Origin of the sequence: Xanthomonas sp. WCS2018Noco2-27, from assembly GCF_031843525.1 — a bacterium.
Lineage (GTDB): Bacteria > Pseudomonadota > Gammaproteobacteria > Xanthomonadales > Xanthomonadaceae > Xanthomonas.
This window is the reverse complement of the sequence record NZ_JAVTIK010000013.1, coordinates 1-57,671: the sequence shown is the minus strand read 5'-3', so window position 1 is coordinate 57,671 and position 57,671 is coordinate 1. Positions and strand designations below refer to the sequence as shown.

Genomic DNA, 57,671 nt, shown 5'->3' with positions numbered 1-57,671 from the left:
GCAGCCATCTGCGCCTGAGCCCGCAGTACCACGGCAACCTGCTCAGCGTGATCAAGGATGGCAAGCGCTGGTTCACCCCGCTGTTTGTGGTGTTGATCCTGATTGCAGTGATCGATGTGATCTTTGCGGTGGACAGCATCCCGGCGATCTTTGCGATCACCACCGACCCGTTCATCGTGCTGACCTCAAACGTGTTTGCGGTGTTGGGCCTGCGCGCGATGTTCTTCCTGCTGGCCGGCATGGCCGACCGCTTCCACCTGCTGCCGTACGGCCTGGCGGTGATCCTGGTGTTCATCGGCACCAAGATGATGATCATCGATCTGTACAAGATCCCGGTGCTGGTCTCGCTGGCGGTCGTGGTCACGATCCTGGTGGCCACCATCATGCTGAGCCTGTTGCGCCCGGCCAAGCCGGCTGGGCACTGACCGGCAGGGAATCGGGAATCGGAGGTGTGCTTTGCTGCAGATGGTGGTGCAAGGGACGCCGCGGTTTCGCTTCGTCTCTTGCCACTGAGCCGGTCGTGGTCTTCGGCCTTGATCGGTGGCTACGCCGCCCACTGCTCGGCTGGGCCGCAGCGCACCACAGGCGATACCGGAACATCGGCGCCGCGCCCTGGTTGCCACCCGATCATCTGCGGTCAGTTATCTGCCGCCGCGGCCTGCCTGCCGGGCGTTGCATCAGCCCGGCAGGCGGCGGGATTGTCCCGTCGCCGGATCCGGTTATCCCGCGCTCGCGGGGCTTGCAAAGGCAAAACCACGCCGCCATCCGTGAATGTATGACACCGCATTCTGTTGCCTCCGATACCACCACCCAGAGCCGCGTGGACCGCTCGCGGGTCCTGCGCGCCTTCAATATCAGCCTGGCCGCCGTGTTGCTGCTGGTGGCGGTGTTCACCGCGCAAGGCATGTTCGACTGGCGCGCCTGGGCGGTCGCGCCACTGCAGGCCGACGGCCTGATCGGCATCCTCACCGCGCCGCTGTTGCACGGCTCGCTCGCGCATCTGGGCGCCAATGCGGCAGCGCTGCTGATTCTGGGCACCTTGGCCGGCAGCGTGTACCCGCGCGCCACCGCCATGGCATTGCCGCTGCTGTGGCTGGGCTCGGGGCTGGGCGCGTGGCTGTTGGGCGAGCCTGGCAGCCGCCACCTGGGCGCCAGCGGCGTCACCCACGGCCTGATGTTTCTGGTGTTCGTGCTGGGCCTGCTACGGCGCGACCGCCCGGCCATCGCCACCAGCATGATCGCCTTCCTATTCTACGGCGGCATGTTGGTGACCATCCTGCCGCACGAAGCCGGGGTGTCCTGGCAGTCGCATCTGGGCGGCGCGGTGGCCGGCTTGATCGCCGCGCTGCTGCTACGCCTGCGCGACCCGCAGCAAGCCAAGCCGCGCTACAGCTGGGAAGACGAGGACGAAGACGCCGCCTGGGAAGTGCGCGACGCCGAGCACGCGATGCTGGAACCGCCGCCGCCGCGTCAGGTACCGGTGCTGTGGCAACGCCAGGACGACGGCTCGGAAAACGTGGTGCTGCATTTCCCGCCGCGCGAGCGCCCGCCAGGTACCTAGTGCCTGCATGAAACGATGATCGAAACGATGCTGAGCTCCCGTAGGAGCGTGCTTGCGCGCGACGTGTGCCGTTCTGGTAACGCCCTGTCGCGCGCAGGCACGCTCCTACAACCGTGGTCGCTGCATTTCCCACCTCGCGAGCGCCCGCCGGGCACATAGCGCATCTCGTCAGGCGAACATCAGACCAATCAATGGCGTTCTGCCCAATCACGTAGGAGCGTGCCTGCGCGCGCGGGACATTCCCGATGATGCCCGGCACGGTAGTTACCCGAGGGCCTTGCAACATAAGAGCGGTGTTGCATCGCCAAATGCATCGTCATCGCATTGCGTACAAACGGGTTGTAGCGCGCTGCTGCTTTCCGCTTCATGCCCGTCGCGCGCAGGCACGCTCCTACAAACGTGGTGCTGCACGTCTCGCGAAGGCAAGTAGCGCCTCTCGTAAGGTCAACATCCAACCAATCGGGCCGCTACACCGCGTTACGTAGGAGCGTGCCTGCGCGCGACGGGGCGTTACCGACGATGCCCGGCACGATAGGTGTCCGAGGATCACGCAACGTGAGCGGTGCTGCAACGCGAAGTGCGTCGTCATCGCATCCCGCGCGAGTGTGCCCGCGCGCGATGCAGCTATCCCGGTGATGCCCGTCGCGCTCAAGCGCGCTCCTACGAACGCGCTACCTATCGCGGTGCTTGCCCGCGCAATGCGCGCCGCGCCAGGCCAGGGTCATCGGCAAAGAACGCATCGATGCCCGTGTCCAGATAGGTCTTGAGCTCGGCCAAGGCACCTGCGTCGTTACGCTCGGTCACCGCGCCGCTACTGCGGTTATCGGCGGCCAGAAAGTAATTTTCCGGACGGAACGTATACGGCTGCACCTGCAATCCGGCTGCATGCGCATCGCGCACCAGGCTGGTCGGCGTACCCAGCCGTTGCTGCGCATCCAGCGGAATGATGGCGCGGATATCCGGCCCGATCGCATCGGCATAGCTGGCCACCTGCTTGAGCCCGGCCGGGGTCATCAATTGCGCATAGGTGCCGGGTGCGTCGCCCTCACCCGCATCGGGCAACGGCATCTGCGCGCCACCCAGCAACTGCAGCAGGCGGATGTTGCTTTGTCGCCCGATCTTGCCGCGCAGGTACCGCAGATTGCCGGTCTCGAACGACTGGATCACCACCGGCGCCGTGCGCGTATACGCATGCGCGTGCAAGGTGGCCAGTACCTTGTCTTCCATCGGCAAACCGAGCGCACTGAAATAACTCGGATGCTTGATCTCCGGAATCAGCCCGATCATGCGCCCGGTTGCGGCAGATTCGGCCGCGACGAAATCGATGATCTCGTCGAAGGTCACGATCTGAAACTGCCCGTCCCAGCGCGTGCCACGAAGTTGCGGCAGCCGCTCGCGCGCGCGCAGCGTCTTCAACTCGTTCAAGCTGAAGTCTTCGGTGAACCAGCCTTCCATCGATTGCCCATCGATGGTCTTGCGGGTCTTGCGCGCGGCAAACTCCGGGTGGCTGGCCACATCGGTGGTGCCACCGATCTCGTTCTCGTGGCGCGCCACCAGCACACCATCTTTGGTCAACACCAGATCTGGTTCGACAAAATCGGCGCCATCGACGATCGCCTTGGCGTAAGAGGCCAAGGTGTGTTCCGGACGCAACGCACTGGCGCCACGGTGCGCAAAGATCTGCACCGTGTTGGCCAACGGCGCCTCGGCCAAAACGGGCCCGCTCATGCCGACCATCATCGCTCCCAACACCAACGCACGGTGGAACTGCATCATGCCTCTCTCCAACGAAAAAGCAGCCATCAACACCACCGCGTCATCGCCAGGCCAGCTTGGCCGACGATCAAGCAGAGATGCACGCCCGTGCATCCCGCTTCCTCCGCATCGTCCGCGCCCGCCCGACAATCACTCACTAGGTGGTGCCAGCCACTCTAAGACTATTCACGTCGATCAACATCGGAAATCAATCAGCAGCAACCAGACCCGCTGTTAGGATTCCCGATTCCCGATTTCCCACTCCCAAATCCCGTCCTCAGAACTTGGCATCCAGCGTCAGAAACACCTGCCGCGGCGCACTGGCGTGGAACGCCAACTGCCGCCCATTCGGATCACTGTTGGCGAACGCGGTGAGGTTGGAGGCGTAGCGCTTGTCGGTGAGGTTGGTGACGTTGAGCGAGAGCTTGAGCGACTGCAGCACGCTGACCTGGCCGAACTCATAGCCGGCACCGGCATCGAATGACGTGTAACCGCCAAAGCCCTGATCGTTGGTATAGGTATAGAAGCGTTCACCGGTGTACTTGCCGCGCAGGTTGACGTTCCAACCGGCGTAATTGAAGGCGATTTCGCTCGCGAACATGCGCTTGGGCGTATCCACCGTGGTCTTGCCCGCGGTGGCAATGGTCACCCCGTTCTGCACGTAGTTGTCGTCGTAGGTGGAGCGGTTGATCGAGGCCGAGTTGTACCACTGCAGGTAGCTGGTGGGCTTCCAGATCACCGTCAGTTCACCACCGCGGCTGCTCACCGAGCCCACGTTGAAGAAGCGCGTGGTGCAGGCCGGCGTGGTGCCCTGCTGGATGCTGGCGCAGGGATTGAGCGAGAGCAGCCGGTTGTCGAAGGTGACGTCGTAGCCGACCAACGAGGCCTCGAAGCGATCACGCACGAAGCGGTAACCGGCTTCCATGGTGCGCGACTTTTCCGGCTCCAGCGCACCGACGCTGGCATCGAACGAAGCCTGCGTCACCAGCAACGGACCACCGGCACCGCCGCCCTGAAACGCAGCGATGTTTTCTGCGTAGGAGGCAAACACTTCCTGGCCTTCGGCAAGGCGATAACCCAGCCCGATCTGCGGCAGCACCGACTCGCTGGCCTTGATCGAACCAGTGGCCACCGGCGCTTCCACCGCAATGCCCGGCGTCTCGCGTGCTGTCATTTCAGTGCTCGGGCTCTTGATGCCCAGATCCAGGCTCAGGCGCTCGTCGAGAAACTTGAAGTTGCCCTGCACGTAGAACTGCCGGGTGGTGATCACGTAGTTCTGCGAGAACAGCCGACGGTTGGGATTTTGCAGAAACTTGTCGTCGTCCACCGGCCCGGTGATCCAGTAGAAATTGCGCTCCACATCGTGGTGGTTGCGCTCGTACCACAGCCCGGCTTCCAGATGATGCGGGCCCAGATCCCAACCCAGCGAGGCGATGCCGCCGGTACGGTTGATCCAGTAGTTGGTGCTGCGGATCGAGATCGGCAGTGCCTGCGGTGTGCCCGGATTGGAGGCCTGGCCCGGCGACCACCAATGGCCCTGCCCTTTGTTTTCATGGTGATACACCTGCGTGTGCAGGCTGATCGCATCGTTGGGCTGGAAGTCGCCGGCGACATAGAACAGATCGTCGTCGCGCAGCGCACGGCTCTGGTAGTACGCATCGTCGACGTTATCCACGCCACCGCTGAAGCCGCAGCGTGCGGCATTGCGCGTGGCCGGCGCGCAGTACGCGGCCGCCAGTGCACGGTTCCAATCCGGCGCGTACAGATTCCAGTCCCAGCCCAGACCACGCGCCATGCCGCTCTTGGACAGATAGGAATAGTCGGCCTGCGAGGTGCGCGAGGTATCGGCGAACGCAGTCAGCTTGCCGCCGTCGAACTGGTACACGCCCTTGGCGTTGAACTGGCGCGTGGTGGTCGGCGATTCCGGACGCGCCCACATGTCCGCGGTGGCTTCGATGCCCGACAGATACGCAGAAAACCCGTTGTAATCGCCGGTATCCACGCGCAGGAAGGTGCGACGGTTGGCATCGGACCCCAGCGTCTGCGAGACCTGCCCGCCGAACACGCTGGACGGGTCGGCCGAGTAGTACTGGATGGTGCCGCCGAGGTTGCTGGTGGACGCCGTGCCCAACGCACCGATGCCCGAGGCCAGCTCCACGCCACCAAAGTTTTCTGCGATCAACGCGCGGCTGATGTTGAGGCCGTTGTAGTTGCCATAGGCGTTATCGCCCAGCGGCAAACCGTCGAGCGTATAGCCCAGACGCGTGCCGTTGAAGCCGCGCAGACTGATCGTCTGCGATTCTTCATTGGCACCGAAGGCATCGTTGGATTGCACGTTGACGCCCGGCATGCGATTGAGCAGCTTCTGGATGCTGGTGCCCGGCGGCAGCACCGGAATGTCCTGCTGGGTGATGCGCTGCACCTGACGCGTTTCGCCCTGGCCAATCACCGACACCGCATCGAGCTGCTGCACGGTGGAGCCGGTGTCGGCGGACACGTCGGCCGGCGTATCGGCGGCATGCGCGGCCGGCGACAACACAAGCGCGGTGAGAACGGCAGCACTTAAGAGATGGGTCTTGGGCATGAGTGGCGTGGGGGACGAGTCAAAAGATGACGGCAAGCGTGCGACAGCTGTCTTGCGTCGATGCGACGCTCAGATGACAGTGCCGAGACAGCTGCTGCGCATGCCGCGCTGTCGCTGCGTTGTGCTGGCATGCGCGTGTCATCTGTACGTCGTAATCTGCGCGACTCTTCTCGTCGTACTGCTTTCGAGGAATCGTCCATGGCCCACCGCATCGCCCGCCACTCGCAACGCACGCTGGCAAGCGTCGCCATTGCTGCCTTGGTGATCGGCAGCGGCGTGGCCAGTGCCCGGCAACCGGCAAAGCCGACGGACTCGGTGCTCGCCACCGACGCGCGTGGATACCTGGAAAAACAACAGCTGCCCGACAGCCTGCAGCTGGTGCCGCCCCCGCCGCAGGACGGCAGCGCCGCGCTCGCCAACGACGAGGCCATCGCCAAAGCCATGCTCGCGCTGCGCGGTACACCGCGCTGGGATCTGGCTGCGCGCGACGCGGTGCTGAGCTTTCCCGACGCCGCCGCCCATTTCAGTTGCGCACTGGGCGTGCAGATCGACCAGACCAGCACGCCGCATCTATTGCGCCTGCTCGAACGCAGCATGCGCGACGCCAGCAGCAGTACCAGCGCCGCCAAGGCGCGCTATCAGCGCCCGCGCCCGTTCATGCGCAACGCTCAGCCGATGTGCACCCCGGCTGACGATGCGGCACTGCGCAAGAACGGCTCCTACCCGTCCGGCCACACCGCCATCGGCTGGACCTGGGGCCTGATCCTGTCCGAGATCGCTCCCGCCCAACGCAATGCGCTCCTGGCACGCGGCCGCGCCTTCGGCGACAGCCGCCTGGTCTGCAACGTGCACTGGCAAAGCGATGTCCTGCAAGGCCGAATGATGGGCGCGGCCACCGTCGCCGCATTGCACGGCAACGCGGGGTTTGAAAAGGATCTGATCGCTGCACGCCGCGAAATCGCAGAGGCCAAGCCTGCGGATTCGGCCACATGCGCAGCGGAAACAGCGGCTTTGCAGACAGTGTTGCCGGGCGCGATGTAGACAACAGCGCACATTGCCCTGTTTGACTGGAACGGCCATGCCGGCCTGAAGTGCGCTGGCCTGTGCGCAGCGGTCTTACCGAACGTCGGCCGGCGACAGCCCACCGATCTGCGGCCGATGCGCGTGCGACACCAACAAAGCGAAGAGCCGCGTCATGCACGAGGAACGCGGAAAACTGTGCCTTAGCGTGGGCCTATGCGCCACTGGTACGCGGACCAAAGCAGACCTACCGCAGCAGGCCTACCGCCCGAGCACGCAGAACCGGCGCCAGGCTGGGCAGCATCGTGGACCTTGCGGCAGGCGCTCCAATAACCCGGGGTGCAGCAGCACCTGCGCTTTCTCAACGGAGTCTTGAAGCGGCCTTGCAGCCCTTATCGGCGCGCTACGCCTTCTTGATCATGCAGTGACCGTGGCGATCGGGGATCCACACACCGCCTTGGCAAGCGCGACGCCTGTCTTACGGCGTCTGACGCTGCATGCCACGGGTCCTGGCATCGCTTCGCTTAGATGACCCGGCACCCCACAGCGCTGCCGCCTGTCCAGCGCTGGACCTCACGGCTGAATACTTCATTCCCCTACAGCATCTGCGCGTCCGAATCTCGGCCCAAAAGCACTGAATTCGGCAATCGTTGCCGGATGATGACATTTCCGTACATCTTCGATTAATCTTCAGACAGGCTTCAGGAATGTGACATCCGTTCAGGTTGTCGACATCGTGCCCTGAAACCCAGCTCCCCCTCGACTGCGCTCGCAGTCGAGTCCCACGTCTGCAGTATCCGTGACCGAATTCATCAGGAGAGAGAGGAATGACGCGTCCAGGGGTTCGTAGTTCGTTATCGCGCAACATCAAGCGCAGCGCGTTGAGCCTGGCGCTGGGCATGTGCGTCATCGGTGGGGTGCAGGCGCAGAGCGCGGTTGGCTCCATTTTCGGTAGTGGGCAGCCCGGCAGCACCATCGCCATCCAGAGCCCGCAGACGGGCGTGAGCCGCTCGGCGACCGCCGCCGCAGATGGCAGATTCACCTTCAGCCAGCTGCCTCCGGGCAAGTACATCATCACCTCCGATGGAGTGACCCGCGAGGTCGAGGTCAAGGTTGGCAGCGGCTCGCAAGTGATGCTCGGCAGTCAGGCAAAAACGCTTGACCGGATCGAAGTGGTGGGCGCGCAAGCGTTCAACCCCATCGACGTTTCCTCGGTGGAATCGACCACCGTGTTCACTGCCGAGCAGATGGTCTCGCTGCCGGTGGCCAGCGACGTCTCTTCGGTCGCGCTGCTCGCGCCTGGCGCGGTTCGCGGCGATAGCGGGCTGGGTGCGGGCAACCTTGCCTCGTTCGGCGGATCGTCGGTGGCCGAGAACGGCTACTACATCAATGGCTTCGACGTCACCAACATGCGCACGTTCCTGTCGTTCGCCAATCTGCCGTTCCAGAGCATCGGCCAGCTGCAGGTCAAAACCGGTGGGTACGGCGCCGAATACGGCCGCTCGCTGGGCGGCATCGTCAGCATCGTCACCAAGGCAGGCTCCAACGAATGGCACTACGGCGGCAGCGTGGAATGGGCGCCGGACTGGGGCGCTGCGGCAGGTAAAAACGTCCGCGAGCGTGACCCTGATGCGGCAGACCCGTTGTACCAGTACCGCAGCGACGATCAGTTCGACAGCACCATTTACTCTGCCTATGCCAGCGGCCCGATCATCAAGGACCGCTTGTTCTTCTTTGCAATGGTGGAAGGCCGCCAGGAGAGCCAAGACAACTTCTACGCGCTGACCAGCCGGCGCGTCAGTGACACGACCCCGCAGGGCATGGTCAAACTCGATTGGTATATCAACGACAGTAACCTGGTCGAATTCACCGGCATCTACAACCAGGCCAAGACCAAATACCGCACGTACGAATACGCCACCGACGCCAACGGCGATAACCGTTACAACGTTGGCCGGCACGAAGTGCCGATCGAACAGTACGAGATGGAAAACGGCGGCAAGATCGGCATCCTCAAGTACACCGGCTATTTCACCGACAACTTCACACTGTCGGCGCAATACGGCTACCTGAGCAATCTGATCGACTCCCGCCTGCCGGCTGACCCGGCCGGAAGCGAATGCCCGTGGGCCTATAGCTTCGGCCTGACCACCAGCGTGATCGACCGTTACATCGGCTGCAACCCGGGCACGATCTCCACCATCGCCGACGCCGACGCAGAGCCGGACGAGGACATCCGCAAGGCGTTCCGTGTCGATGGCGAATGGGTACTGGGCGATCACCGGCTGCGCTTCGGCGTGGATCAGGAAAAGTACGAATCCAGTCACCGTGGCCGGACCTACGCCGGTGGCATCAACTGGGCGTATTACACGGTGCCCGGTACTTCGGTGGCCACCGGTGCGTTCGCGGGCCGGCCTGGTCGCACGGTCAACGGCCAGCTGGTTCCGCGCAATGCGCTGTACGCACGCTCGCGTGTCTATCAGACCAGTAGCTCTAGCTACGAAAACATCAATAGCGCGTTTTATCTGGAAGACAACTGGCAGGTCACCGAAAACTTCCTCGCCGTGCTCGGCTTGCGTGGTGAGAAGTTCGAAAACAAGAACGGCGATGGTATTGCCTGGATCGAATCCGATTACAAAATGGCCCCGCGCCTGGGCTTCTCCTGGGATGTGCTGGGCGATTCCAGCTTGAAGCTGTTCGGTACCGCAGGCCGCTATTACATCCCGGTGGCGACCAACTCCAGTATTCGCGCCACCGGCGCCGAATCGACCGTGTCCAACTGGTACTTCGTCAATGGCTGGAGCGAAGCCGATGGCACGCCGGTGGGCCAAGGCGCGCAAATCGGCCAGACCCAGACCAATGGCTCGCTCACCGCGCCCAATCCGGCCTCTGTCGCGTCCACCAACCTGTCGCCGATGTACCAGGACGAGATCATCCTCGGTGGCCAACTGCAGTTGACGGAAAACTGGATGGCCGGTGTACGCATGATCCGCCGCGAAGTGAAGTCCGGGATGGACGACACCTGCACCACCAATCCGTGGATCGATTGGGCAGCGGATAATGGCTTTCCGGATTTCGATCCGGGCTCGGTGCCCAGCTGCTACTTCTTGAATCCCGGCAGCGATGTGACCATCAACGTCGATCTCAATGGCGATGGCGAACTAGAACTGGCGACCTTGCCGGCCTCGTATCTTGGCCTGCCGGAATATCGCCGCCTGCATACCGCTCTGGAGTTCTTCTGGGAGCGCACTGGCGAGAAGTTCAACTTCCAGGGCTCGTATACGTTCGCCAGGACACGCGGCAACGTGGAAGGCTACGTCAATTCCACGCTGGAACAGGAGGACGCCGGCCTCACCCAGGACTTCGACCACCGCCTGTTCACCGATGGCACCTATGGGCCGACCCCGAACGATCGTCAGCACACGCTCAAGCTGTTCGGTGCTTATACGATCACGCCGGAATGGCAGCTTGGCGGAAATCTGGTCCTGCAGTCCGGGCGCCCGATCAATTGCCAGGGCTATATCCCGCTGGACGATATCCCGCAGCCTGACCAGGGCACCCTGAGCGGCTACAGCGGCTCGAGCTTCTATTGCTTGAACGCAGACGGTACCCGCGTGTTACGCCAACGTGGCGACGAAGGTCGCACGCCGTGGACCTGGACTTTCGATCTGGCCGCCGCTTATGTGCCCAACTGGGCCGATAACAAGCTGCGCATCAAGCTCGACGTGTTCAACCTGTTCAACAACGACCGAGTCACCGAGTACGACGAGTTCAGTGAAGCCTCGCGTGATGTGATCAGCCCGAACTATCTGAACGATCAGAACTATCAGACGCCGCGCTCGTTCCGGTTGACTGCCCGCTACGACTTTTAAAGTGTCGCATCACTGTGTGCGTTACGAATCCGGCCTGAAAAGGCCGGATTTTTATTAGTCGGCTCACGCGGCTCTTGGCGGCGCATCGCGCAGAGGCGCTTCACTTACCGATACAAAAACTCGAAAAGATCTTGCCCAGCAACTCATCGGCGCTCAGCTTGCCGGTGATCTCGCCCAGCGCTGCGTGCGCCAGGCGCAGCTCTTCGGCGGCCAGTTCGAGTTGTTCGAATCCCAGTTCCAGATCGGCCGCATCCGCATGTTGCTCGGCACGTCGTAATGCATCCACGTGCCGGGTGCGTGCGGAGAATTCGCCGTCCACGCTTTCAACGCCATCGCCTAACGCGAGCTCGCGCAGGCGGGTGTGCAGCTGTTCCAATCCCTGGCCGGTGGTTGCCGAAACCGCCACTGCATTGGTATCGAGCAGCGGTGCGCTGTTGTCCAGCAGATCGCATTTGTTATGAATCCACAGCTGGCGCGGAACGGCGTCGATGGCATCGCCAATCGCATCGCGCGCGGCTTGCGGGTCGCGTGCGTCGAGCACCACCAGCGCCAGATCGGCACGCTGCAATTCGGCACGCGCGCGGCGCATGCCTTCGCGTTCGATTGCATCGCCGCCATCGCGCAGGCCGGCGGTATCGACCAGCGTCAATTCAAAGCCATCGAGCTGGATCGCTTCATGCAAGGTGTCGCGCGTGGTGCCAGCCACATCGGTGACGATGGCGCGATCGCTACCGGCCAGCGCGTTGAGCAACGAACTCTTGCCCGCGTTGGGCGGGCCGATCAACACGGCATGCAGGCCGTCGCGTAGCTTGCGCCCGCGTTCTGCATCGCGCAGCAGTTGCGCCAGCAATGTGCGCGCCTGCTGCAATCCTTCGCGCACTTGCGTACCGCCCAATGTATCGAGCGGTTCGTCGGCAAAGTCGATCGCTGCTTCCACATGCACGCGCAAGCGCGTCAGGCTGTCGCTCACTGCATCGACGCGGCGCGAGAACACACCGTCCAGCGAGCGCCGCGCGGCACGCGCCGCACGCACATCGCCGGCAGCGATCAAATCCGCAATCGCTTCGGCCTGGGTCAGATCGAGTTTGCCGTTGAGAAACGCGCGTTCGCTGAACTCGCCGGCGCGTGCCTGGCGTGCCCCCAGTGCAACGCAATGTGCAACCAGTTGGCGCAACACCACCGGGCTGCCGTGCCCCTGCAGCTCCACCACGTCTTCGCCGGTAAAGCTGCGTGGCGCGTTGAACCACAGCGCGATGCCGTCGTCGATGACCTCGCCCTGCACATCGCGAAAGCGCGCGTAGTGCGCATGCCGCGGTTGCAACCCCGCAATGCCCAGCTGCGTTGCGATCTGCACCGCTTGCGGCCCGGACAGCCGCACGATGCCCACGCCGCCGGTTCCGGCAGCACTGGCGATGGCAACGATGGTGGACGTGGAAGAGGACATGGGCACTGCTCTTGCGTGGATTGGAACCGAATGGGTGACGATCAAAATGCCTGCACAGCCGTCAGCCGTGTGGACGATGCTCGGGCGTTAGCTGGCACGCGTCCATCTGGGCGCAGGCCTGTCCTGGATGGTGTGCCCGCCACTGTGCATCAAAGCGTCTGCAACTGCGCGCGCGCCTGCGCCGCACCGCTGCCTTGCGGCTGCAGTTCCAGATAGGTGGAATACGCCTTGCGCGCTTTCTCGCGATCGCCGGCCTTGGCGTAGGCATCGCCAAGATTGAGATACGCCACCGCGCGCGATGGATCGATCTTGAGCGTGTTTTCAAGCCAGCGCGCCGATTCGGCAAAGCGCTCCTGGCGGTAGTACACAAACCCAAGATTGTTCGCAGCCAGCGCAAAATCCGGGCGCAGCTTCAAGGCTTCGGCAAATTGTTCGGCGGCTTCGGCGTAACGTTTTTCCTTGTACAACTGCAAACCGCGCTCGTTGGCCAACTGCGCGCGTTGGCGATCGCTGCTTTTCACTGCGGTCGGCAAAACCAGCTTGGCTTCGCCACCTTGCAAGGTCTTGACCGTGACCGGCGCAGCCGCCACCGCAGCGCCGGTAGTCGCAGCAGCAGGACGCGCGGCGTCCACGCGTCCGTTAAGTGCGATCGCATCGGCCGACAACTGCGCAGTATCGGCGGTCAGGAATTCTTCGCCGCTGGGCACCTGAAATACGAACTCGCCTCCTTGCGATCCCGGCAGGCTGCCGAATGCCGGCGTCTGCGCCGATACCGCCGACACTGCCGGTGCGACATACGCAGCCAACTCAGTCCCGGTGATCAAGCCATCGCCATTGAGATCGCCCTTGCCGGCCAGCGCCTGCAGCAGCACCCAGGTAAACACCGAATGCCCGTTCGGCCCGCTATCGGCCACTTGTTGATCGGCGCCGCCGGCGGTGAGCATCTGCCGCGCAATGCGGCGCGCGTTCTCGCGCAAGTACGCGCTGGAGGTCGGCCCGCCGCGCGTCAGACCCAACCCGCTGTAGCAGGCGTCCATCACGAACAGCACGTGCTTGGCCTGCAGGCTTTCGGCGATGTTCTGCAGGTCGCTCATCGCAATCGCATCGCTGGCCAGATGCTCCGGGTCCGAGTCGACCGGAATGATGTAGCCCAGGTCGCGCCCGGAGGCGAGCCGGCGCGTGGCGCCGTGGCCGGCGAAGAACACGAACACGCGGTCGTTGGTCTGCGCGCGCCCTTCCCCAAGCCGGTCATGGAAGGCGGCGAGGATATTGTTGCGCGTGGCTTCGCTGTTTTTCAGCACGATCACTTGCGAGGACGGAAATCCCAGCGGGCCGGTCAAGGTGCTGGCGATCGCTTGCGCATCGTTGGCCGCATATTCGAGCTTGGGCCAGTGCGCGTAGTCGTCGATGCCGATCACGATCGCCCACGACTTGGCATAGCCGGTGGTCACCGTTGCGTCGGCCACGGCGCTGGGTGCACGCGCCACCGAAAAATCGCGGCCGTTCCAGCCGGCGAACTGATACCCGTCGGCGATCAACCGGTCCAGAATCTGCGGCAAGGCTTTCACTGCGCGGTCGTGGATGTCATGAAACAGCACGATGCCGCGCTGTTCCTTGTTCACCTGGTCGAGCACGCGTTGCACGATCGACTCTGGCACCGGGTCGGCCCAGTCCAGCGAATCGATGTTCCACATGATCGACTTCAAGCCGGCTTCGCCCAGCAGCTGCAGCCCTTCGGCATTGCGTGCGCCATACGGAAACCGAAACAACGGCGCACGTTTGTCGTCCACCGCACGCAACAGCGTGTCGGTATCCAGCACCTGGCTGCGCAATGCATCGCCGGTGGTCTTGGACAACTGCGCATGGGTCAGGCTGTGATTGCCCACCGCATAGCCTTCCTCCATCAACGTGTGGCTGATCTTGGACAATGGCGCCAGCTTCGGCTTGCCATCGGCGTCCAGGCTGCCGAGGTTCCGCCCTACTTCGAAGAACACGCCGGGCACGTCGTAGCGTTTGAGGATGGCCACGATCTCTTCGGTGTAGGCCTTGTGCGGGCCGTCGTCGAAGGTCAGCACCACCGTCTTGGGCGGCAGATCGCGGCCGAACACTTCGCTGTCGCTATCGCGCGCGGAGAACGGATACGGCTCCACCACACCATGGTCGCGCAGGATCTTTTCGCGTGTGTACAAGGTGCGCAAATGCGCCACGTAGTCGTCCCACTTTTCGCGCTTGGGCACGATCGCCCGGGTGCGATCGAAGCGACTGAAAATCTGCGTCAGTTCGGTGTTGTAACTGCGCTCGATCTCGTCCAGTGCCTCCAGATCCTCGCCGATGCGTTGATGCAGTTTCACTGCCGGCAGCGCCGAGTCCTTGCCGATACGCGCATGCAGCTCGCGCAGCACCTCGGCAAATGCCAGGCGGTCGGCATCGAACAGATCCGGCGCCGATTCCACTTCGTCCAGTACCGTGGCGATCGCAGCGAAGCGGCTTGAGTCGCGCGAGCTCAGCACGGCTTCAAACGCGGCGGCAATGTGTTCGCGTTGTTCCAGATTTTCATGGAACAGCTGCTGCCCCACGCTGCTGGAGGTGGCGCGATCGCGCGGGCTTTGTTTGTCCTCATCGGCCAGCAACACGATGATGCGGCGGTGCCGATCCAGCTGTTCGCGCAGCTGTGCAATCAGCGCACGCGCCTTGGCGGCGTCGCCCGTTTGTGCGGCGGCAGTGGCAGTGCCGCTGGCCGGCGGTGCCGAAGCAGATGCCTGGGTACCGGCCTCGCGCTTGCCGCAGCCGGCCAGCGCCAGCAGTCCCGCGCAACTTGCGCATAGCAACAGGCGATGCAACGGCGATGGCTTCACGACGGCGTCCTTGGCAATGGCGACAAACGGAGAGGGGCTTGCATGCAGAAAGCCCGCCTTGCGGCGGGCCTTCTTGAACCTTTCTTAAGACTTACTTGGCGTTGGCCTGGATGATCTTGCTCGGCTTCTCGCCGTGCTGGCGAATCATCCACCACTGGATCAGCAAGCCAAGGCCGCCGTTGACGACCCAGTACAACACCAGGCCGGCCGGCATGAAGGCCATCATGACGCCGAACACCAGCGGCATGAACTGCATCATCTTGGCCTGCATCGGGTCCATGCCCGGGGTCGGCGTCAGCTTCTGCGTGGCCCACATGATGGAAATGTTGAGCACCGGCAGGATGAAGTACGGGTCGCGCGCGGTCAGATCCTGGATCCAGCCCAGCCAAGGCGCCTGACGCAGCTCCACCGATTCCACCAACACCCAGTACAGCGCGAAGAAGATCGGCATCTGGATCAGCAGCGGCAGGCAACCGCCCATCGGATTGATCTTTTCCTTCTTGAACAACTCCATCGTCGCCTGCTGGTACTTGGCGCGATCGTCGCCATAGCGCTCCTTCAACTGCGCCAGGCGCGGCTGGAAGCGGCGCATCTTGGCACCGGACTTGTACTGCGCGGCCGACAGCGGATACAGCGCCAGACGCAGCAGCACCACCAGGCCGATGATGGCCCAGCCCCAGTTGTGCAGGAAGCTGTGCAGGTGGCTCAGCACCCAGAACAGGCCCTGGCCGATGATGGCCATGATCGAGAAGCGGCTGTAATCGACCACGCGGTCCAGACCCTTCACGTCTTCCTTGGCGATCAGGCTGACCAGTTTCGGGCCCACCCACAGGCGCGCCTCGGTGCTGGCGGTCTGGCCGGGCGCCACGGTGAAGGCCGGGCCACGCAGTTCGGCTACGTCGCGCGGGCCATCCTGATTCAGTACGTACAGCGAGGCCTGATCCTTCTGCGGGATCCAAGCGGTGAAGAAGTGGTGCTGCAGCAGCGCGACCCAGCCACCGGTGATCTGGCGATTCAGGCCGCCATCGTCCATGTAATCCTTGAACGCACGACGCTCATAGCCTTCTTGCGGGCTGTACCAGGTCGCCCCGTTGAAGCTGAAGGAATCCGGGTTGGTCATGCCGCGGCTGAGGATGGTCGGCACCCGGCTCAGCTTGCGGAACACATAACCGTTCCACGCCGCACCGCTCTTGTTGATCACTTCATCCTTGATCGAGATCGCGTAGCGGCCGCGCTCCAGGGTGAAGGTGCGGCGGATCGACACGCCATTGGGACCGTTCCAGACGAACGGCACCACCAGGGTGTTCTGACCCTTGGCCAGCTCGAATGCAGTCCCCGGCTGTTCGGCACGGAAGCCGCCTACGCCGGGCACCGGCGAATGCTCGCTGGCCCAACCGCTGGTGGCGTTGTAAGGGTGCACAGCGTCTTCGGTCAGCAGATCGACCGGCGCGGTGCCGTCCTTGGTCTGCGGAAACTGCAGCAGTTCGGCATCCAGCACGCTTCGGCCATCCAGCTTCAGGCGCAGCACGTCCGAAGTCAGCGTGACGACCGGCGCGGCGCCCGCGGCTGCCGGCGTGGCCGCGGTGGTGCTGGTCGCCGCCGGTGCGGCGCCCGGGACGCCTGCCTGCGGGATGGCCTGGGCGGCGGGCACATTGGCCGCCGGCGCGCTGGCATCCAGGTCGCGCGCAGCCGGTACCGATTGCGTGGCGACTGCGGCAGGTGCGTTGGCGGCCGCCTTGTCCTTGCCCCACTCCATCCACAGCAGCGCCGCGACCATCAGCCAGGCAAAGATCAGGAAAACACGGGTCTGGTTCATCGGGCAGCAACTCGCTCAGTCGGAACTACAGTTCCGGCTCTGTCGGGGAAAGGGAGGATGGGTGCATCGTCCTGGCGGGCGGCATTGTGCCGGGCGCAGCAGGTGGGGGCAATGCGCCGGCACGGCGCAGCAGACGCACGAAGGCGTCGCGAATCTGTGGATTGGTCGCTTTGGCGGCTGCGGAGCGGGCCACAATGACGTAATCGCCACCGGCTAGCTCGGGCAGCAGATGCCGCATGGCATCGCGCAGGACGCGCTTGATGCGATTGCGTCCGACCGCACGCGTGTCCACCTTGCGCGACACCGCCATGCCCAGGCGCGGCGGCGTATCGCCGGTGCGCCAATGCAGGCTGAGCAGCGGATCCGAGGTGCGACGCGCGGTATCGAAGACGACCGTATATTGCGCACGCGTACGAACCCGCGCAGAGCGAGGAAATCGCCTGCACGGGTTCGATGCGTTCACGGTAGGACTTGCCTCGGCCGCGGAGAGCGGCGCGGCAATCAAGCGCTCAGGCGCTTGCGGCCCTTGGCGCGGCGGCGAGCCAGGATCTTGCGGCCGTCGGCGGTTGCCATACGTGCGCGGAAGCCATGGTCGCGTGCTCGCTTGAGGTTGCTGGGTTGGAAAGTACGCTTGGTGGCCATGGGGCCCTCTGCATGGATGGAGACGAATAGAACCGGAAATTCTATAGGACCGCCCCGGGCCGGGTCAACTCCCCTGTTGCTTTACCATCCGTGAGCCTGCGCACGCCCTGTGGATGGACCTGTGAATAACTCTGGGAAAAGCCTGCCTGCGGTGCTAGTCTGGCCCATCCTCTTTTCACTTCCGGGCTGCGTGCACGGCGCCTTGCTGCGCGCCGCAGCCAGCAACAGATGATCACACTTTGATGGATGCTTGGCCCCGCTGTCTGGAACGTCTTGAAGCTGAATTCCCGCCCGAAGATGTCCACACCTGGTTGAAACCCCTGCAGGCCGAAGACCGCGGCGACAGCATTGTGCTGTACGCGCCGAACGCCTTCATCGTCGACCAGGTCCGTGAACGCTACCTACCGCGCATCCGCGAATTGCTGGCGTATTTCGCCGGCAATGGCGAGGTGGCGCTGGCAGTGGGCTCACGCCCCCGTGCGCCCGATCCGTTGCCGGCGCCGATGGCCACGCCCAGCGTGCCGGTCGCTGCACCGATCGTGCCGTTTGCCGGCAACCTGGATTCGCACTACACCTTCGCCAATTTCGTCGAAGGCCGTAGCAACCAGCTCGGTCTGGCGGCTGCCATCCAGGCGGCGCAGAAGCCAGGCGATCGTGCGCATAACCCGCTGCTGCTGTACGGAAGCACCGGGCTGGGCAAGACCCACCTGATGTTCGCGGCCGGCAATGCGCTGCGGCAGGCCAATCCGGCCGCCAAGGTGATGTATCTGCGCTCGGAGCAGTTCTTCAGCGCGATGATCCGGGCGCTGCAGGACAAGGCGATGGACCAGTTCAAGCGCCAGTTCCAGCAGATCGATGCGCTGTTGATCGATGACATCCAGTTTTTTGCCGGTAAAGACCGCACGCAGGAAGAGTTCTTCCACACCTTCAACGCGCTGTTCGACGGCCGCCAACAGATCATCCTGACCTGCGATCGCTACCCGCGCGAAGTCGAGGGCCTGGAGCCGAGGCTCAAGTCGCGTCTGGCCTGGGGCCTGTCGGTGGCGATCGATCCGCCGGATTTCGAAACCCGCGCGGCGATCGTGCTGGCCAAGGCGCGCGAGCGCGGTGCCGACATTCCCGACGATGTGGCGTTTTTGATCGCCAAGAAGATGCGCTCGAACGTGCGCGATCTGGAAGGCGCGCTCAACACGCTGGTGGCGCGCGCCAACTTCACCGGCCGTGCGATCACCGTGGAGTTCGCCCAGGAGACGCTGCGCGACCTGTTGCGGGCCCAGCAGCAGGCGATCGGCATCCCCAACATCCAGAAGACCGTAGCGGACTACTACGGGCTGCAGATGAAGGACCTGCTCTCCAAGCGGCGCACCCGTTCGCTGGCACGCCCACGCCAGGTCGCGATGGCGTTGGCCAAGGAACTGACCGAGCACAGCCTACCCGAGATCGGCGACGCGTTTGCCGGGCGTGACCACACCACCGTGCTGCATGCCTGCCGGCAGATCCGCACGCTGATGGAGGCCGACGGCAAGCTGCGCGAGGACTGGGAAAAGCTGATTCGCAAGCTCAGCGAGTGAGTCGTTGACGCCCTTCTCGGCATGCCGGGAAAAAAGCGTGGATGAGTTGGGGTCAAATGCGGGAGAATCTGTGGATAACGTTGCCCTGCAATCCGGGCGGAAAACTATCCACAGGTTTTCCTAGCAGACCAGGGGCACTAGTCCAACGGCTTTCAGGTGCTGAAATTCTTTTGGAAACAGAGAGTTATGGTGGTTATCCGCTGAAAACGGCCCTACCATCACCACCAAGCTTTTGATTTATCCATTATTTTTTAAAGCATAGGGGCACGGAACCACATGCGTTTTACACTGCAGCGCGAAGCCTTCCTCAAACCGTTGGCCCAGGTGGTCAATGTGGTCGAACGCCGTCAAACCCTGCCAGTCCTGGCAAACCTGCTGGTGCAGGTGAAGGACGGCCAGGTGTCCTTGACGGGCACGGACCTGGAAGTGGAAATGATCTCGCGCACGATGGTGGAAGACGCGCAGGATGGTGAAACCACGATCCCGGCGCGCAAGTTGTTCGACATCCTGCGCGCCCTGCCCGACGGCAGCCGCGTCACCATCTCGCAGACCGGCGACAAGGTCACCGTGCAGGCGGGGCGCAGCCGCTTTACGCTGGCGACGCTGCCAGCCAACGACTTTCCGTCTGTGGACGAAGTTGAAGCGACCGAACGCGTTGCCGTGCCGGAAGCAGCGTTGAAGGAGCTGATCGAGCGCACGGCGTTCGCAATGGCCCAGCAGGACGTGCGGTATTACCTCAACGGGTTGCTGTTCGACCTGCGCGATGGCCTGCTGCGCTGCGTGGCCACCGACGGACATCGTTTGGCGTTGTGCGAAACCGAGCTGGAGAAGTCCGGCGGCGCCAAGCGCCAGATCATCGTGCCGCGGAAGGGCGTGACCGAGCTGCTGCGCCTGCTGGAAGCGGCCGACCGTGAGGTCGAGCTGGAAGTCGGTCGTAGTCATATCCGCGTCAAGCGTGGCGATGTGACCTTCACCTCCAAGCTGATCGATGGTCGTTTTCCGGATTACGAAGCAGTGATTCCGATTGGCGCCGACCGTGAGGTCAAGGTCGACCGCGAGGCGCTGCGTGCGTCGCTGCAGCGCGCTGCGATCCTGTCCAACGAGAAGTACCGCGGCGTTCGCGTCGAGGTGTCTCCGGGCCAGCTGAAGATCAGCGCGCACAACCCCGAGCAGGAAGAGGCGCAGGAAGAGATCGAGGCAGACACCAAGGTGGACGACTTGGCGATCGGCTTCAACGTGAACTACCTGCTGGATGCGTTGTCGGCACTGCGCGACGAGCATGTGGTGATCCAGCTGCGCGACGCAAATTCGTCTGCATTGGTTCGCGAGGCAAGCAGCGAGAAGTCCCGCCATGTGGTCATGCCGTTGCGTCTCTGACGTTGCGTTCCACGTGGAACACGAAAGCCCGGCGAGAGTCGGGCTTTTTTTGTGTCTCGTGCTCGCAAGCGAGCATCCAAGGCGCAATGAGGCTTCGCTGGAGTATGGGACAGCGTGTGTCAGTGTTCTGGTCAGAGGTTGGCGGTTAGAGGCCCACCCATCGGGGATGGATGCAGAGCTCTTGCCAACGCGTCAGTGGCAAAGATCCCCGCATCCCCGACCGTCTCGTGGATCCAAAGCTGGCCTCGCTGTTTGAATCGGCTCAGGGCCGCCACGCCGCGTAAGGTGCATGCCGATGGGCAGCTCAAGAGCATTGACCGCCATCAGCGAGGAGCGCACCTGCGTTTGGCAGGTCCTTGCGTCGCGGGTCGTGCGAGGACGCGCTGTGGATGTTTACTGCCTTGCTACTAGCACCATGGGTCATTGCTCCGATTGGGAGCCGGTTGCGAGCGATGCAATGCAGATGCATTGCAAAAAGTAATTTGGAGGTCTCGGCTGCGTGAGGTCGGCAACAGGACTAGCAGCGCCAGCCAGTAGGAATCTCATCTACCCGCGAGACCGTCTAATTTCTGACCTGACGTTTCTTTCGTGAATTCGCACATGGAAAATAAACTCGTTCAGCGGGAAGCACTGGCGCGTACCGAGGTCCACGTAGCAACTCTCATCATGCTGTTTCGAAACAGCAGTTTTCGACTTATGCACATCAAGCTTTGCTTTAAAAAATAGAAATAACTTAAGAGCTTGGTGGTGATGGTAGGGCCAGATTTCGCCTGAAAGTAGGTCAAGCTATTGTTTTAACTGGTTTTTATAGGCGCGAAACCCTGTGTTTTAACCTCCATCTTCGCCCCTGCAACCTGTGGATAAGACCAACCGCCCATCCAAACGCTGATTTTGTCCCCAACTTATCCCCAGGAAGTCCTGTCGCGCGTCCTCGGTGCCACCGCGCGGGTGGTGGACCAATCACGTATGCTGCGGACCGGCCGGGGACCCGGATCACAGCCCGGAGCAGACTGATCGATGCACGTAGTGCGGTTGTCCATACATCGGCTTCGTCGCTTCGAGACAGTCGACCTCTACCCCGCCAGTTCCCTGAACCTGCTGACTGGTGACAACGGTGCAGGCAAGACCAGCGTGCTCGAGGCACTGCACTTGATGGCCTATGGGCGCAGCTTTCGTGGGCGGGTGCGCGATGGACTCATCCAGCAAGGTGCCAGCGATCTGGAAGTGTTCGTCGAATGGCGCGAACCCATGGGTGAGGGTGCAGAGCGCACACGACGTGCCGGGCTTCGGCACAGCGGGCAGGAATGGACGGGGCGGCTGGATGGCGAAGATGTCGCGCAGCTTGGTTCGCTGTGCGCCGCGTTGGCTGTGGTCACATTTGAGCCGGGAAGCCACGTCTTGATCAGCGGTGGCGGTGAGCCGCGTCGCCGGTTCCTGGATTGGGGTTTGTTCCACGTGGAACCTGACTTCCTCGCGCTCTGGCGGCGCTATGCGCGAGCGCTCAAACAGCGCAATGCCCTGCTCAAACAGGGGGCGCAGCCGCGCATGCTGGATGCCTGGGACCACGAGCTTGCCGAATCAGGAGAAACCTTGACCTCCAGACGGTTGCGCTACCTCGAGCGCCTGCAGGAGCGCCTGATTCCGGTCGCCACCGCGATTGCGCCGTCGTTGGGGCTTTCCGCACTGGAGTTTTCACCAGGCTGGAAGCGCCATGAGGTCTCGCTTGCGGATGCATTGCTGCTGGCGCGCGAACGCGACCGCCAGAATGGCTACACCTCGCAAGGCCCGCATCGCGCCGACTGGGCACCCCGTTTCGACGCCCTTCCCGGCAAGGACGCGCTATCGCGTGGCCAGGCGAAGCTGACCGCGCTGGCCTGTCTGCTTGCGCAAGCTGAGGATTTCGCCCACGAACGCGGAGAGTGGCCCGTGATTGCGCTGGATGACCTCGGCTCGGAGCTTGATCGGCACCACCAGGCCAGCGTCTTGCAGCGTCTGGCCGCTGCACCAGCACAAGTGCTGATCACGGCGACGGAGACACCGCCCGGCCTAGCCGATGCCGGCGAACTTCTGCACCGGTTCCACGTGGAACACGGCACGATCGCGCCTCAAGTCGCGGCTGACTAAGCCCGACGGCCAGAGCGGGCCGACTGGTATAATTGACGGGCTATCCCCCTTTTCCCACGGTGCGATGCGGCTCCTGCCGTTTCCGTTCCGTGTTGTGGAGCTAACGGCACACGCATGACCGACGAACAGAACACCTCGCCTACTCCCAACGGCACCTACGACTCCAGCAAGATCACCGTGCTGCGTGGCCTGGAAGCCGTCCGCAAGCGCCCCGGCATGTACATCGGCGATGTCCATGACGGCACCGGCCTGCACCACATGGTGTTCGAAGTGGTCGACAATTCCGTCGACGAAGCCCTGGCTGGCCACGCCGACGACATCGTGGTGAAAATCCTGGTGGATGGCTCGGTGGCGGTGTCGGACAACGGCCGCGGTGTGCCGGTCGACATCCACAAGGAAGAAGGCGTCTCGGCGGCCGAGGTGATCCTCACCGTGCTGCACGCCGGCGGCAAGTTCGACGACAACAGCTACAAAGTCTCCGGCGGCCTGCATGGCGTGGGCGTGTCGGTGGTCAACGCGCTGTCCGAGCACCTGTGGCTGGACATCTGGCGCGACGGGTTTCACTACCAGCAGGAATACGCGCTGGGCGAGCCGCAGTACCCGCTCAAGCAACTGGAAGCCTCGACCAAGCGCGGCACCACGTTGCGCTTCAAGCCGGCCGTGGCGATCTTCAGCGACGTCGAGTTTCACTACGACATCCTGGCGCGCCGCCTGCGCGAACTGTCGTTCCTCAATTCCGGCGTCAAGATCGCGCTGATCGACGAGCGCGGCGAAGGCCGTCGCGATGATTTCCATTACGAAGGCGGCATCCGCAGCTTCGTGGAGCATCTGGCGCAGCTGAAGTCGCCGCTGCACCCCAACGTGATCTCGGTAACCGGCGAGCACAACGGCATCGTGGTGGACGTGGCCCTGCAATGGACCGACGCCTACCAGGAAACCATGTACTGCTTCACCAACAACATCCCGCAGAAGGATGGCGGCACCCACTTGGCCGGCTTCCGCGCCGCGCTGACACGCGTGCTCAGCAACTACATCGAGCAGAACGGCATCGCCAAGCAGGCCAAGGTCGCGCTGACCGGCGACGACATGCGCGAAGGCATGATCGCGGTGCTGTCGGTGAAGGTGCCCGACCCCAGCTTCTCCTCGCAGACCAAGGAAAAGCTGGTCAGCTCGGACGTGCGCCCGGCGGTGGAAAATGCCTTCGGTGCGCGCCTGCAGGAGTTTCTGCAGGAGAATCCGAACGAAGCCAAGGCCATCACCGGCAAGATCGTCGATGCCGCGCGTGCGCGCGAAGCCGCCCGCAAGGCGCGCGATCTGACCCGCCGCAAGGGCGCGCTGGACATCGCCGGCCTGCCGGGCAAGCTGGCCGACTGCCAGGAAAAGGATCCGGCGCTGTCGGAACTGTTTATCGTCGAGGGTGACTCGGCAGGTGGCTCGGCCAAGCAAGGCCGTAACCGCAAGAATCAGGCGGTGCTGCCACTGCGCGGCAAGATCCTCAACGTCGAGCGTGCGCGCTTCGACCGCATGCTGGCCTCCGACCAGGTCGGCACGCTGATCACCGCGCTCGGCACCGGCATCGGCCGCGACGAGTACAACCCGGACAAGCTGCGCTATCACCGCATCATCCTGATGACCGACGCCGACGTGGACGGCTCGCACATCCGCACCCTGCTGCTCACGTTCTTTTACCGGCAGATGCCGGAGCTGATCGAGCGCGGCTACATCTACATCGGCCTGCCGCCGCTGTACAAGCTCAAGCAGGGCAAGAGCGAGCTGTATCTGAAGGACGACGCGGCGCTCAATGCCTACCTGGCCAGCAATGCGGTCGAAGGCGCAGCGCTGATTCCTGCTACCGACGAGCCGCCGATCACTGGCGAAGCGCTGGAGAAGCTGCTGCTGCTGTACACCGGCGCCAACGAGGCGATCGCCCGCAACGCGCATCGTTACGACCCGGCCCTGCTGACCGCGCTGATCGACCTGCCGCCGCTGGATGTGGTGCAGCTGCAAGCCGAAGGCGATGTGCATCCCACCCTGGATGCACTGCAGGCGGTGCTCAACCGCGGCACCCTGGGCACCGCGCGTTACCAGTTGCGCTTCGATCCGGCCACGGAAAACACCGCCGCAACCCTGGTCGCCATCCGCCGGCACATGGGCGAGGAATTCACCCAGGTGCTGCCGATGGGCGCGTTCGAAAGCGGCGAGCTGCGTCCGCTGCGCGAAGTGTCGCTGGCATTGAACGACCTGATCCGGGAAGGCGCGCAGATCGTGCGTGGCAACAAGACCCATCCGATCACCAGTTTTGCGCAGGCACATGCCTGGCTGCTGGAAGAGGCCAAGCGCGGCCGTCAGGTGCAGCGCTTCAAGGGCCTGGGCGAAATGAACGCCGAGCAGCTGTGGGAAACCACGGTCAACCCGGACACGCGCCGGCTGTTGCAGGTCCGCATCGAGGACGCCGTGGCCGCCGACCAGATCTTCAGCACCTTGATGGGCGATGTGGTGGAACCGCGTCGCGACTTCATCGAGGACAACGCGCTGAAGGTGTCCAACCTGGATATCTGAGCCGCCCGCGTCGCGCCGGCACAACGCAGCAGCGTTGTGCCGGCGACCCGGTGTCCGCAGGACGACGATGAGCACAGACCCTTCCACCCTACCGGCACCGCCCCCGGCGGCCGGCCGCTCCCCGCTGCCGCCCGTGCTGCTCGGTTTCGCGATCGACGTGTTGATCGCCGTCGGCCTGTTGCTCAGCCTGAGCGTGGCCGGCTTTGCGATCTGGGGTGCGATACGTGGCATCGGCTATGCGCAGGCCGCCAAGGCGCAGGGCCTGACGCCCTCCTCTGCCGACGTCATGGCCGCCATCGGCCAACCCGGGGTGATGGTGCAATTGCTCACCGCCCTGGTCAGCACCGCCACCCCAGCGGTGCTGCTGTACTACTGGCGTCGCCGCGCCACGTCCGTCGAACAGGCGGCCTCGCGGGCGGCTGCGCGACGGACCTCCACCTGGGGCTGGACCGCCCTGATCGCCGCCGCGGTCTTTGTGCTCAGCAATCTGGTTAGCGTGGCCGCCTCGGCACTGGGCATCAAACCCGTACCCACCAACTTGCCGCTGATGGAAGAAGCCATCCAGCAGTGGCCGCTGGCCCTGGCGCTGTTTGCGGTGGTCATCGCTCCAGCCTACGAAGAGCTCCTGTTCCGTCGCGTCCTGTTTGGCCGCCTGCTGGCTGCCGGCCGCCCCTGGCTTGGCATCGTCTTGAGCGGCGCACTGTTTGCGCTGGTGCATGAAGTCCCCGGCATCAGCGGCAATGGCCCGGCCGCCATCGCTCAGCTCTGGCTGATCTACGGCGGCATGGGCGCGGCATTTGCCTGGCTGTATTGGCGCACCGGCACGCTGTGGGCGCCCATCGCCGCGCACGGCATCAACAACGCCACCGCTCTGGCTGCCCTGTACTTTTTCGGAATCGGGTAAGCCAGCGCTGCGCCTCGGCCGGTGTCAGACCGTTGCGGTCAGTACCTGCGATCCGTCCGTCCCCCCGTACATCGCGATGCCGAGCGCGCCATTGGCGTTTATCTGATGGCCGTTGGCCACGTTTTGCTGGCCGATCCAGGCCGTTTGACGAAAAGTTAAGACGAGCCTGCCAAAATGGCCCGCATGATTCAGGGGGATCGAATGAAAGCCAGGTTGTTGATCGTTGTTGCCGTCCTCGCGTTGACGGCATGTGCCACCACTACGTCGCCAACCGGCCGCCGACAGGTGGTGGGTGGCGTGTCGCAAGAACAGCTCGACCAGCTGGGCGCGCAGTCGTTCGCGCAGACCAAGGCCAAGGAAAAAGTCAGCACCGACGGCAAGCAGAATGCTTACGTCCAGTGCGTGGTCAATGCACTGGTGGCGCAGTTGCCGCCGCAGTGGCGCGACACCAAGTGGGAGACGGCGCTGTTCGTCGACGACGAGGCCAATGCGTTCGCCCTGCCCGGCGGCAAGGTCGGGGTCAACACCGGCATCTTCACCGTTGCCAAGACCCAGGACCAACTGGCCGCCGTGCTGGGACACGAAATCGGGCATGTGATCTCGCGCCACCACGAGGAGCGCATCACCCGTCAGCTCGGCACACAGACCGGCCTGGGCATCATTGGCGCACTCGCTGGTGCGGCCTACGGCGACGGCGCGGCCAGCGCGGTGAATCAGGTCGGCGGCATGACCGCGCAGACCGTGTTCCTGCTGCCCGGGTCGCGGACCCAGGAGAGCGAAGCCGACGTGGTCGGTCAGCGCTTGATGGCGCAGGCCGGCTTCGACCCGGCTCAGGCGGTCACGCTGTGGCAGAACATGATGGCTGCCAGCGGCAACCGTCAGCCGCAATGGCTGTCTACCCACCCCGACCCGACCAACCGCATCCGCGAGCTGCAGGCCGACGTCAACCAGCTCGAACCGGTGTACCAGCAGGCACGGCAGGCCGGACGCGCCCCACGATGCGGCTAGGTCCTACTGCGGTGACGCTGCAATCGATGCTATCGGGCATTCAAGATCGCCAAGGTTGGCGCTGTATCGGCTCCTCGCATCGGCGTGCAGTGCCCACCGCACGCTCACTTCCGATGCCTTACCGTTAGCCGCCCTAAGCAACTGTCTCCTGTCCCGATTGACGCACCACAACATGGAAACCGTTTTCGGGAACTGAGACTTTCTGCTAAGTTTGCCGGCTCAGATTTTTCGTACAGCTTCCATTCCGCTTTTCGTACCGCCCAACGGCGGCTCGTCCGAGGTGAAACATGAAACTGCTCAACCGCAAGCAAGCCCTGTTGTCCCTGTTCATCGCAGCGTCCCTGGGCGGGGCTGTCGTCACCGATGCGGTCGCGCAGTCGGACCGCTCTTCCGAGCGCGCCGCGCGTAAGTCCAAGGGCAACGGCAAGGCCGAAGAGCTGTACCCGCAGTCGACCCGTCAGGCCCCGACGATCAAGCCGTCGTCCAAGTTGAGCAGCAAGCTGCAGAAGCTGATCGAAACCTTCAACAAGGGCGAGGACTACCCGGGCGTGCGCAGCCAGGCCGATGAAATCCTGGCCAACAGCGCTGCCAACGAAGCCGACAAGGCGCTCGCCGCCCAGCTCGCTGCGCAGGCCGCCTACAACCTGGACGATACCGCTGGCGCCAAGAAGTACCTGCAGCAGGCCATTGGCCTGAATGCGCTGGACAACAACGGCCAGTTCCAGTCGATGCTGATGCTGGCGCAGTTGCAGATGCAGGACGACCAGCAGGCCGAAGGTCTGGCCACGCTGGACAAGTATCTGGACGAGAGCAAGTCGCAGCGTCCAGAAGACCTGATCCTCAAGGGGCAGGCGCTATACCAGGCCGAGCGCTACAAGGAAGCGATTCCGGTGCTGAAGCAGGCCATCGCCGCCTCGCCCGAGCCGAAGGACACCTGGAACCAGCTCCTGATGGCGTCCTACGCCGAAGCCGGTCAGACCGGTGAAGCCGTGGCTGCCGCCGAGGCGCTGGCTGCCAAGACGCCCAACGACAAGAAAGCCCAGCTCAATCTGGCCAGCATGTACATGCAGGCCGATCAGATGGACAAGGCCGCCGGCGTCATGGACAAGCTGCGCGCAGCCGGTCAGTTGACCGAAGAAAAGGAATACAAGCAGTTGTATTCCATCTACGCCAACACCGAGAACAAGGAAAAGGATGTCATCGCGGTGATCAATGAAGGTATGCAAAAAGGCATCCTCAAGCCCGATTATCAGACATACCTTGCGCTGGCTCAGTCCTATTACTACGGCGAAGACGTGCCGAAGGCGATCGAGAACTGGCAGAAAGCCGCACCGCTTTCCAAGGACGGCGAGACCTATCTGAATCTGGCCAAGGTGCTGCATTCGGAAGGTCGCATCCCGGAGGCCAAGCAGGCCGCACAGCAGGCGATCGCCAAGGGCGTTAAAAAACCCGAAGACGCCAAGAAGATCATCAACCTGAAGTAAAAAAAGAAAATAAACCCCCGAAATCCCTGTGTTTTTAGTGGTTACAGGACTCGGGATTGGTATAAGCTTGGGAGTTCCTGCGGTGTCAAAGCCGTCCGAAAACCTGGGGATCATCACAGTGATCCGGGCCCCCACTGAAAGAGCCATTGGCGCATGACGGAACAACTCGTTATCCACAGGCATGACTATGATGCCGGGAACCAGGGTCTGAGCTGGGCCCGCATTATCGGTATTGCTTTTGTAATTGCCCTGCACCTCACTGCACTGATGATGTTGCTGATTCCTGCAGTGGCGCCGAAGGCTCCGGCAGAGAAGGAGCGCACCACCATGGTTACCCTGGTGGATGCACCGCCTCCTCCCCCGCCGCCGCCGCCGCCGCCGCCGCCGGAAGACAAGCCGCCACCGCCGGTCAAGAATCTGTCGCCGCCGAAGCCGTCACCGGTTCCGCCGCCGCCGGAAGCACCGGTTGTCGATGTTCCCGAACCGCGTCCCAGCGATATCGTCACGCCGCCGAGCCCACCGTCTCCGCCGCAACCGCCGAGTGACATCGGCGCCAGTGTCGATATCTCGTCCAAGAACATGAACCCGCCGAAGTACCCGCCAGCAGCGTTCCGTGCCGGCGTCCAAGGTGAGGTCATCCTGATCGTGGATGTGGATGCGAGCGGCAACGTGACCAATGTGTCGGTCGAAAAGTCCAGCCGCAACCGCGACCTTGACCGTGCCGCGATGGACGCAGCACGCAAGTGGAAGTTCAACGCCTCCACTGTCAACGGGCAGAAAGCCGCCGGACGTGTCCGCGTCCCGGTCAACTTTGCTCTGAACTGATCCCACGGGCCGGCCACGGCCGGCCCAGGATCCTGTCTTCCTTTCGCTCCACCCTTCATCACCACACACAACAAAGGTAAGCGTCATGCTGCAGGAATTCTTTATCGCCGCCGCTGCAGGGGGCTCCAATCCGTCGGCCGCACTTTCGCAGATGGGCTTCGAGCACCTGATCACCGAAATGACCTCGAGCCCGGGCGACTTTGCCGTGTCTTGGGTCGTGTTGATCACCCTGATCGCCATGTCCGCCGCCTCCTGGTACTGGACTGTCATCAACATCTTCCGCGCCACCCGCCTGAAGAGCGCGGCTGACCGCGTCACCACCGCGTTCTGGGATGCCCCGAATGCGCAGGACGCGATTCGCGCCATGGAAGAACAGCCGGCTTCCGAGCCGTTCTCGAAGATCGCGCTGGACGCAGCCCAGGCTGCTGCTCACCACCAGCGTGCCGAAGGCAGCACCGGTGGTCTGGGCGAGAGCCTGAGCCGTTCGGAGTTTGTCGACCGCGCCCTGCGTCAGGCCGTGACCCGCGAAAGCACCAAGCTGCAGTCGGGCATGACCCTGCTGGCCACCGTCGGTGCGACCGCGCCGTTCGTCGGTCTGCTCGGTACCGTGTGGGGCATCTACGGTGCGCTGATCAAGATCGGTGCAACCGGTTCGGCCTCCATCGACGCCGTTGCCGGCCCGGTGGGTGAAGCGCTGATCATGACCGCGATCGGTCTGTTCGTCGCCATCCCGGCCGTGTTCGCGTTCAACTTCTTCTCCAAGGTCAACAGCTCGGTGATCGCCAAGTTCGACACCTTTGCCCATGACCTGCACGACTTCTTCGCCACCGGTTCGCGCGTTCGCTAATCCGGTAGTAAAGAACGCCTTCGCAACGATTTAGACGGAGCCCGTTATGGCCTTCAGTAGTGGAAACAGCGGTGGCCCGATGGCCGACATCAATGTGACGCCCCTGGTGGACGTCATGCTGGTGCTGCTGATCATCTTCATCATTACGGCACCGCTGATGTCCCACAAGGTCAAGGTGGAGCTGCCAGAGGCCAACTTGATCCAGAAGGAAGATGCGGAGAAACGCGCCGCGCCGATCACTCTGGCCGTCAAGGAAGATGGGTCGCTGTACTGGAACGACGAGCCGATCTCCAAGGAAGCCCTGGAATCGCGCCTGTCCACCGCAGCACAGCAGACCCCGCAGCCGCCGCTCAACCTGCGCGGCGACCGCACGACCAAAATGCGTACGATCAACGAGATCACCAAGATCGCGCAGGGTCAGGGCATGTTGGACGTCGGTTTTGTTGCAACCAAAGTGAAGGGGCAGTAAGCCATGGCATTTAGTACTGGTGGAGGCCGTGGGCCGATGGCCGACATCAACGTCACGCCCCTCGTGGACGTGATGCTGGTGCTGCTGATCATCTTCATTGTGACCGCGCCGATCATGACGTATCCGATCGCCGTGGATCTGCCGCAGCGGGTGCTGAACCCGCCACCGCAGACGACTGAGCCGCCGCCGCCGATCGAGTTGCGTATCGACGCCAGCAACCAGGTGTTCTGGAACAACAGCCCGACGCCGGTTGATCAGTTGCAGCAGAAGATGGAAGAAGTGGTCCAGGCCGATCCGACCAATCAGCCGGAACTGCGCATCGATGCAAATCAGGATGCGGAGTACGAGGTGATGGCGAAGGTGCTGGCCGCTGCGAAGAACTCGCAGATGAAGAAAATCGGTTTCATGCAGCAGTAAACGCATCCGTAATACCGCAACACAACAGTCATGACGCGACTGCAACGCCACCGGAAACGGTGGCGTTTTTTTGTGCCTGCTCCTATGGGCTGGTGCCTGCGAATCTGCGATCTCACCGACGCGATCGCGTGCGAACAACAGATGGACACTTCGCCTTGCAGTGCGAGATACCGAGAGTCTGCAGCAGCGGTTTGATGCAGTGGATTATTCGTCGCAGATACGTGCGAACCGAAGCGAGTTTCTCGCTTCGAGATCCCCTTTGCTTCATCCGCAACGCTCGTTGAGGTGGTGGCGATTACCCATCATGCGGGCAAGACTGTGCATGCGTGTACAGACGTCTGGCGTTACGCAGAGACAACTAAAAGCCAGTTAGAGAGCAACGTCGGATGGGTACACATCTAATGCAACTGAAGGCGACTTTCTCGCTTCGAGATTCCCTTTGCTTAATCCGCACCGCTGGTTGAGTTGGTGGCGGTTACCCATCATGCGGGCAGGATGGTGCATGCGTGTACAGACGTCTGGCGTTACGCAGAGCCCAATGAAAGCCAGCTAGAGAGCAGCCTCGGATGTGCAGACATCACGGATCAACACGTTTAGGCGATCAGCTGGAAGCTAGTTAGCAACAACACATTGCATGCGGCCGGACCACGAACCCACACGTTTATGCCATCGGCTGTGCATCCGCTTGGACACGTGGTTCTTCGCAGAAACACCCCGCTCCCACGCTCAAGGCCGTTAGTGCTGAGACCTATCTCGATGCGTATTCCATGACGGCTTACCAGGTGTATGCTCGGCCATGCAGCACCCACGATCACAGCACCGGAGGCAGTCATGGCTTTCAGTACAGCAGGGACTCGGGGACCACTGGCGGAGATCAATGTCACGCCGCTGGTGGATGTCATGTTGGTGTTGTTGATCATCTTTATCGTCACCGCGCCGATGGTGACGCGCACGATGACGCTGGATCTGCCGCAGGCCACCCGCCAGCCGCGCGTGCCGCTGGAGCCGCCTGCACCGATCGCCTTGCGGCTTGATGCCGACGGCCAGGTGTTCTGGAATGCCAGCCCGGTGAGCTTGCAGGATCTGCAGCCGCGTTTGGTCGAACAGATGCGCGAGACGGCCGGCAATCAGCCAGAGCTACGTATCGCTGCCAACCAGGAGGCCGAATATGCGGTTCTGGCCAAGGTGCTGGCAGCAGCCAAGAATGCACAGGTAGAGCGCATCGCTTTCGTGCAATAGAGCGCAGAGGTGCCTGCGCCGTGCGGTGCAGGCGACCAGCAGGCTCTCTCGATGCGCTGCGTGAGCCGCATCGTGATGAATGTGGAGGCAGTGCAGCGCCGCTCGCCTATCTCACTGGCTTGCCGTGGCGCATCATTGGCAGCGTGATGGGCCGGCGGTCACACGCTGTGTGGGTTGATGCTCAGCAGCAGTAGCGGGGTGTCCATCGCCCGTCGTGGCGCCAGCCGGCGTTCCACCCTGCACTGGCTGTCTGCGGCCAACCGGCAGGATGGTGTTGCGTGAGCATTTGGCAGACCTAGAGCGGTTAACAGACTAGAGCTGCAGACACACCGCTTGCGCAGCGAACCAGCTGGCGCGGCTTGTGCTTGGTGCGGCATGTACCACACTGCATTCCAGTTCTGAGTACGCCGCGTAAACCCATCTGCCGACTGCTCACCACGTTCTGTTGGCAGTTTTTGGAAGGTGCACGCAGGCGTCGCTGCAATGTGCATCGCCTACCGCCACCAGCCAGTGCGCCGCGCAACGTTGGCAAACCAAACACCGAATAGGAAAATACCGCTACGAAAACCGCGCGCAGTGGCCTACGCCTGCGTGCCGACGCCGCGCAGCAGCTGCACATATGCCCGCACGGTCGCATCCAGGCCTGCATACAAGGCCTCGCTGATGAGCGCATGGCCGATCGACACTTCCAGCACGCCGGGCACGGCGGCGAGAAAATCGCCAAGGTTGGCTTGCGACAGATCATGCCCCGCATTGATTCCCAAGCCTGCGGCGGTGGCACGTCGCGCGGCGTCGGCAAACAGGGCCAATTCGGTCTGCGGCTGCCCGCTGGCATGCGCGTGCGCGTACGGACCGGTGTACAACTCGATACGGTCCGCACCCAGTGCGGCAGCCTGGTCAAGATGTGGATTGCCGGCATCCACAAACAGGCTGACGCGGCTGCCGAGCGCCTTGAACGCAGCGATCAGTTCGCCAAGCTGCGCGGTGTCCTGCGCAAAATCGAAACCGTGGTCGGAGGTCAGCTGCCCATCGCTGTCGGGTACCAGGGTGACCTGCTCCGGGCGTGTGCCACCGCATAGCTCCAGCAGCCCGGGATAGCCTGCGCGCGGCGGTGCAAACGGGTTGCCTTCGATATTGAATTCGACGCCGTGCTCGCGCGTGAGCGCGCTCAGTGCCAGCACATCGTCGGCGCGGATATGCCGCTGATCCGGACGCGGATGCACGGTAATGCCGTGCGCGCCAGCGGCGATGCAGGTGCGGGCCGCCTGTACCACGTCCGGGTCGTGCCCACCGCGGGAGTTGCGCACCACCGCGATCTTGTTGACGTTGACGCTGAGCTGGGTGGTCACGACATCGTTCTCTACGCTTGCGGCTCGCCGTCGCGGGATGCTGCCAGCGCTGCGGCCTTGCGGGCCTCGGCCAGCTCGCGCAGCCGGCGCAGTTCGGCCGGGTCGATCATGCTGCTGGTGTCGCGCTGGGTATCGTCCATGCGCGCGGCGAACCAGCCGCGGGTCCACAACAACAGCAGCAGCAACGCCACCAATAGCGACACCACCAGCAACCACACGTGCGGCGTGCTGAAAGCCAGCACCAGCGCACCCAGTGCCATAAGCAGAAACAGCCAGTGCATGACGAGCTCCCCAATGAGTGGCGGCAGTGTAGCGCCGCGCTCGCTCTGGTTCCACGTGGGACCGGTGACGCTCAGAGCAACGGCGACAGCAGCCGTGCGAAGGCTTCGGGCAGGCGCGAGCGCCAGAGCGGACGGCGATGCACAAAGCGCACTTCCTGCGCCTGTTGCATGTCGGTGTCGATCATCCCGGCCAGCTCGGCGGACACCGCCTGGTCGCGGAACAGCATCGACAGCTCGAAATTCAGCCGGAAGCTGCGGCTGTCGAAATTGGCGCTGCCGACAATGCAGACCTCGTCGTCGGCCAGCAGCGCCTTGGTGTGCAGCATGCGCGGGCCGTACTCGTAGATGCGCACGCCAGCTTCGAGCAGTTCGTCGAAATACGAGCGCGCGGCATAGGTGACCAGGCGCGAGTCGCTGACGCGCGGCACCAGCAGGCGCACGTCCAGGCCGCCCAGCGCGGCCGAGGTCAGCGCCATGCGCGCGGCCTCGCCGGGAACGAAATACGGCGTGACCAGCCAGACCCGGTGCTTGGCCTCGTGGATGGCGGCGACCATCAGCCGGTGGATGGCTTCCCACGAGGAATCCGGGCCGGACACCAGCACCTGTGCATCCACCGTGCCCTGCGCCCGCATGGGCACGTCTTCAGGCCAGAGCTGCTGGCCGTGGAAGGCGGCGCGCTCCTGCCGGGTGGCATACAGCCAGTCTTCCAGGAAGACCAGCTGCAGGCTGCGCACCACGTGGCCTTGCAGGCGCACATGCAGGTCGCGGTACGCATCGCTGCGCACCTGCTCGTTCTCTTCGTCGGTGACGTTGATGCCACCGGTGAAGCCGATACGGCCGTCGACCACCAGCAGCTTGCGGTGGGTACGCAGGTTCAGCCACGGCCGCTTGAAGGGCTTGAGGAACTGCGATGGATGGAACCAGGCGGTTTCCACGCCCGCATCGCGCAGCGTGCGCAGGGCGCGCCGGGTCATCGCCGAGGAGCCGATCGCGTCCATCAACAAGCGCACCTTCACCCCGGCGCGGGCGCGTTCCATCAGCGCATCGCAGATCGCGGTGCCGCTGTGGTCGGGCTGGAAGATGTAGTACTCCAGATGGATGTGGTCGCGAGCGCTGCGGATCGCTTCGATGATGGCCGCATACGTCGCCGCGCCATCCACCAGCCAATGCACTTCGGTGGCGCTGCTCGGCGCCAGCCCGGTGGTGGACTGGGCGATCTTGGCCAGCTCGGTGCAATCGGCATCCGGCGGGCAGACGCTGCTGTAGCTTTCCATGCCCGAACGCGAGCGCCCGCGCCGCAGCCGCTGGCGCTTCACTTTTTGCGGACCGAGCCAGTAATAGATCAGCAGGCCCAGGTACGGCAGCGCGGCCAACGACAGCACCCAACTCAGCGTGGCCACCGGCTCGCGCTTCTGCAGCACGATCCAGCTGGCGATCCACAGCAGGTAGAGCACGTAGGCGGCGAGAAGGAGCGCTTCGAGATGGGGAATGTTGGCCAGCCAATCCCACGCGCCCTGAGCAAGTGCGAGCATGCGCGGATTCTACGGCGCGTGCGCCTTGCTGCGATGACCGTGGCGCCAATGCCGTGGTGCATCGACACCGGCCTGAAAGCTTCATTGTGTCGAACGCCTGGTCGCGGCGTATGAGACCTGCCGGTCGTACGATGCGCCGATGGCAAGCGCAATCAAGGGCCGGGGTGCGACCGGTTATCTGCCCGGACGGTTCGAGGTCACCACCGAGCAGGCGGTGGACGATGGCTGGCACGTGGACAACAGCGAGGAGTTCGCTGCGGGCGTGCTGCGCACGCAGGTCACCGAGGAAACCGCGCGCAGCATCATCAGCCGCAACCAGTCGCCGGACATCGGCTTCTCGCAATCGGTCAACCCATATCGCGGCTGCGAGCACGGCTGCAGTTACTGCTTTGCGCGGCCCTCGCACGCGTATCTCAATCTGTCGCCCGGGCTGGATTTCGAGACCAAGCTGTTCGCCAAGACCAACGCACCGGACCTGCTGCGGCGTGAGTTGGCGCGGCCAAGCTATGTGCCCAGCCCGATCGCGCTGGGCATCAATACCGATGCGTATCAGCCGATCGAGCGCAAGCGCGCACTGACGCGGCAATTGATCGAAGTACTGTGGGAAACGCGGCATCCGTTCACGCTGATCACCAAAAATGCGTTGGTGACGCGCGATCTGGATCTGCTTGCACCGTTGGCGCGCGAGAATTTGGTCAACGTGTATTTTTCGGTGACCACGTTGGACCCGCAGGTGTCGGCCAAGTTGGAGCCGCGCGCCTCCGCACCGCATGCGCGTCTGCGCGCGATGCGCACCTTGCACGAGGCCGGCGTGCCGGTGGGCGTGATGGCCGCGCCGGTGATTCCGTGGATCAACGACCATGAGCTGGAAGCGATTCTGCAGGCCGCTGCCGACGCGGGTGCGAGCAGTGCCGGCTATGTGCTGCTGCGGCTGCCGCACGAAGTGGCGCCCTTGTTCCGCGACTGGCTGCAGACCCATCACCCGCAGCGCGCCGCGCATGTGATGAGCACCATCCAGCAGCTACGCGGCGGCAAGGACTACGACAGCAGCTTCGGCACCCGCTTCCGTGGGCAAGGCGTGTATGCCGACCTGCTGGCGCGCCGCTTTGCGCTCGCGCATCGCCGCGCAGGATTCGAGACGCGCGCGATGCCGGCACTGGACTGCAGCGCCTTCCGCCGCCCTGCTCCGCCGGCCAAGCCGGTGCCCGACTCGCCGCAGGGGCAGTTGTTTTAGCTGCCGGGATTGGGGAGTTGGGATTTGGGATTCGCAACGGCAGTGGCGCTTCTACCGATCAGTTCCGCTTGGCTGCCATGCAACAAGGGCAATGTCTGCGGCGGTCTGGCTGATCGCGTCGAACGTATTGCCGTCACTTACGGCAGCGCGTGTCATTCCAGACGGCTGTTCTGGCAGTAGCGATCAGCCATAGGAATGAAAGCCGCCAGGCAACAGCAACGACGCGCCGCCGTTGCCGTTGCGATTCCCCACTCCCGATTCCCTATTCCCCGCCGTAAAGCGCCTGCGCCGATTGGAACAGGATCCAGCTGGTGGCGATGAATTTGTCGCCGCCGACCGGGCGGTTGCCGCGGTGGGTGTGGGTGAAGGCAGTCGGGGCGATCAACAGGCTGCCGGTGCGCGGGCGGGCCTTGCGTTGCTGGAACAGGAATTCGGTTTCGCCTTGTTCGAAGTCTTCGTTGAGGTACAGCGTCCACAGCAGGTGCCGATGCAACGTGTCGGCGCTGGCATCGCGTGGATACAGCTCGCAATGCCAATACGGGTAGCCGCCCTGGTCGGCGGTGTACCACTGCAGATTGATCGCGCCCGGACGCAGGCAGGTGCGCGCCAGATCGCCCAGCGCCTGGTCGCTCATCTGCGCGATGTCCTCTGCCACCAGCCGATGCGGTGTGCCGTCGGCGGTGGTGACCTGCAGCATCAACGGCGAAATCAGCGCCTGCGGATACTGGCGCAGATAGGTCAGCACACCGTCGAACACCGCCTGTTGCAGGCGGCTTTCCACTTCGGCCCACTCGGCCACACCGCTGATGCGTAGATCGCGGCTGTGTTTGAGTTCGGGAAACACGCCGCCACCGATGCGGCCCGGATGCAGCTGCTGACTGTCGCGCATGCGCTGCACGATCGCGGCGCAATCGGCGGCCGCAACGGCGTTGTCGGTGATCTGGATAAAGTCGGGTTGGCTCATGCGCACGACCATAGCAATGTAAACGCGCTGCGGTAAGCAGCGTGATCGAAGGATTTCCAATGCGTCGAGCCTCCTGCATTGACGCTCAGAAGTCCGCGCGCCTTCGATCACCGTGCTGGGTTGGCGGAATGTCGCCCATCACTGATCGCCGTCGCTTTGTTATGTCGGCGGCATCGCGCTGTGATTGCGGAGATGACGTAGCCCCGAACGGCCAGCAGCAAGATCACCGCGCGACGCGTCCGTCGATGCAGCTTATCGGCCCAGCCGCCCAGTGTGCCCCCGCACCATGCCAACGCACAGCCGACCAAAGAAAAACCCCGCCGAAGCGGGGTTTTTCATCACACAACACGGTTTGCGACGATCAGAACTTGTAGTTGATCGAGGCAGCCAGGATGTTGCCCTGCACATCGTAGCTACCCGCCAGGCGGTCGCCGGTGGCGCTGCGGGTGTCGCTGGTGGGGTCGCTGACAAACAGGTGGGTGTAACCGAAGTTGTATTCGGCCTGCTGCGACGGACGCCAGCTCAGACCCAGCGAGACCCACTTGCGGCTGGCATCGGGCACGCGCACGTCACGGTGCTCGGCGGTGGTCGGGGTCTGGTCGTAGGCCAGGCCGCCACGCAGGGTCAGCGTTTCGCTCATGCGGTAGTCGGCACCGATCGAGGCGAAGGTGGTGTCGCGGTAGGAGAAGTCCAGCACGCTGTTGGGCTGATTGGACGCGAAGTCCACGGTCACCTGGTCGAACTTGCTCCAGGCGGTGCGGGTGACGTCGGCCATGATCGACCACTGCTCGTTCACGTTGTGCGTGAAGCTGGCGGTGGCGCTGGCGGGCAGCGTGACGGTGGCACGGCCCTTGGTGTCGATGAAGGTGCCCGGTGCGGCGACGCCCAACACGGCAGCGGCATTACCCGGCGTGGTGAAGTCGGCATCACCGTCGGTGATCTTGTGCTCCACTTCCGAGCGGTAGCTGAAGCCGATGTGGGTGTTCTCATCGATGCTGAACAAGCCACCGAGGGTGAAGCCCACTTCGGTGCTGTTGCCCTTGATGCGCGAGTAGCCGTCGGCGCTGCCCGGCGCAAAGCCCGGCACGCGACGCGCAGCAAGGATGCTGCCGAAATCCACCGCGTTGCCCAGATCGATATCCAGACGCTCGGCGAACACCGAGGCGCCGAAGGACACGTACGGGTTCACGTCGTAGGAGAACGCGACGTTGAAGTCGATCGCCTGCAGCTCAGTCTTGGTGCCGTGGTAGCGGCCCACCCAGTCACGGTCGTATTCGGTCTTGAAGCCGAACGGCACGGTGAGCGAGGTGCCAAGGTGCATGTTGTTGTTCTCGCCGAACGGCACGTGGAAATACATCGCCGGGACCGGCGCGATGGTGCCAGCGTCGCCGCCGTTGCCGCCGGACACCGGGGCGCCGTTGGCGTAGGTGCCGCTCTCGGGCTTGAACTTGGCCGAGAAGTGGATGGCGCTGACGTCGGCCTGGAACAGGCGACCGTCCAGCTGGCGCATGCCGGCCGGGTTGTTGACGATGATCGAGGCGTCGTCCGGGGCGCTGCCCGAACCTGCGAATGCGCGGCCGAGGCCCTTGGCGCTGTTTTCCTTCAGCTGGAATGCGGCGCCGTGCGCCTGGCCAACGGCCAGAACGCCAGCGATACCAACAGCCAGCAGGGTGGCGCGGCTCAGAGTGGAAGCGGTAGACATGAGTTGTAGCTCTCCGGATAAAGACTGCAATGGTCGGTTCAGCGCCCGCGCCCAGCACCAATCCAGTGCCTGGAGCGCGCCGGAGACCCCCCCCCGACATACGACGCCGTACGCAGTATACCCACCACGATTAACCGAACAATAACGACTTGCGTCCTGAACACGCGGTTGGGTTGGGGCTGGGTTCAGGCCCGTGGACCGGCTATTGTGCGTCTCCGATGTTCGTTTCCCTCCCCTCCCGCAAGAAACCCACCCCGCGCTGGGCGGTGCCGCTGTTGTTCGCCACGGTGTGGCTGGCCTATCTGTGGTCGATCAGCCGGCCGGGCGAAGCGCGCAATACGCTGTGGCTGGATTGGGGCGCGCTGTCCAGTGGCGTCTCCAATCTGGGCGACTGGTGGGCGACCTTGCGCGATGGCAGCGTGCTGCGGCTGTTCACGGCGTTGTTCCTGCACGCCGATTGGTCGCATCTGCTCGGCAATCTGGTGTTCCTGCTGATCTTCGGGCTGCCGGCCGAGCGCATCTTGGGGCCGTGGCGCTTGCTGCTGCTGTTTCTGGTGGGCGGCGCGGCCTCCAACCTGGCGGCGATCTTTGCGATCGGCACACCGGACCGGGTGATCATCGGTGCCTCCGGCGCGGTGTCGGCGTTGATCGGTACCTACCTGGCGTTGTTTCCCGGCGCCAAGCTGGGTGTGGTGCTGCCGCTGGGGCTGTTTCTGGAATTCATCCGCGTGCCGGCACCGTTGCTGATCGGTGCCTGGGCACTGCTGCAGGTGGTGTTCGCCTATATCGGCCCGGCGTTCGGCATGGTGGCGTGGTCGGCGCACATCGCCGGCTTCCTGTTCGGCATCGTCTACGGGCTGTATGTGCGTGCTGCCATCGCGCGACGGTTGCGCAAGCGCCACGGGTTTTAGCGCGGCAAGCGACGCATCGGGGACGCGGGCGTGTGGCGGCGCGTGTGCGTGTGGCGGGCCAACGCGCGTACGCTGCGTCCATCGCAATGGCGCGCCTATAATCGGTGCATGTCCAAGCCCTTGTACAAAGTCACCTTTCTCAATCACGGCAAGGTGTACGAGCTCTACGCGCACGAAGTGACCGGCAGCCATCTGTGGGGCTTCAACCAGATCGGTGAGCTGGTATTCGACGTGCACGACGGCCTGGTGGTGGATCCCACCGAAGAACGCCTGCGCGAAGAGTTCGGCAATACCAAGACCTTGCACCTGCCGATGCAGAGCATCGTGCGTATCGAAGAAGTGGAAAAGAAAGGCCAGTCGGTGATCCGCGATGCCACCACCGGCGACAAGGTGGTGGCCTTTCCGGTGCCGACCAAGCCACGTTGATGCGCATTCTGGTGCCCGACGATTACCAGGGCGCAGTACGTCAGCTGCCCTGTCTGCAGCGGCTGCAGGGCCATGATGTGCAGGTGCTCGGTGCATTGGCCACCGATCCCAACGAATGGGCCGAGCGCCTGGTCGAAGCCGATGCGCTGGTGCTGATCCGCGAGCGCACCCGCGTGGATGCGACGCTGTTGCGGCGGTTGCCGCGGCTCAAGCTGATCAGCCAGACCGGGCGCGTGGGCACGCATGTGGATGTGGCCGCGTGTACCGAGTTCGGGGTGGCGGTGGCTGAGGGCGTCGGCTCGCCGGTGGCGCCGGCCGAGCTGACCTGGGCGCTGATCCTGTCGGCCAGCCGCCGCCTGACCGAGTATCAGCGCGCGTTGCACCAGGGCCGCTGGCAGGCGGTCGGCGACCCCGGTCTGGGCCGATCGCTGCATGGGCGCACGCTGGGCATCTGGAGTTATGGGCGCATCGGTCAACGTGTGGCCGGGTTCGGGCGCGCGTTCGGCATGCAGGTGCTGGTCTGGGGTGGCGAAGCATCGTGCGCGCAGGCCGCGCGCGATGGGTACGCGATTGCGGCCAGTCGCCAGGAGCTGTTCGAGCGCAGCGATGTGCTGTCGTTGCATCGCCGGCTCACCGCGCAGACGCGCCATCAGGTAACTGCGCAGGATCTTGGCCACATGCGCACCGATGCCTTGCTGGTCAACACCAGCCGCGCCGAATTACTCGCGCCCGGCGCATTGCTGGGCGCACTGGATGCCGGCCGGCCCGGGCAGGCGGCGGTGGATGTGTTCGAGCGCGAGCCGGTGCAGGACCCGCGCGACCCGCTCCTGCAGCACCCGCGCCTGCTGGCCACACCGCACCTGGGGTATGTGGAACGCGACAGCTACGCGCTGTACTTCGAAGCGGCCTTCGACAATGTGCTGGCCTTTGCTGCGGGCACCCCGCGCAATCTGGTCAATCCGGAAGTGCTGGCGATGACGCGCTAGCGCGTGTTTCGCGTGATGAATCGAACCACGCATGCGCGAAGACCTATGCACGCGAATGGCGCGGCGATGCGCACGCGAACGCATGGACAGGTTTGCAAAGGCGCTGGATTGCGTAGGACGAAGCGCGGCTAACAACACGTAGCGAGCAGTGGTCAGGTGGGCGTGGACGGCGCGGAGGAACCGGAATGTACGCGGGGTACATGCCGCACCGAGCACCGGCAGCCTGCACAGTCCGTTTGTTAGCTGCTCTGAAACCGGCGCCCGACACGGGGCTGCATGTCGCAGGCATCCCATGCAACTGGTCGATCCGCAAAGAGCGATGATCGCCCGATCAACGCATGTCTGAGCGAGCGGGTGATTGAACGACGCGCTTACGCGGCCTTCGTTTACTCGCGAAGATCTGGGCGTGGTGCGCAGCGAAGTTTCATGCGCTATAGCGATTACCGTATCGAACAACGTCCGGCGCCGTGCGAGCGATCGGTGCTGTCACTGACTCAGACAATGACGTTCGTCGCAGACACAGCGCGTGCTTTGCACTGGAGTCACTGCACTGGAGTCACTGAGGGATGCAGCTTCAAATTCGCTGATCGCAGTACGCACCGCGCGTCATGCAATGCATGGATAAGCTTGATCGGCACGCAGCGCGCACCAGTGTGCGTGCGCGCAGCGTGTGAGGAGCGCGTCGCCGGCATCATCCGGCCGACCCGCGCTCGCACCCTGTTCGCTGCGCTTACTTGGTCGGTTCGACCGGTGCCGGCTTATCCGTAGGCGCGGCCGGTTCGGCAGGTGTCTGCTTGTCGGCAGGTGCTGCGGGCTTGGCCGGGTCAGCTGGGGTGGCTGGCTTGGTTTTTTCCGTTGGCGCTGCCGGCTTGGCTGGGTCAGTTGGCTTGGCCTTGTCAGTGCTCGCCGGATGCGCTGCTGCCGGCTTAGGCTCGGACGCTGCCTTGGTGGCCGCCCTCGCCTTCTGTGCGGACTGGGCTTTTGCCTTGAGCGCGGCTTGCGCCTTGGCGGCCGAGCCGGGCTGCTTGAGCTCGGCCAGCGCTGCGGTGATCGGGCCATCGCCAGGCAATACATCGCCGGCGCTATAGCCCTCTTCGCCCTCGGCATCGCCGCGCAGATGGCCCGGCAAGGTGGCTTCGCTGAAATCGGCCAGGCTGGCCGGCACGTCGGCATCGCCGGGCTGCGGTTCGGGAGTGAGCATCACTTCCGGCACGATGCCGCTGGCCTGGATCGACTTGCCGCTGGGGGTGTAATAGCGCGCGGTGGTGAGCTTGACCGAGTCGCCGTTATCCAGCGGCAGCACGGTCTGCACCGAGCCCTTGCCGAAGGTGCGGCTACCGATGATGCGCGCGCGCTGGTTGTCGCGCAGCGCACCGGCCAGTACTTCGGAGGCGCTGGCCGAGCCGGCGTCTACCAGTACCACCACCGGTGCACCGCCGAGCAGATCGCCCGGAGTGGCATCGAACTTGGCGTCGCTGATCGAGATACGCCCGCGGGTGCTGACGATGTTGCCCTTGTCGAGCAGATCGTCGGCCACCTGCACCGCCGAGGTCAGCAGACCGCCCGGGTTGCTGCGCAAATCCAGCACCAGCCCGCGCAGTTTCCCGCCGGCCTGCAGCTGCTTGAGGTTCTTCTGGAAATCGGCGCCGGTGTCGGCCTGGAAGGTGCTGATGCGGATATAGCCGTAGCCCGGCTCCAGCAGCTTGCTGCGCACGCTGGCCACGCGAATGGTCTGCCGCTGCAGGGTCACATCGAACGGCTTGGGCGTCTTGTCGCGCACGATGGTCAGTGTGACCTTGCTGCCGGATTCGCCGCGCAGCGGCTCCATCGCCTTGCTGGCGTCGATCGGCTTGCCGTCGATGGCCACGATCACATCGCCTGCGCGAATGCCGGCGCGCGCCGCCGGGGTGTCGTCGATCGGCGCGATCACCTTGAGTGTGTTGTCCTGTTGCTGCAGCAGCTCCACGCCAATGCCGTCATAGGCACCGGTGGCCTGTTCGTCGAAGGCTTCGGCATCTTCCTTGTCGAAATAGGTGCTGTGCGGGTCCAGGTCAGAGAGCAGGCCGCGCACCGCGGCGTGCATCAGCTTCTTGTCTTCGACCGGGTCGACATAGGCCTGCTTGACCGCGTTGTACACCGCCACGAAGCGACGGATTTCGTCCAGCGGTACCTTGGAGACGGCGGCTTCATTGGCTTCCGGATCGTCCGCAGCGGCCTGGGCGGCGGCGGGACGGGCGGTCTGCGCCCAACCAGGCGACGCGAACAAGGCCAGCGACAGGGCAACGGACAGGACGGCTACGCGCATGAAGCACTCCGACAAAGAGATAAGACGCTCCGCACGACGGAGCTGACCGGATTATGCGCGAAGCAGCGGTAAATCCGCGTTGAATTACGCGCGTGTTGCGTGGACAGTTCGGTGGCGGCCAGCTGGCTGGCGACGGAAGCATGGATGTGTGACGCATTGGTGCGGCCGGGCATCTGCAACTCGAGTGCGGCGAGCGTGCAGCGCACGGGTGTCTGCTCGCATCCGGCCACCAACCACCAACCACCAACCGCAGTGCCATGCGCTGCTTCGATGTGCAGCCGGACAGTGCCGCGATGAAAGCATTGCCGGGGTGGCCGGCAAGGCCGCAGCGGTGAAACGCGCTGCATCGCTGCGATGTCGCCGCCACGTGCTGGTGCGCAGCGTCTGGCCGCTGCGGTGACCGCGGCGCGCTGCGGGGACGCACAGACGCTGATCACCGACCGCGGCAGCGGCCGGCAGCACGGCGGCGAGCTCCGCGATGCGCCGCGTCGGCACCCGCTCTCCGCACGCAGCGACTAGCGCCGTTGCAACCAGCTCGATGGGTCGACCGGCTGCCCATTACGCCGCAATTCGAAGTACAGCGCCGGCACGCCCTGCCCGCCCGAACTGCCGACCTTGGCCACCGCTTCGCCGCGCTTGATCGCCGCACCGGCATCGCGCAGCAAGGTGTCGTTGTGCGCGTACAGGCTCATGTAGCCGTTGCCGTGGTCCACGATCAGGATCATGCCGTAGCCGGTCATCCAGTCGGAAAACACCACCGTGCCGTCGGCCACCGCGGTGACCGTGCTGCCCTTGGGCGCGCCGATCAGCACGCCCTTGCTGGTGTGACCGTCGGGCAGTGTGGCGTTGAAGCGTGCCAGCAGATTGCCCGCCACCGGCCAGCTGAGCCCACCGACCTTGGGCGCCGGTGCGCTGGCGATGACCTTGGGCGGGGTCTTGCCGGGACGCTCCGGGCGATCGGTCTTGCCGCGCTTGGCCTGTGCGGCGGCTTCGGCAGCCGCGCGCTTTGCAGCCGCGCGGCGTTCGGCTTCGGCCTTGGCCGCGGCCGCGCGCAGATTGGCGAGCAGTTGCTCCAGCGACTTGGCATCCTGGCCCAGCGCCTTTTCGCGCTCGGCACGTTGTTTGTAGCGATCGTCCAGCTGCGCCACGGTGGCCGCCTGCTGCGAGCGGTCCTTCTGCAAGGTGGCCGCCTGCGCCTTTTGTTGCGCGCGGGCCGCATCCAGCGCCTGGCGCCGGGTGGCGATGTCCTGTTCCACCTTGGTCAGCGCATCCAGCTGCGTGGTCAGCGCGTGGATCCGCTGCGCGCGTGCGTTCTGCACGTAGCGGTGATCGGCGAGCATGCGGTTGGCATCGCCCACCGTGTCCTGCGACAGCAACACCTTCAACGGCGCGTTGCGGCCTACCTGATCGGCGGCGCGCAACAATGCGGCCAGCTGCACGCGCTGGTTCTGCAGGCCGCGCTGCAATTGCGCGCGGTCCTGTTGCAGCGTGGACAGATGCTGTTCCTGTGCGCGCATCGCCGCTTCGGTTTCGCTCAGTGCACGCGAGGTCTTGGCGACCTTTTCGTCGGCCTGGCGCAGTTGCTGCGCCGCGGTGCCGCGCTTGCCTTCCAGCTCGCGCCGATCGGCGCTGATGGTCTTGAGCTCATCGCGCAGCTGCTGCAGTTTGCGCTCGGTCTCGCGCTGGTTCTGCGCGCCCGCGCCGGTGCTGCCGAGCAGCATGCAGACCAACGCTGTCGTGGCCAGCCAGCTGCGGCCAACGCCGGTGGCGGAGACGAGCGGCAGACGCGGCAGCGGTACAGGCGAAGGGGGCAACGAAAGGTCCAGTGACTTCAGGCAGGTGCGCGATTGTAGCCAAGCATGATGTGATCGCCGCCACGCCCACGACAGACGCCACCGCGCGAGGTTCAGCATGAAGCTCCAGTATCTTCTCCTGGCATTGTCCCTGGCCTGCTCAACCGCCTGGGCCGAAGAAGGCATCAGCAAGGTCAACGGCCGCATCAGCGCCGAAGCCGGCAAGACCTACGGCGGCCTGGAAACGGTCAACGGCTCCATCGAGATCGGCGCCGGTGCGCAGACCCAGGATGTGGAAACCGTCAACGGCGGTATCACGATCGGCGATGGGGCCCGCACCGGCAGCGTGTCCACGGTCAACGGCGCCATTTCCCTGGGCCGCAAGGTCACCGTCTCCGGGGGCCTGGAAACGGTCAACGGCAGCGTGTTGGCTGAGCGCGGCAGCCAGGTCAGCGGTGGCGTGGAAACCGTCAACGGCAGTATCGGCCTGGTCGAAACCGAGCTCGGCAAGGACATCGAGACGGTCAACGGCGACATCACCGTTGGCGTGGGCTCGCATGTGCATGGCGGTATCGAGGTGACCAAGCCGAACTTCAGCTTTTCCTTCAAGCCCTCGCGCAAACCGCGCGTGGTGATCGGCCCCAAGGCGGTGGTCGATGGGCCGCTCAACTTCGAGCGCGATGTGGATCTGTACGTGCATCGCACCGCCAAGATCGGCGCGGTCACCGGTGCCACCGCACGCAGCTTCGAGTCGGACGTGGCGCCCAAGGACTGACGCGCTCACCACGCGCACGTTCTAAGATCGGGACTCCGCTGCACGAGGAGTTCCGATGCCCCGCAAGATCCTGTTGTGTCTGGCCGCGACCCTGGCCCTGGCCGGTTGCAAACGCGAATCGACCGACGCGCCGTCCGCACCGGCGGCGCAAACGCCGGCCGATGCCACGCCCAGCGCACCGGTCAGCCGGCACGCGTTTTCGCCGAAGCTGACCACCGGCGACTTTGCCGAGCTGGTCAAGACGCTGGCCTCGGACGACTTCGAAGGACGCGGCCCGGGCACGCCCGGCGAAGAAAAGACCGTGACCTATATCCGCGACCAGATGCAGCGCATCGGCTTGCAGCCGGGTAATGGCGATAGCTGGTTTCAGGAGGTGCCGATGGTGGAAACCACCGCCGACGCGGCTACCGCCCCCAGCCTGCGCAGCGGCGAGCAGACCCGCACCCTCGCCTTCGGCACCGACATCGTGGTGGGCACGCGTACCGGCCAACCCGAGGTCAAGCTGGACAACAGCGAGCTGGTGTTTGTCGGCTACGGCGTGGATGCGCCCGAGCAGCAATGGAACGATTACGCCGGCCAGGACTGGAAAGGCAAGACGGTGGTGATGTTCGTCAACGACCCTGGCTTCCATACCGGCGATGCCAAGTTGTTCGACGGCAAGCGCATGACCTATTACGGGCGCTGGACTTATAAATTCGAAGAGGCCGCGCGCAAGGGCGCAGCGGCGGCGTTGATCGTGCACGACACGCCCGGCGCCAGTTACGGCTGGGACGTGGTCAAGAACTCCTGGTCCGGCCCGCAATACGATCTACCGGCCAAGGACGACCCGGACCCGCGCCTGCCGGTACAGGGCTGGATCAGCGCAGACACCGCCAAGCAACTGTTCGCCAATGCCGGGCTGGACCTGGCACAGGCCTACAAGGACGCCAGCAAGCGCGGCTTCAAGCCGGTGCCGTTGAAGGCCAATTGGTCGGTAGATCTGAAGAGCAGCATCGCCGAAAAGACCTCGCGCAACGTGGTCGGTGTGCTGCCCGGCAGCAGCCACGCCGATGAGGCGGTGTTGTACATGGCGCACTGGGATCACCTGGGCAAGCATCCCGGCGAAACCGGCGACAACATCTACAACGGTGCAGTGGACAACGCCACCGGCGTGGCCGGCATTCTGGAAATCGCCGACGCCTTTGCGCATCAAGACCCCAAGCCGGCGCGCTCGGTGGTGTTCGTGGCGGTGACGCTGGAAGAATCCGGCTTGCTCGGGTCCAAGTACTACGTGGCCAACCCGAGCTTCCCGTTGGACAAGATCGCTGCGGTGATCAACCTGGACGCGATGTCGGTGGCCGGGCGCGCACGCGATGTCACCGTGGTGGGCATGGGTAGCTCGGAACTGGAAGACATCCTCAAACCGATCGCCGCGATGCAGGGCCGCACGCTGCACGCCGAGGCCACGCCGGAAAGCGGCTCGTACTTCCGCTCGGACCACTTCAACTTCGCCAAGGCCGGCGTGCCGGCGCTGTATGCCGATGGCGGCGAAGACCTGCGCGACGGCGGCACCGCAGCCGGACGTGCGGCTGCCCAGGATTACGGCCGCAATCGCTATCACGCGCCCGGCGATGAGTACGACGCAGCCACCTGGAAGCTCGACGGCACTATCGAAGATCTGCAAGCGGTGTATGGCGTCGGCAAGGACGTGGCCGCGGGCGACCGTTGGCCCAACTGGTACCCCGGCAATCCGTTCAAGGCCGCGCGCGACCGCATGCTGGCCGGCAAGCCGGGCGCCGGCGCCGCGGCAGCGCAGCCTGCCGCAGGCAACACCGACCCGAAGAATGCCAAACCAAACAACGCCAAGGAGGCGGATACAAAGAACGCCGCGCCTGCGCGGTGAGGCGTGCAAGGAGCTCGCTTGTTCGTGCGGTGAGGGATGCAGCGTGCGCTGTTGTGCCGGCGCTGGCCGCTGAAGCGAGTTACGTGCAAGACAAAGGGCCTCCGATTGGAGGCCCTTTGTTTTTAGTCGTGCTTCGTGGGTGGCGATAGAGTGTTGGCTAGCAGGTGCTGCGACGTCGCTAAATGTCGCATCAGATTCGATGCCGGCTGCAACTGCTGCTCACTGTGCATCTCAACCAGCGCCCTGCCCTGTCCACCCGACGCACACGCGTTCAAGCACACTCAATCGTTGTGGACGCTGACCACGTGCCCATCGTCGGGATCCACGTGCAACTCGACCTTCTGCCCGTTGTGCTTTGCATCGGCCTTCCACAAGCCATCCTTGAACTTGAGATCGTGCACGTCTGCGTAGCCGCCAGTGGACAGCGCCGCGCGGACGTCGGCTTCGCTCAGCCGCGATGCGGTCTGGTCGCCATAAACGCGCCCCGTGACCGGATCAATGTGGACATCCACATCCTTGCCATCGCCGCTGCGGGCATCGGCAGTCCACACGCCGTGCTCGAATTTGACGTCGTGCACCTTGGTGTAGCCCTTGGCGGTCAACATGCTGGTCACCTCGTTGGAGGTGAGCGCCTTGGCCGGCTTGGCGGCGTCCTGCGCAAACGCGCCCTGCGAAACAAGCGTCAGCGCGCCGATCAGTGCGGTGGTCATCATGCGATGTGCCATGAGAAGGCTCCTGCTGTGAAGTGCCGCCATGCTCGCCGCCTTGGGATCGTGGCTGGGTGAAAACATGGAAAATCCAGTTAGAGAAATTCAGTTAACTGAAAGTCGTGATCGCTCTTCATCGCTTCTGCACGTTGGATTTACATTTTGATCCCAGTGCGCAGGCATTGCATGACAGATGTCGACCACAATGCTCAAGTCATCCAATAAAAAAAGCCGCCTTGCGGCGGCTTGTCGTGTCGTGTGTTCAGCGCGTGGTGCGCGCTGCAGGTGCAGGTATGGGTGCGGCTAGGCGTGCAGCGGCGGTGCCGGGTGCACGGGTTGCGCTTGCGGCCTGCGGCGAGAGGATCGTCATCTGCGGTTTGTCGGTGCCGTCCTTGTTCGGATGCACGTTGTAGGCGTAGGAGAGATTCCACCACGAACCTGCCGCCCACCACGTCCAACCCAGCCACACGTCCGCATTGCTTTCCATGTAGCCGAGCATGCCTTGCAGCGCTTCATTGCAGACAGGGTTATTGGCAGTACCGAATTCGGCCAGAAAGCCACGTTTACGATTGGTGCGCAGCCATTCGGTGAAATTGCGCAAACGCTCGGCGCCGATGGTGGAGCTGACGCAGACGCTGCTGGTGCCGCTGGAATCGGCGTCCAGATATTGATGCACTTCGAATGCGTACCGATTGAGCGGGTCATTGATGGCCGCCAGCGCAGTGGCGTTGGAGTAGCCATCGCTGGTGGGCGAATACCAGCTGTGCGCACCCGTCCACAAGGCGCCGGGCACCAGGATCAGATTGTTGGCACCGGTCCTGCGAATCGCATCGATGGCCGCTTGCGCAGTGCCGGCCCATTCGCTGGACGAAATATTGTTGGGCTCGTTCATCAGCCCGAAGATCACCGTGTTGTCGCCATTGAATGCCACTGCAAGACGGCGCCATAGATCGGTAAAGGTGGCCACCGGCACTTCCGGTCCGCCGATTCTGTAACCGTAGTATTTGGCGTAATTGTGGATATCGATGACCAGATACATGCCCGAGGCCTTGGCACGCGCCACCGCCTGTTGCACCAGGGCCAGCTGCACCGGATCCAGCTCGCCGCGCGCGCTGGGTTGCAGACGCTCCCACAAGATCGGCAAGCGGATCGTATTCATTCCGACGCCGGCGAAATAACTGTAATCGTTGGCCGAGGCGTACATATAGTCTTTATTGAGCACGCCGGGTTTTTTGGATGACGCAAATTCGGCACCGGATAAATTGACGCCGGCATAGGTCAGTGCGCGTGTCTGCGCGTACGCGCATGACGTCCCGACAAGCAATATGAAACACAGGGCGCACGCAGCAAGGTGGCGTAGTGGAAAAGATGGACGTGACATGAAGCAACTCCTGGGCGGGTAAGATGCGTCGCCGCCCCAATGGCGTGCGATCGGCGCAAGGTGCGCTGCATCTGCGTGTTGCGATGCATCACGTGTGCCAAAGAGTGGTAAATCAATGAATACGCCAGGAAGTGCGAACCACTGCGCACTTAATATGGAAGAGCACGTTTATGCGTGCATATCGGTTATCACTAAAGAGCCGTCATTCTCGCGATACGCACGGGTATGTGCCGAGATGCTGGCGGAATTTGGCAATGTGCCAGTTGCATGGCGCCATCTCGGTGGCGCGGTCATTTCCGATATCCACAAAAGCGATGCCGTTGCGAAAACGGCACCGCTGGCAAAGCACGCAGGGTTGAATCAGCGCGCGATGCGACGTGCGTGCGCACTCAGGATGGACAGCTGCGGTTTGTCGCGTCCATTGCGATCGGGCTGCAACGTAAAGGGGTAATCGCCACGCCACCAGGCGCCGGCGGCCCAGGCGCTGGAACCCAGCCAGACATCGCGGTTTGCCTCTAAATACCGCAGCATGCCATCCAGCGCGCGCATGCAGGTCGGGTTGGTTGAGGCGCCAAATTCGCCCAAGAACCCACGCTTGCGCTGGGTACGCAACCAACCGGTAAAGCTTCGCAAGCGTTCGGCACCGATGGTAGCGCTCACACAACCGGCACTGGTGCCGCTGGAATCGGTATCCAGATATTGGTGCACCTCGATGGCGTACCGGTTGAGCGGGTCGCGGAGAGAGGCCAGCGCAACTGCGTTGGATTGCCCGGCGATGGTGGAATACCAACTGTGTGCTCCGGACCACAGTGCGCCGGGTACCAGGATGAGGTTGTTGGCGCCGGTAGCGCGGATACCGTCGATCGCTGCCTGTGCGGCTGCGGCCCAATTCTGCGGCGCAATGTCGTAGGGCTCGTTCATCAGCCCGAAGATCACCGCGTTATCGTTCTTGAAGGCCACCGCCAACCGCTTCCACACATCGGTGAAGGTGCTGACCGGCACGCGCGGGGTGCCGATCTTCTGTCCGTAGTATTTGGCGTAGTTGTGGATATCCACGATCAACACCATGTTCGCTGCCTTGGCGTTGGCCACGGCCTGCCGGATCAGTGCAAGTTGTGCGGGGTCCAGTGGGCCTTGCGGCTTGGGTTGCAGCCGCTCCCACAAGACGGGCAGGCGTACCACGTTCATGCCGGTGTTGGCGAAGTGCTGGTATTCGCCGGGAGTGGGATAGCGATAATCGACATTGACGACGCCGGGGCGTTTTGCCGAGGCGATTTCTGCGCCGGACAGATTGATACCTGCAAGACGCAGCGCACCGCTTTGTGCCTGCGCACGCGGAAGCGCCACCAGCAACAGCGCGGCCAGCGCACAGCACAGCAGCTGGCGCGGCCAGGTAGGGGAGGGGGACATGGGGAACTCCTGAAGCATCTACGGGGGGAGATGCGTTGCATCGCAGTTGTTCGCATGCACAACGCATCAACCTCAGCCTATGCGCATCTGCCGCGCGCAACTACGGATGCGAGGTATCACTGCATCAAGCTGTGCGGTGCTTCGCAGTTGCAAGCTGTTTTTGTCGATGCACTGCGCGTGTTGCGAGAACGCCTTGAATCAGCGGCTCTGCTGCAACTTCGCAATGGTATTGGTCGCATCAATGCATCGGCGTTGATGCGATGACAGCGACTGCGTCAATGCTGGCGTGCACGGACACGCATGACGCAACGCGCGGACGCAGACGTGCCTGCATGCGCCGAGCACCGCAATCGCGTAGCACGGAGTAGGGCGGTTTTGCTTTGCGCGCCTAGCGAGATCCACTGCCATGATCGTGGTCGATGGCGATGGATCCATCTTCGAGGCAATGCTCTCGGCGACGACGACAGCTGCATCCACCGAAACCGGACCTGCAGCAGCGGCGTGGCGAGGTCCATATCGCGCCAACGTTCGTCCACCGCATGGTAGTCATCAATCAGCCGCAGTCCCGAGTCCCGCCCGAGATCCAGCGGTAACCGTGGACACTGCATTGCGACGCAAAAAGAACGGACGACCTACCAGCGTCGCCCGCGTCTTATTGATTTAGACCGCTGCCGTCAGTGCTTGCCCGCGCGGCGTGCGTACTTGCTCAGAATCCTGATCTGCGGCTTGTCGCTGCCGTCCTTGCCCGGTTGCACGGTGAAAAAGTAATCCGGCTTCCACCATGCGCCGGCGGCCCACCAGGTCCAGCCCAGCCACACGTCGCTGTTCTTTTCCATGTAGGTCAGCATGCCTTCCAGCGCCTTGTCGCAGACCGGATTGTTGGCGGTGCCGAATTCGCCCAGAAAGCCCTTCTGCTTGTTCTCGCGCAGCCAGTCGGTAAAGCCGCGCAGCTTTTCTTCGCCCACGCTGTCGCTGGTGCATTGCGGCTTGGTGCCGCTGTAGTCGTTGTCCAGATACTGGTGCGCTTCGAAGGCCAGGTTGTTGCCGGGGTCCTTGAGGATGGCCAGCGCCTTGGCATTGGAGACGCCGTAGCTGCTGCTGCGCCAGCTGTGCGCGCCGGTATACGCGGTGCCCGGCACCAGGATTAGGTTGCGGGCGCCGGTCTTGCGGATCGTGTTGATCGCGCCTTGCGCAGCCGTGGCCCAGTCGGTTGCGGAGATGCCGTTGGGCTCATTCATCAGCCCGAAGATCACCGCCTTGTCGTCCTTGAACTCCAGCGCCAGCCGGCGCCACAGATCGGCCAGTGCGGCAGGGGGCACCTCGTCGGTGCCGATGCGCTTGCCGTTGTATTTGGCGTAGTTGTGCAGATCCAGGATCAAGAACTGCTTGTTCGCCTTGGCCGCTTCGAGCGATTTCTTGATCAGCCCCAACTGCGCCGTATCCAGCTCGCCGTTGAGTTCGGGTTGCAGACGCTCCCAAAGAAACGGCAGGCGGATCGTGTTCATGCCCTTGCCGGCGAAATAGGTGAAATCCGAGGCCGCCGGGTAGGTGTAGTCCTTGAACAAGGTGCCGGGCTTCTTGCGTGAGTTGAACTCGGCGCCGGACAGATTGACGCCGACATACTTCAGGCCAGTGGACTCCTTCTTCGGACTATTGGGCTCTTTGGCGTGCGCCATCGGCATTGCTGCGAGCAAGGTCAGTGCGAGCGCGGCGCTACGCAGACTGGGGAATTTTTTGGGAGCGCGGAACATGGAAGCCTCCTTCGGCATCGACGTGGGTGGCCGCGGGGGAGGGCACGGCCAGCTGGGATGGTGCAGGGCGATCGGGTACCTGATGAGCCTAGAAGCTCAGGCGTTAGCGCCCCATTCACGCCGTGCAACATGGATTTGATCGGGATCGAACACCTGCGCAGCGCATGATGCTGCTCCGGTAGCGTCCGCAACACGACACACAAGACGCACTGTCGCAGGAGCGCGACGGGCCCCTGTCTTAAGCTACCGCTTCCATTTTCTTCTGTTGTTCGCATATGCGAATGACATCATGCCCGGAGCCTCCCATGAGCCAAGCCCACGCCTTTGCCGCCCAAGCCGCCGACCAGCCGCTTGCCCCGTTCGCGTTCGAACGCCGCGCGCCTGGCCCTGACGATGTGCAGATCGACATCGCCTATTGCGGCGTGTGTCACTCGGACCTGCACACCGCACGCAATGAGTGGCACAACACGCGGTATCCGGTGGTACCCGGCCACGAGATCGTCGGCCGCGTGACCGCCGTCGGTAGCGCCGTCACCGGCTTCAAGGTCGGCGACCTGGCCGGCGTTGGTTGCATGGTCGACAGCTGCCGCAGCTGCGCCTCCTGCCAGGAAGGTGAGGAGCAGTACTGCGAAGCCGGCTTCACCGGCACCTATAACGGCCCGATGTTCGGCGGCGGCGAGAACACCTACGGCGGTTACTCCGACCATATCGTGGTCGACCAGAAGTACGTGCTGCGCATCTCGCACACCGACAACCTGGCTGCCGTGGCGCCGCTGCTGTGCGCCGGCATCACCACCTATTCGCCGCTGGCGCACTGGAAGGTGGGCCCGGGGCAGAAGGTGGGCGTGGTTGGTCTGGGTGGCCTGGGCCACATGGGCGTGAAGATCGCCAAGGCGATGGGCGCCACCGTGGTGCTGTTCACCACCTCAGAGAACAAGCGCGCCGATGCGATGCGCCTGGGCGCCAGCGAAGTGGTGATCTCCAAGGACGAAGCGCAGATGGCTGCGCAGTACAACACTCTGGATTTCATCCTCAACACCGTGGCCGCACCGCATAACCTGGACCCGTTCATCAATGCGCTCAAGCGCGACGGCGCCATGGTGCTGGTGGGCGTGCCCGAGGAATCGCACCCGTCGCCGGCCGTGTTCAACCTGGTGATGAAGCGCCGCACCCTGGCCGGCTCGCTGATCGGCGGCATCCGCCAGACCCAGGAAATGCTGGATTTCTGCGCCAAGCACAACATCGTCTCGGACATCGAAACCATCCGCGCCGACCAAATCAACGAGGCCTACGAGCGCATGCTCAAGAGCGACGTGAAGTACCGCTTCGTCATCGATATGGCTACGCTGGATAAGGCAGCCTGATTGGTTGTTGCGTCAGGCTGTAATGCTGCCGCCTGCGTCGTTGTTCGGCGCAAGCGGTAGTACGTTTTGCTATTTCGCCGGTGGGTTAACCAACGATGTGGACAGAGGGTTCCTTTGTGCATAGAACGTTGACGCACTCAGAGTGGTCAGCGATAAAAAACTCCATAACGTCGCCGTAAAATCCTGTTGGAATATACGACTCACGTATTTCATCGTGCTGGCTCCATCCGCCTGAAAGAACCTGAGAGATGATTGCTCCCTCTATCTCGTCAAATGATTCCATGTTGCAGCGCCAGAATTCGGAGAAATCGCGTTCGTCCAATATCTTTACGCCAACAACATCATTGAAAATAACTTGGACAGTCCTGTTTGAGGCGTGGGCAGTCAAGTGTACGACGCAGCTGTTTTTTTCATAAACAATCTTCGAAACTGATGTGTATTCATTTAAAACTGAGCTGGGCAAGTTACGTAAGGTCAATTTCTTCATGTCTTATGTCTAATCGAGCCAAGTCTCGGTTTGGCTTGTGTTGATACTTGTTAAGGCCGCAACGTGCGGACCCCAGCTGGAACAATAGATTAAGTCGGATACGCAGACGCATGCGCATGGCCCAAGATATCTCCGTAAAGTATCCATTGAGATTGATCTGGTGTTGTTTTGAAAACAAACCATAGCGCGCCGATCCTACGAAAGATTCTTTGCCTCGTTGAGCCACGCGCGATCCATATGGTCCTCAGCCTCACGCCGCAGCCGGCTCCTTGACCTGCGCTTTGACGCCCAGCAGCTGCACGATGCTTGCTGCCGCATCGCGGCCTTCGGCCACGGCCGTCACGACCAGGTCGGCGCCGCGCACGCAGTCGCCGCCGGCGAACAGGCGCGGGTTGGTGGTCTGGTAGGGCAGGCGCTCTCCGTTGGCGTCGGCCGGGGCGACGATGCGGCCGTTGCTGCCGGCTTCCACGCCTTGCGAAGCCAGCCAGTCGGGCAGGGTCGGGGAGAAGCCGAAGGCGATGATCACCACGTCCGCTTCCAACAGCGATTCGCTGTCTTCCACCGGCACCGCGTTGCGGCGCCCGTTGGCATCGGGTTCGCCGAGTCTGGTTTCCACGACGGTGACGCCGATGGCTTCGTCGTCGGCGCCGGATTCGATCGACAGCGGCTGGCGGTTGAACAGGAAGCGCACGCCTTCTTCGCGCGCATTGGCCACTTCGCGCGCCGAGCCGGGCATGCTGGCTTCGTCGCGGCGGTAGGCGCAGGTGACCTTGGCCGCGCCCAGGCGGATGGCGCTACGCACGCAGTCCATGCCGGTGTCGCCTCCGCCCAGCACCACCACGCGCTTGCCGTTGAGGTCGGGCAGGGCCATCTGGTCTTCCCAGCCGGCGATCGGGCGGCCGTGCGGGTCGTTGCCGCTGACGATGCGGCTGTTCTGCACCAGGAACGGCAGCGCCGGCAGCACATTCTTCAGGTCCTGCCCGGGCAGGCCGCCATCGGTGTAGCGGTAGGCGCCGGTGCCCAGGAACACGGCATCGTATTCGCCCAGCAACTGCTCGATGCTGACGTCCTTGCCGATCTCCACGCCCAGGCGGAATTGCACGCCCATGCCTTCGAGGATCTCGCGACGCTTGCCGATCACCGACTTGTCCAGCTTGAAGCTGGGAATGCCGAACTGCAGCAGCCCGCCGATCTGCTCGTAGCGGTCGTAGACCACCGCTTCGATACCGGCGCGCGCCAACCTGTCCGCACACGACAGCCCGGCCGGGCCGGCGCCGATCACCGCCACGCGCCAGCCAGTGGGCTGCACGTTGCCCAGATCCGGGCGCCAGCCCATCTTGAAGGCGGTATCGACGATGTACTTTTCCACCGCGCCGATGGTGACCGCGCCGAACTCTTCCAGCGTGCAGCTGCCTTCGCACAGGCGGTCTTGCGGACACACGCGCCCGCACACTTCCGGCAGCGGGTTGGTGGAATGGCACAGCGCGGCGGCTTCTTCGATGCGGTTTTCCTGCACCAGCTGCAGCCATTGCGGGATGGCGTTGTGCACCGGGCACTTCCAGCTGCAGTACGGGTTGCCGCAGTCCAGACAGCGGCCGGACTGGTACTGCGCGTCGGCCTTGTCGAACTTGCCGTACAACTCGCCCCAGTCGCCGGAGGTGCGCAGCTCCACCGGGATGCGGGTGGGCATGGTCCGCGGCAGGTCGAGGAATTGGAAGGCTTGCTTGCGGCTCATAAGAAAATCCGTGGCTGATTCCCTTCTTCCGTGTAAGGAAGAAGGTGCCCTAAGGGGCGGATAAGGGTCGGCGGGGCCTGTGCCCTCACCCCCGCCCCCTCTCCCGCAGGCGGGAGAGGGGAGTACTGCGATGACTCTGACGATGCGCTGTCAGCATTGCGATTGCAGGCGTCCTTCTCCCGTGTACGGGAGAAGGTGCCCCGAAGGGGCGGATGAGGGTTGCGGGCCTGAGCCCTCACCCCCGACCCCTCTCCCGCAGGCGGGAGAGGGGAGTACTGCGATGACTCTGACGATGCGCTGTCAGCATTGCGATTGCGTGCGTC

General features: G+C 63.6%; 46 protein-coding genes and 2 other RNA genes (1 of these 48 running past the window's edge). 26 read left to right on the top strand and 22 right to left on the bottom strand.

What is annotated here, in order from left to right:
* Nucleotides 1-425: the end of a TerC family protein gene (locus RQH86_RS18130; RefSeq protein WP_055852529.1), read on the top strand. 532 nt of this gene lie to the left of the window's left edge; only the last 425 of its 957 coding nucleotides appear in the window; its start codon lies beyond the left edge, outside the window; the stop codon is at nt 423-425.
* Between the two features lie 350 nt (nt 426-775).
* Nucleotides 776-1,561, top strand: a complete 786-nt coding sequence (locus RQH86_RS18125) for a rhomboid family intramembrane serine protease (protein WP_311240088.1) — start codon at nt 776-778, stop codon at nt 1,559-1,561.
* A 675-nt stretch (nt 1,562-2,236) separates the two neighbouring features.
* Here the strand turns inward: RQH86_RS18125 and RQH86_RS18120 are convergent.
* Nucleotides 2,237-3,337, bottom strand: a complete 1,101-nt coding sequence (locus RQH86_RS18120; protein WP_311240089.1) for a glycerophosphodiester phosphodiesterase — start codon at nt 3,335-3,337, stop codon at nt 2,237-2,239.
* A gap of 77 nt (nt 3,338-3,414) precedes the next feature.
* On the opposite strand from RQH86_RS18120, the gene RQH86_RS18115 reads away from it, so the two are divergent.
* Nucleotides 3,415-3,489: non-coding RNA, sX9 sRNA (locus tag RQH86_RS18115), on the top strand.
* A gap of 104 nt (nt 3,490-3,593) precedes the next feature.
* Here RQH86_RS18115 and RQH86_RS18110 read toward each other — a convergent pair.
* Nucleotides 3,594-5,900 (bottom strand): TonB-dependent receptor, encoded by a 2,307-nt coding sequence (locus tag RQH86_RS18110; protein WP_115559378.1) that lies wholly within the window; start codon nt 5,898-5,900, stop codon nt 3,594-3,596.
* A 198-nt stretch (nt 5,901-6,098) separates the two neighbouring features.
* On the opposite strand from RQH86_RS18110, the gene RQH86_RS18105 reads away from it, so the two are divergent.
* Nucleotides 6,099-6,941 (top strand): phosphatase PAP2 family protein, encoded by an 843-nt coding sequence (locus tag RQH86_RS18105; RefSeq protein WP_311240090.1) that lies wholly within the window; start codon nt 6,099-6,101, stop codon nt 6,939-6,941.
* Nucleotides 6,942-7,747: 806 nt separating this feature from the next.
* Nucleotides 7,748-10,792, top strand: coding sequence for a TonB-dependent receptor (locus RQH86_RS18100; RefSeq protein ID WP_311240091.1), 3,045 nt, complete (start codon nt 7,748-7,750; stop codon nt 10,790-10,792).
* Nucleotides 10,793-10,892: 100 nt separating this feature from the next.
* Here the strand turns inward: RQH86_RS18100 and mnmE are convergent, their stop codons facing one another.
* From mnmE to rpmH, 5 genes are all read right to left on the bottom strand, one after another.
* Complete coding sequence (gene mnmE, locus RQH86_RS18095; protein ID WP_311240092.1) at nt 10,893-12,236, bottom strand: tRNA uridine-5-carboxymethylaminomethyl(34) synthesis GTPase MnmE; 1,344 nt, start codon at nt 12,234-12,236, stop codon at nt 10,893-10,895.
* A 149-nt stretch (nt 12,237-12,385) separates the two neighbouring features.
* On the bottom strand, nt 12,386-15,091 hold the full coding sequence (locus RQH86_RS18090) for a polysaccharide deacetylase family protein (protein ID WP_311240093.1): 2,706 nt from the start codon (nt 15,089-15,091) through the stop codon (nt 12,386-12,388).
* A gap of 91 nt (nt 15,092-15,182) precedes the next feature.
* The gene (gene yidC, locus RQH86_RS18085; protein WP_311240094.1) at nt 15,183-16,907 is read right to left on the bottom strand and encodes a membrane protein insertase YidC; all 1,725 of its coding nucleotides are present in this window, start codon (nt 16,905-16,907) and stop codon (nt 15,183-15,185) included.
* A gap of 25 nt (nt 16,908-16,932) precedes the next feature.
* The gene (gene rnpA / locus RQH86_RS18080) at nt 16,933-17,370 is read right to left on the bottom strand and encodes a ribonuclease P protein component (RefSeq protein ID WP_055852557.1); all 438 of its coding nucleotides are present in this window, start codon (nt 17,368-17,370) and stop codon (nt 16,933-16,935) included.
* A 38-nt stretch (nt 17,371-17,408) separates the two neighbouring features.
* Nucleotides 17,409-17,549 carry a 50S ribosomal protein L34 gene (gene rpmH / locus RQH86_RS18075; RefSeq protein WP_002805908.1) on the bottom strand — a complete coding sequence of 47 codons (141 nt, stop codon included), beginning with the start codon at nt 17,547-17,549 and terminating at the stop codon, nt 17,409-17,411.
* 242 nt (nt 17,550-17,791) lie between these two features.
* Here rpmH and dnaA point away from each other — a divergent pair, with 242 nt between their 5' ends.
* The 5 genes from dnaA (at nt 17,792) to RQH86_RS18050 (ending at nt 26,084) form a co-directional block, all read left to right on the top strand.
* Nucleotides 17,792-19,120 carry a chromosomal replication initiator protein DnaA gene (gene dnaA / locus RQH86_RS18070; protein ID WP_311240095.1) on the top strand — a complete coding sequence of 443 codons (1,329 nt, stop codon included), beginning with the start codon at nt 17,792-17,794 and terminating at the stop codon, nt 19,118-19,120.
* Between the two features lie 276 nt (nt 19,121-19,396).
* Nucleotides 19,397-20,497 carry a DNA polymerase III subunit beta gene (gene dnaN / locus RQH86_RS18065; protein ID WP_055852563.1) on the top strand — a complete coding sequence of 367 codons (1,101 nt, stop codon included), beginning with the start codon at nt 19,397-19,399 and terminating at the stop codon, nt 20,495-20,497.
* A gap of 1,017 nt (nt 20,498-21,514) precedes the next feature.
* A complete protein-coding gene (gene recF / locus RQH86_RS18060; RefSeq protein ID WP_311240096.1) occupies nt 21,515-22,621 on the top strand; it encodes a DNA replication/repair protein RecF in 1,107 nt (368 codons plus the stop codon).
* A gap of 114 nt (nt 22,622-22,735) precedes the next feature.
* Nucleotides 22,736-25,180 (top strand): DNA topoisomerase (ATP-hydrolyzing) subunit B, encoded by a 2,445-nt coding sequence (gyrB, locus tag RQH86_RS18055; protein WP_115552383.1) that lies wholly within the window; start codon nt 22,736-22,738, stop codon nt 25,178-25,180.
* A 67-nt stretch (nt 25,181-25,247) separates the two neighbouring features.
* Nucleotides 25,248-26,084, top strand: coding sequence for a CPBP family intramembrane glutamic endopeptidase (locus RQH86_RS18050; RefSeq protein WP_311260623.1), 837 nt, complete (start codon nt 25,248-25,250; stop codon nt 26,082-26,084).
* A gap of 24 nt (nt 26,085-26,108) precedes the next feature.
* Here RQH86_RS18050 and RQH86_RS18045 read toward each other — a convergent pair whose 3' ends face one another.
* Nucleotides 26,109-26,390: a hypothetical protein gene (locus tag RQH86_RS18045; protein WP_311238182.1), complete on the bottom strand. Its 282-nt coding sequence runs from the start codon at nt 26,388-26,390 to the stop codon at nt 26,109-26,111.
* Here RQH86_RS18045 and RQH86_RS18040 point away from each other — a divergent pair.
* From RQH86_RS18040 to RQH86_RS18010, 7 genes are all read left to right on the top strand, one after another.
* Nucleotides 26,286-27,092, top strand: a complete 807-nt coding sequence (locus tag RQH86_RS18040) for a M48 family metallopeptidase (protein WP_055852573.1) — start codon at nt 26,286-26,288, stop codon at nt 27,090-27,092. The two genes, RQH86_RS18045 and RQH86_RS18040, sit on opposite strands and share 105 nt — an antisense overlap.
* A 287-nt stretch (nt 27,093-27,379) precedes the next feature.
* Complete coding sequence (locus tag RQH86_RS18035; RefSeq protein WP_055852575.1) at nt 27,380-28,576, top strand: tetratricopeptide repeat protein; 1,197 nt, start codon at nt 27,380-27,382, stop codon at nt 28,574-28,576.
* A gap of 267 nt (nt 28,577-28,843) precedes the next feature.
* Complete coding sequence (locus RQH86_RS18030) at nt 28,844-29,401, top strand: energy transducer TonB (RefSeq protein WP_029218135.1); 558 nt, start codon at nt 28,844-28,846, stop codon at nt 29,399-29,401.
* A gap of 85 nt (nt 29,402-29,486) precedes the next feature.
* The gene (exbB, locus tag RQH86_RS18025; RefSeq protein WP_005912445.1) at nt 29,487-30,248 is read left to right on the top strand and encodes a TonB-system energizer ExbB; all 762 of its coding nucleotides are present in this window, start codon (nt 29,487-29,489) and stop codon (nt 30,246-30,248) included.
* Nucleotides 30,249-30,294: 46 nt separating this feature from the next.
* Nucleotides 30,295-30,717, top strand: coding sequence for a biopolymer transporter ExbD (locus RQH86_RS18020; RefSeq protein ID WP_005912447.1), 423 nt, complete (start codon nt 30,295-30,297; stop codon nt 30,715-30,717).
* A 3-nt stretch (nt 30,718-30,720) separates the two neighbouring features.
* Nucleotides 30,721-31,134: a biopolymer transporter ExbD gene (locus RQH86_RS18015; protein ID WP_055852577.1), complete on the top strand. Its 414-nt coding sequence runs from the start codon at nt 30,721-30,723 to the stop codon at nt 31,132-31,134.
* 831 nt (nt 31,135-31,965) lie between these two features.
* Nucleotides 31,966-32,373, top strand: coding sequence for a biopolymer transporter ExbD (locus RQH86_RS18010; protein ID WP_311238175.1), 408 nt, complete (start codon nt 31,966-31,968; stop codon nt 32,371-32,373).
* Nucleotides 32,374-32,954: 581 nt separating this feature from the next.
* Here RQH86_RS18010 and RQH86_RS18005 read toward each other — a convergent pair.
* From RQH86_RS18005 to cls, 3 genes are all read right to left on the bottom strand, one after another.
* A complete protein-coding gene (locus RQH86_RS18005; RefSeq protein WP_311238174.1) occupies nt 32,955-33,722 on the bottom strand; it encodes a pyridoxine 5'-phosphate synthase in 768 nt (255 codons plus the stop codon).
* 11 nt (nt 33,723-33,733) lie between these two features.
* Nucleotides 33,734-34,003 carry a hypothetical protein gene (locus RQH86_RS18000; protein WP_055852586.1) on the bottom strand — a complete coding sequence of 90 codons (270 nt, stop codon included), beginning with the start codon at nt 34,001-34,003 and terminating at the stop codon, nt 33,734-33,736.
* Between the two features lie 71 nt (nt 34,004-34,074).
* A complete protein-coding gene (gene cls, locus RQH86_RS17995) occupies nt 34,075-35,535 on the bottom strand; it encodes a cardiolipin synthase (RefSeq protein WP_311238173.1) in 1,461 nt (486 codons plus the stop codon).
* A gap of 139 nt (nt 35,536-35,674) precedes the next feature.
* On the opposite strand from cls, the gene RQH86_RS17990 reads away from it, so the two are divergent.
* Nucleotides 35,675-36,769: a PA0069 family radical SAM protein gene (locus RQH86_RS17990; RefSeq protein WP_311238172.1), complete on the top strand. Its 1,095-nt coding sequence runs from the start codon at nt 35,675-35,677 to the stop codon at nt 36,767-36,769.
* Nucleotides 36,770-37,031: 262 nt separating this feature from the next.
* Here RQH86_RS17990 and RQH86_RS17985 read toward each other — a convergent pair whose 3' ends face one another.
* Both RQH86_RS17985 and RQH86_RS17980 read right to left on the bottom strand, forming a co-directional pair.
* Entirely contained in the window at nt 37,032-37,733 is a 702-nt protein-coding gene (locus tag RQH86_RS17985; RefSeq protein WP_055852961.1) for a 2OG-Fe(II) oxygenase, read from the bottom strand.
* Between the two features lie 361 nt (nt 37,734-38,094).
* Nucleotides 38,095-39,435: an outer membrane protein transport protein gene (locus tag RQH86_RS17980; RefSeq protein WP_115514784.1), complete on the bottom strand. Its 1,341-nt coding sequence runs from the start codon at nt 39,433-39,435 to the stop codon at nt 38,095-38,097.
* Nucleotides 39,436-39,653: 218 nt separating this feature from the next.
* On the opposite strand from RQH86_RS17980, the gene RQH86_RS17975 reads away from it, so the two are divergent.
* The 3 genes from RQH86_RS17975 (at nt 39,654) to RQH86_RS17965 (ending at nt 41,758) form a co-directional block, all read left to right on the top strand.
* Nucleotides 39,654-40,346 (top strand): rhomboid family intramembrane serine protease, encoded by a 693-nt coding sequence (locus RQH86_RS17975; RefSeq protein ID WP_046962787.1) that lies wholly within the window; start codon nt 39,654-39,656, stop codon nt 40,344-40,346.
* Nucleotides 40,347-40,454: 108 nt separating this feature from the next.
* Nucleotides 40,455-40,772 (top strand): DUF1820 family protein, encoded by a 318-nt coding sequence (locus tag RQH86_RS17970; RefSeq protein WP_055852962.1) that lies wholly within the window; start codon nt 40,455-40,457, stop codon nt 40,770-40,772.
* Nucleotides 40,772-41,758: a D-2-hydroxyacid dehydrogenase family protein gene (locus tag RQH86_RS17965; protein ID WP_311238171.1), complete on the top strand. Its 987-nt coding sequence runs from the start codon at nt 40,772-40,774 to the stop codon at nt 41,756-41,758. Before RQH86_RS17970 ends, RQH86_RS17965 begins: the two co-directional genes overlap by 1 nt.
* Nucleotides 41,759-41,884: 126 nt before the next feature.
* Here the strand turns inward: RQH86_RS17965 and RQH86_RS17960 are convergent.
* Together RQH86_RS17960 and RQH86_RS17955 are read right to left on the bottom strand one after the other, a co-directional pair.
* Nucleotides 41,885-41,960, bottom strand: a non-coding RNA gene (locus RQH86_RS17960) — sX9 sRNA.
* Between the two features lie 528 nt (nt 41,961-42,488).
* A complete protein-coding gene (locus RQH86_RS17955) occupies nt 42,489-44,063 on the bottom strand; it encodes a S41 family peptidase (RefSeq protein ID WP_311238170.1) in 1,575 nt (524 codons plus the stop codon).
* Nucleotides 44,064-44,417: 354 nt separating this feature from the next.
* On the opposite strand from RQH86_RS17955, the gene RQH86_RS17950 reads away from it, so the two are divergent.
* On the top strand, nt 44,418-44,582 hold the full coding sequence (locus tag RQH86_RS17950) for a hypothetical protein (protein ID WP_311238169.1): 165 nt from the start codon (nt 44,418-44,420) through the stop codon (nt 44,580-44,582).
* On the opposite strand, the gene RQH86_RS17945 is transcribed toward RQH86_RS17950, so the two are convergent.
* Nucleotides 44,579-45,877 (bottom strand): peptidoglycan DD-metalloendopeptidase family protein, encoded by a 1,299-nt coding sequence (locus RQH86_RS17945; protein ID WP_311238168.1) that lies wholly within the window; start codon nt 45,875-45,877, stop codon nt 44,579-44,581. The two genes, RQH86_RS17950 and RQH86_RS17945, sit on opposite strands and share 4 nt — an antisense overlap.
* Nucleotides 45,878-45,974: 97 nt before the next feature.
* Between RQH86_RS17945 and RQH86_RS17940 the strand changes: the two genes are divergently transcribed.
* Together RQH86_RS17940 and RQH86_RS17935 are read left to right on the top strand one after the other, a co-directional pair.
* Entirely contained in the window at nt 45,975-46,631 is a 657-nt protein-coding gene (locus RQH86_RS17940; protein ID WP_311238167.1) for a hypothetical protein, read from the top strand.
* A gap of 55 nt (nt 46,632-46,686) precedes the next feature.
* Nucleotides 46,687-48,513 carry a M28 family metallopeptidase gene (locus RQH86_RS17935; RefSeq protein WP_311238166.1) on the top strand — a complete coding sequence of 609 codons (1,827 nt, stop codon included), beginning with the start codon at nt 46,687-46,689 and terminating at the stop codon, nt 48,511-48,513.
* Between the two features lie 281 nt (nt 48,514-48,794).
* On the opposite strand, the gene RQH86_RS17930 is transcribed toward RQH86_RS17935, so the two are convergent.
* The 3 genes from RQH86_RS17930 to RQH86_RS17920 all read right to left on the bottom strand — a co-directional run bounded on the left by RQH86_RS17930 (nt 48,795) and on the right by RQH86_RS17920 (nt 52,011).
* Nucleotides 48,795-49,238 carry a PepSY domain-containing protein gene (locus tag RQH86_RS17930; protein ID WP_311238165.1) on the bottom strand — a complete coding sequence of 148 codons (444 nt, stop codon included), beginning with the start codon at nt 49,236-49,238 and terminating at the stop codon, nt 48,795-48,797.
* Nucleotides 49,239-49,482: 244 nt separating this feature from the next.
* Entirely contained in the window at nt 49,483-50,601 is a 1,119-nt protein-coding gene (locus RQH86_RS17925; protein WP_311238164.1) for a glycoside hydrolase family 5 protein, read from the bottom strand.
* Between the two features lie 360 nt (nt 50,602-50,961).
* A complete protein-coding gene (locus RQH86_RS17920) occupies nt 50,962-52,011 on the bottom strand; it encodes a glycoside hydrolase family 5 protein (protein ID WP_311238163.1) in 1,050 nt (349 codons plus the stop codon).
* Nucleotides 52,012-52,065: 54 nt separating this feature from the next.
* On the opposite strand from RQH86_RS17920, the gene RQH86_RS17915 reads away from it, so the two are divergent.
* Nucleotides 52,066-52,275 carry a hypothetical protein gene (locus tag RQH86_RS17915; RefSeq protein ID WP_311238162.1) on the top strand — a complete coding sequence of 70 codons (210 nt, stop codon included), beginning with the start codon at nt 52,066-52,068 and terminating at the stop codon, nt 52,273-52,275.
* Between the two features lie 410 nt (nt 52,276-52,685).
* Here RQH86_RS17915 and RQH86_RS17910 read toward each other — a convergent pair whose 3' ends face one another.
* Entirely contained in the window at nt 52,686-53,762 is a 1,077-nt protein-coding gene (locus RQH86_RS17910) for a glycoside hydrolase family 5 protein (protein WP_311238161.1), read from the bottom strand.
* A gap of 305 nt (nt 53,763-54,067) precedes the next feature.
* Between RQH86_RS17910 and RQH86_RS17905 the strand changes: the two genes are divergently transcribed.
* A complete protein-coding gene (locus RQH86_RS17905; RefSeq protein WP_055852622.1) occupies nt 54,068-55,126 on the top strand; it encodes an NAD(P)-dependent alcohol dehydrogenase in 1,059 nt (352 codons plus the stop codon).
* Nucleotides 55,127-55,211: 85 nt separating this feature from the next.
* Here the strand turns inward: RQH86_RS17905 and RQH86_RS17900 are convergent, their stop codons facing one another.
* Together RQH86_RS17900 and RQH86_RS17895 are read right to left on the bottom strand one after the other, a co-directional pair.
* Complete coding sequence (locus RQH86_RS17900) at nt 55,212-55,613, bottom strand: hypothetical protein (protein WP_153066193.1); 402 nt, start codon at nt 55,611-55,613, stop codon at nt 55,212-55,214.
* 250 nt (nt 55,614-55,863) lie between these two features.
* Nucleotides 55,864-57,348, bottom strand: a complete 1,485-nt coding sequence (locus tag RQH86_RS17895; protein ID WP_115526554.1) for an FAD-dependent oxidoreductase — start codon at nt 57,346-57,348, stop codon at nt 55,864-55,866.
* Nucleotides 57,349-57,671 lie beyond the last annotated feature (323 nt).

Bases quoted from the DNA above. Each gene is read 5' to 3' on its own strand.
- RQH86_RS18035 (WP_055852575.1), top strand. From the start codon at position 27,380: ATGAAACTGCTCAACCGCAAGCAAGCCCTGTTGTCCCTGTTCATCGCA.
- RQH86_RS17925 (WP_311238164.1), bottom strand. From the start codon at position 50,601: ATGTCACGTCCATCTTTTCCACTACGCCACCTTGCTGCGTGCGCCCTG.
- RQH86_RS18015 (WP_055852577.1), top strand. From the start codon at position 30,721: ATGGCATTTAGTACTGGTGGAGGCCGTGGGCCGATGGCCGACATCAAC.
- RQH86_RS18100 (WP_311240091.1), top strand. From the start codon at position 7,748: ATGACGCGTCCAGGGGTTCGTAGTTCGTTATCGCGCAACATCAAGCGC.
- yidC (WP_311240094.1), bottom strand. From the start codon at position 16,907: ATGAACCAGACCCGTGTTTTCCTGATCTTTGCCTGGCTGATGGTCGCG.
- RQH86_RS18030 (WP_029218135.1), top strand. From the start codon at position 28,844: ATGATGTTGCTGATTCCTGCAGTGGCGCCGAAGGCTCCGGCAGAGAAG.
- RQH86_RS17900 (WP_153066193.1), bottom strand. From the start codon at position 55,613: ATGAAGAAATTGACCTTACGTAACTTGCCCAGCTCAGTTTTAAATGAA.
- RQH86_RS18050 (WP_311260623.1), top strand. From the start codon at position 25,248: ATGAGCACAGACCCTTCCACCCTACCGGCACCGCCCCCGGCGGCCGGC.
- gyrB (WP_115552383.1), top strand. From the start codon at position 22,736: ATGACCGACGAACAGAACACCTCGCCTACTCCCAACGGCACCTACGAC.
- rpmH (WP_002805908.1), bottom strand. From the start codon at position 17,549: ATGGCCACCAAGCGTACTTTCCAACCCAGCAACCTCAAGCGAGCACGC.
- RQH86_RS17950 (WP_311238169.1), top strand. From the start codon at position 44,418: ATGTCGCCGCCACGTGCTGGTGCGCAGCGTCTGGCCGCTGCGGTGACC.
- RQH86_RS17990 (WP_311238172.1), top strand. From the start codon at position 35,675: ATGGCAAGCGCAATCAAGGGCCGGGGTGCGACCGGTTATCTGCCCGGA.
- RQH86_RS17895 (WP_115526554.1), bottom strand. From the start codon at position 57,348: ATGAGCCGCAAGCAAGCCTTCCAATTCCTCGACCTGCCGCGGACCATG.
- RQH86_RS17910 (WP_311238161.1), bottom strand. From the start codon at position 53,762: ATGTTCCGCGCTCCCAAAAAATTCCCCAGTCTGCGTAGCGCCGCGCTC.
- RQH86_RS17920 (WP_311238163.1), bottom strand. From the start codon at position 52,011: ATGTCCCCCTCCCCTACCTGGCCGCGCCAGCTGCTGTGCTGTGCGCTG.
- RQH86_RS18110 (WP_115559378.1), bottom strand. From the start codon at position 5,900: ATGCCCAAGACCCATCTCTTAAGTGCTGCCGTTCTCACCGCGCTTGTG.
- recF (WP_311240096.1), top strand. From the start codon at position 21,515: ATGCACGTAGTGCGGTTGTCCATACATCGGCTTCGTCGCTTCGAGACA.
- RQH86_RS17935 (WP_311238166.1), top strand. From the start codon at position 46,687: ATGCCCCGCAAGATCCTGTTGTGTCTGGCCGCGACCCTGGCCCTGGCC.
- RQH86_RS17980 (WP_115514784.1), bottom strand. From the start codon at position 39,435: ATGTCTACCGCTTCCACTCTGAGCCGCGCCACCCTGCTGGCTGTTGGT.
- cls (WP_311238173.1), bottom strand. From the start codon at position 35,535: ATGCTCGCACTTGCTCAGGGCGCGTGGGATTGGCTGGCCAACATTCCC.
- RQH86_RS18010 (WP_311238175.1), top strand. From the start codon at position 31,966: ATGGCTTTCAGTACAGCAGGGACTCGGGGACCACTGGCGGAGATCAAT.
- mnmE (WP_311240092.1), bottom strand. From the start codon at position 12,236: ATGTCCTCTTCCACGTCCACCATCGTTGCCATCGCCAGTGCTGCCGGA.
- RQH86_RS17975 (WP_046962787.1), top strand. From the start codon at position 39,654: ATGTTCGTTTCCCTCCCCTCCCGCAAGAAACCCACCCCGCGCTGGGCG.
- dnaA (WP_311240095.1), top strand. From the start codon at position 17,792: ATGGATGCTTGGCCCCGCTGTCTGGAACGTCTTGAAGCTGAATTCCCG.
- dnaN (WP_055852563.1), top strand. From the start codon at position 19,397: ATGCGTTTTACACTGCAGCGCGAAGCCTTCCTCAAACCGTTGGCCCAG.
- RQH86_RS18120 (WP_311240089.1), bottom strand. From the start codon at position 3,337: ATGATGCAGTTCCACCGTGCGTTGGTGTTGGGAGCGATGATGGTCGGC.
- RQH86_RS18000 (WP_055852586.1), bottom strand. From the start codon at position 34,003: ATGCACTGGCTGTTTCTGCTTATGGCACTGGGTGCGCTGGTGCTGGCT.
- RQH86_RS17955 (WP_311238170.1), bottom strand. From the start codon at position 44,063: ATGCGCGTAGCCGTCCTGTCCGTTGCCCTGTCGCTGGCCTTGTTCGCG.
- RQH86_RS17965 (WP_311238171.1), top strand. From the start codon at position 40,772: ATGCGCATTCTGGTGCCCGACGATTACCAGGGCGCAGTACGTCAGCTG.
- RQH86_RS17930 (WP_311238165.1), bottom strand. From the start codon at position 49,238: ATGGCACATCGCATGATGACCACCGCACTGATCGGCGCGCTGACGCTT.
- RQH86_RS17915 (WP_311238162.1), top strand. From the start codon at position 52,066: ATGCACAACGCATCAACCTCAGCCTATGCGCATCTGCCGCGCGCAACT.
- RQH86_RS17940 (WP_311238167.1), top strand. From the start codon at position 45,975: ATGAAGCTCCAGTATCTTCTCCTGGCATTGTCCCTGGCCTGCTCAACC.
- RQH86_RS17905 (WP_055852622.1), top strand. From the start codon at position 54,068: ATGAGCCAAGCCCACGCCTTTGCCGCCCAAGCCGCCGACCAGCCGCTT.
- RQH86_RS18105 (WP_311240090.1), top strand. From the start codon at position 6,099: ATGGCCCACCGCATCGCCCGCCACTCGCAACGCACGCTGGCAAGCGTC.
- RQH86_RS18125 (WP_311240088.1), top strand. From the start codon at position 776: ATGACACCGCATTCTGTTGCCTCCGATACCACCACCCAGAGCCGCGTG.
- RQH86_RS17970 (WP_055852962.1), top strand. From the start codon at position 40,455: ATGTCCAAGCCCTTGTACAAAGTCACCTTTCTCAATCACGGCAAGGTG.
- RQH86_RS17985 (WP_055852961.1), bottom strand. From the start codon at position 37,733: ATGAGCCAACCCGACTTTATCCAGATCACCGACAACGCCGTTGCGGCC.
- RQH86_RS18040 (WP_055852573.1), top strand. From the start codon at position 26,286: ATGAAAGCCAGGTTGTTGATCGTTGTTGCCGTCCTCGCGTTGACGGCA.
- RQH86_RS18020 (WP_005912447.1), top strand. From the start codon at position 30,295: ATGGCCTTCAGTAGTGGAAACAGCGGTGGCCCGATGGCCGACATCAAT.
- exbB (WP_005912445.1), top strand. From the start codon at position 29,487: ATGCTGCAGGAATTCTTTATCGCCGCCGCTGCAGGGGGCTCCAATCCG.